Annotated in this window: 54 protein-coding genes (1 of these 54 running past the window's edge); 25 read left to right on the plus strand and 29 right to left on the minus strand. The window is 59.2% G+C overall.

Features of this window, described 5'->3' with window-relative positions; genetic code table 11:
• A partial coding sequence (locus ACFE72_RS01350; protein ID WP_375411248.1) for a beta strand repeat-containing protein occupies positions 1-4,007 on the plus strand: 4,007 nt, incomplete at its 5' end.
• A gap of 601 nt (positions 4,008-4,608) precedes the next feature.
• Here the strand turns inward: ACFE72_RS01350 and ACFE72_RS01355 are convergent.
• Entirely contained in the window at positions 4,609-5,094 is a 486-nt protein-coding gene (locus ACFE72_RS01355) for a GNAT family N-acetyltransferase (protein ID WP_375411249.1), read from the minus strand.
• 276 nt (positions 5,095-5,370) lie between these two features.
• Here ACFE72_RS01355 and ACFE72_RS01360 point away from each other — a divergent pair, with 276 nt between their 5' ends.
• Positions 5,371-5,559, plus strand: a complete 189-nt coding sequence (locus tag ACFE72_RS01360) for a hypothetical protein (RefSeq protein WP_375411250.1) — start codon at positions 5,371-5,373, stop codon at positions 5,557-5,559.
• A 52-nt stretch (positions 5,560-5,611) separates the two neighbouring features.
• On the opposite strand, the gene ACFE72_RS01365 is transcribed toward ACFE72_RS01360, so the two are convergent.
• Complete coding sequence (locus ACFE72_RS01365; RefSeq protein WP_375411251.1) at positions 5,612-6,454, minus strand: ribonuclease HII; 843 nt, start codon at positions 6,452-6,454, stop codon at positions 5,612-5,614.
• A gap of 249 nt (positions 6,455-6,703) precedes the next feature.
• On the opposite strand from ACFE72_RS01365, the gene ACFE72_RS01370 reads away from it, so the two are divergent.
• From ACFE72_RS01370 to ACFE72_RS01385, 4 genes are all read left to right on the plus strand, one after another.
• Entirely contained in the window at positions 6,704-7,015 is a 312-nt protein-coding gene (locus tag ACFE72_RS01370) for a hypothetical protein (RefSeq protein ID WP_375411252.1), read from the plus strand.
• Between the two features lie 172 nt (positions 7,016-7,187).
• A complete protein-coding gene (locus ACFE72_RS01375; protein ID WP_375411253.1) occupies positions 7,188-7,547 on the plus strand; it encodes a hypothetical protein in 360 nt (119 codons plus the stop codon).
• A 114-nt stretch (positions 7,548-7,661) separates the two neighbouring features.
• Entirely contained in the window at positions 7,662-8,885 is a 1,224-nt protein-coding gene (locus tag ACFE72_RS01380) for an efflux RND transporter periplasmic adaptor subunit (RefSeq protein WP_375411254.1), read from the plus strand.
• 1 nt (position 8,886) lies between these two features.
• Positions 8,887-12,120, plus strand: a complete 3,234-nt coding sequence (locus ACFE72_RS01385) for an efflux RND transporter permease subunit (RefSeq protein ID WP_375411470.1) — start codon at positions 8,887-8,889, stop codon at positions 12,118-12,120.
• Positions 12,121-12,220: 100 nt separating this feature from the next.
• Here the strand turns inward: ACFE72_RS01385 and ACFE72_RS01390 are convergent, their stop codons facing one another.
• Positions 12,221-13,039: an alpha/beta fold hydrolase gene (locus tag ACFE72_RS01390; protein ID WP_375411255.1), complete on the minus strand. Its 819-nt coding sequence runs from the start codon at positions 13,037-13,039 to the stop codon at positions 12,221-12,223.
• A gap of 219 nt (positions 13,040-13,258) precedes the next feature.
• Between ACFE72_RS01390 and ACFE72_RS01395 the strand changes: the two genes are divergently transcribed.
• The 4 genes from ACFE72_RS01395 (at position 13,259) to ACFE72_RS01410 (ending at position 18,404) form a co-directional block, all read left to right on the plus strand.
• On the plus strand, positions 13,259-13,576 hold the full coding sequence (locus ACFE72_RS01395) for a hypothetical protein (RefSeq protein ID WP_375411256.1): 318 nt from the start codon (positions 13,259-13,261) through the stop codon (positions 13,574-13,576).
• Entirely contained in the window at positions 13,533-14,534 is a 1,002-nt protein-coding gene (locus ACFE72_RS01400) for a GDP-mannose 4,6-dehydratase (protein ID WP_375411257.1), read from the plus strand. The genes ACFE72_RS01395 and ACFE72_RS01400 overlap by 44 nt, the downstream gene beginning before the upstream one ends.
• A gap of 211 nt (positions 14,535-14,745) precedes the next feature.
• The gene (locus ACFE72_RS01405; RefSeq protein ID WP_375411258.1) at positions 14,746-17,484 is read left to right on the plus strand and encodes a hypothetical protein; all 2,739 of its coding nucleotides are present in this window, start codon (positions 14,746-14,748) and stop codon (positions 17,482-17,484) included.
• The gene (locus tag ACFE72_RS01410; RefSeq protein ID WP_375411259.1) at positions 17,469-18,404 is read left to right on the plus strand and encodes a UbiA family prenyltransferase; all 936 of its coding nucleotides are present in this window, start codon (positions 17,469-17,471) and stop codon (positions 18,402-18,404) included. Before ACFE72_RS01405 ends, ACFE72_RS01410 begins: the two co-directional genes overlap by 16 nt.
• Positions 18,405-18,443: 39 nt before the next feature.
• Here the strand turns inward: ACFE72_RS01410 and ACFE72_RS01415 are convergent, their stop codons facing one another.
• Positions 18,444-19,211 carry a glycosyltransferase family 2 protein gene (locus ACFE72_RS01415; RefSeq protein WP_375411260.1) on the minus strand — a complete coding sequence of 256 codons (768 nt, stop codon included), beginning with the start codon at positions 19,209-19,211 and terminating at the stop codon, positions 18,444-18,446.
• Between the two features lie 240 nt (positions 19,212-19,451).
• Positions 19,452-21,866: a glycosyltransferase gene (locus ACFE72_RS01420; protein WP_375411261.1), complete on the minus strand. Its 2,415-nt coding sequence runs from the start codon at positions 21,864-21,866 to the stop codon at positions 19,452-19,454.
• A gap of 320 nt (positions 21,867-22,186) precedes the next feature.
• On the opposite strand from ACFE72_RS01420, the gene ACFE72_RS01425 reads away from it, so the two are divergent.
• Positions 22,187-24,550 (plus strand): glycosyltransferase, encoded by a 2,364-nt coding sequence (locus tag ACFE72_RS01425; RefSeq protein ID WP_375411262.1) that lies wholly within the window; start codon positions 22,187-22,189, stop codon positions 24,548-24,550.
• 25 nt (positions 24,551-24,575) lie between these two features.
• On the opposite strand, the gene ACFE72_RS01430 is transcribed toward ACFE72_RS01425, so the two are convergent.
• Positions 24,576-25,514 carry a hypothetical protein gene (locus ACFE72_RS01430; protein ID WP_375411263.1) on the minus strand — a complete coding sequence of 313 codons (939 nt, stop codon included), beginning with the start codon at positions 25,512-25,514 and terminating at the stop codon, positions 24,576-24,578.
• A 533-nt stretch (positions 25,515-26,047) separates the two neighbouring features.
• Here ACFE72_RS01430 and ACFE72_RS01435 point away from each other — a divergent pair.
• On the plus strand, positions 26,048-27,004 hold the full coding sequence (locus tag ACFE72_RS01435; protein WP_375411264.1) for an NAD-dependent epimerase/dehydratase family protein: 957 nt from the start codon (positions 26,048-26,050) through the stop codon (positions 27,002-27,004).
• 30 nt (positions 27,005-27,034) lie between these two features.
• Here ACFE72_RS01435 and ACFE72_RS01440 read toward each other — a convergent pair whose 3' ends face one another.
• Positions 27,035-27,982 carry a fumarylacetoacetate hydrolase family protein gene (locus ACFE72_RS01440; protein ID WP_375411265.1) on the minus strand — a complete coding sequence of 316 codons (948 nt, stop codon included), beginning with the start codon at positions 27,980-27,982 and terminating at the stop codon, positions 27,035-27,037.
• Between the two features lie 228 nt (positions 27,983-28,210).
• Here ACFE72_RS01440 and ACFE72_RS01445 point away from each other — a divergent pair, with 228 nt between their 5' ends.
• On the plus strand, positions 28,211-28,963 hold the full coding sequence (locus ACFE72_RS01445) for an SDR family NAD(P)-dependent oxidoreductase (RefSeq protein ID WP_375411266.1): 753 nt from the start codon (positions 28,211-28,213) through the stop codon (positions 28,961-28,963).
• Positions 28,964-29,118: 155 nt separating this feature from the next.
• Here ACFE72_RS01445 and ACFE72_RS01450 read toward each other — a convergent pair whose 3' ends face one another.
• Positions 29,119-30,108 carry a Bug family tripartite tricarboxylate transporter substrate binding protein gene (locus ACFE72_RS01450; protein WP_375411267.1) on the minus strand — a complete coding sequence of 330 codons (990 nt, stop codon included), beginning with the start codon at positions 30,106-30,108 and terminating at the stop codon, positions 29,119-29,121.
• Between the two features lie 386 nt (positions 30,109-30,494).
• The gene (locus tag ACFE72_RS01455; RefSeq protein WP_375411268.1) at positions 30,495-31,664 is read right to left on the minus strand and encodes a zinc-dependent alcohol dehydrogenase; all 1,170 of its coding nucleotides are present in this window, start codon (positions 31,662-31,664) and stop codon (positions 30,495-30,497) included.
• Positions 31,665-31,806: 142 nt separating this feature from the next.
• Here ACFE72_RS01455 and ACFE72_RS01460 point away from each other — a divergent pair, with 142 nt between their 5' ends.
• Positions 31,807-32,592, plus strand: a complete 786-nt coding sequence (locus tag ACFE72_RS01460) for an SDR family NAD(P)-dependent oxidoreductase (RefSeq protein WP_375411269.1) — start codon at positions 31,807-31,809, stop codon at positions 32,590-32,592.
• A 10-nt stretch (positions 32,593-32,602) separates the two neighbouring features.
• Here ACFE72_RS01460 and ACFE72_RS01465 read toward each other — a convergent pair whose 3' ends face one another.
• Genes ACFE72_RS01465 through ACFE72_RS01475 form a run of 3 tightly spaced genes read right to left on the minus strand, consistent with a single transcriptional unit; the run spans position 32,603 to position 33,539 of the window.
• Positions 32,603-33,031, minus strand: coding sequence for a DUF3147 family protein (locus tag ACFE72_RS01465; RefSeq protein ID WP_375411270.1), 429 nt, complete (start codon positions 33,029-33,031; stop codon positions 32,603-32,605).
• Positions 33,031-33,378 carry a hypothetical protein gene (locus tag ACFE72_RS01470; protein WP_375411271.1) on the minus strand — a complete coding sequence of 116 codons (348 nt, stop codon included), beginning with the start codon at positions 33,376-33,378 and terminating at the stop codon, positions 33,031-33,033. Before ACFE72_RS01470 ends, ACFE72_RS01465 begins: the two co-directional genes overlap by 1 nt.
• Positions 33,375-33,539, minus strand: coding sequence for a DUF6496 domain-containing protein (locus tag ACFE72_RS01475; RefSeq protein ID WP_375411272.1), 165 nt, complete (start codon positions 33,537-33,539; stop codon positions 33,375-33,377). The genes ACFE72_RS01470 and ACFE72_RS01475 overlap by 4 nt, the downstream gene beginning before the upstream one ends.
• Positions 33,540-33,641: 102 nt before the next feature.
• Between ACFE72_RS01475 and ACFE72_RS01480 the strand changes: the two genes are divergently transcribed.
• Positions 33,642-33,956, plus strand: coding sequence for a hypothetical protein (locus tag ACFE72_RS01480; protein WP_375411273.1), 315 nt, complete (start codon positions 33,642-33,644; stop codon positions 33,954-33,956).
• A gap of 85 nt (positions 33,957-34,041) precedes the next feature.
• Here the strand turns inward: ACFE72_RS01480 and ACFE72_RS01485 are convergent, their stop codons facing one another.
• The 4 genes from ACFE72_RS01485 to ACFE72_RS01500 form a co-directional block, all read right to left on the minus strand.
• Entirely contained in the window at positions 34,042-34,602 is a 561-nt protein-coding gene (locus ACFE72_RS01485) for a hypothetical protein (RefSeq protein ID WP_375411274.1), read from the minus strand.
• Between the two features lie 47 nt (positions 34,603-34,649).
• Positions 34,650-35,540, minus strand: a complete 891-nt coding sequence (locus ACFE72_RS01490) for an SDR family oxidoreductase (RefSeq protein WP_375411275.1) — start codon at positions 35,538-35,540, stop codon at positions 34,650-34,652.
• Positions 35,541-35,895: 355 nt separating this feature from the next.
• Positions 35,896-36,387: an HAD domain-containing protein gene (locus ACFE72_RS01495; RefSeq protein WP_375411276.1), complete on the minus strand. Its 492-nt coding sequence runs from the start codon at positions 36,385-36,387 to the stop codon at positions 35,896-35,898.
• Positions 36,388-36,731: 344 nt separating this feature from the next.
• Positions 36,732-37,658, minus strand: coding sequence for a DUF72 domain-containing protein (locus tag ACFE72_RS01500; RefSeq protein WP_375411277.1), 927 nt, complete (start codon positions 37,656-37,658; stop codon positions 36,732-36,734).
• Between the two features lie 162 nt (positions 37,659-37,820).
• Here ACFE72_RS01500 and ACFE72_RS01505 point away from each other — a divergent pair, with 162 nt between their 5' ends.
• Positions 37,821-38,654: a phytanoyl-CoA dioxygenase family protein gene (locus ACFE72_RS01505; RefSeq protein WP_375411278.1), complete on the plus strand. Its 834-nt coding sequence runs from the start codon at positions 37,821-37,823 to the stop codon at positions 38,652-38,654.
• A gap of 102 nt (positions 38,655-38,756) precedes the next feature.
• Here the strand turns inward: ACFE72_RS01505 and ACFE72_RS01510 are convergent, their stop codons facing one another.
• The 3 genes from ACFE72_RS01510 to ACFE72_RS01520 are packed head-to-tail and all read right to left on the minus strand — an operon-like array spanning position 38,757 to position 40,209.
• A complete protein-coding gene (locus ACFE72_RS01510; RefSeq protein WP_375411279.1) occupies positions 38,757-38,966 on the minus strand; it encodes a hypothetical protein in 210 nt (69 codons plus the stop codon).
• Positions 38,967-38,982: 16 nt separating this feature from the next.
• A complete protein-coding gene (locus tag ACFE72_RS01515; protein ID WP_375411280.1) occupies positions 38,983-39,381 on the minus strand; it encodes a hypothetical protein in 399 nt (132 codons plus the stop codon).
• 24 nt (positions 39,382-39,405) lie between these two features.
• Positions 39,406-40,209 (minus strand): sterol desaturase family protein, encoded by an 804-nt coding sequence (locus tag ACFE72_RS01520; RefSeq protein WP_375411281.1) that lies wholly within the window; start codon positions 40,207-40,209, stop codon positions 39,406-39,408.
• 191 nt (positions 40,210-40,400) lie between these two features.
• On the opposite strand from ACFE72_RS01520, the gene ACFE72_RS01525 reads away from it, so the two are divergent.
• The 6 genes from ACFE72_RS01525 to ACFE72_RS01550 are packed head-to-tail and all read left to right on the plus strand — an operon-like array spanning position 40,401 to position 45,421.
• On the plus strand, positions 40,401-41,675 hold the full coding sequence (locus ACFE72_RS01525) for an ABC transporter substrate-binding protein (RefSeq protein WP_375411282.1): 1,275 nt from the start codon (positions 40,401-40,403) through the stop codon (positions 41,673-41,675).
• Between the two features lie 3 nt (positions 41,676-41,678).
• Positions 41,679-42,560 carry a branched-chain amino acid ABC transporter permease gene (locus ACFE72_RS01530; RefSeq protein ID WP_375411283.1) on the plus strand — a complete coding sequence of 294 codons (882 nt, stop codon included), beginning with the start codon at positions 41,679-41,681 and terminating at the stop codon, positions 42,558-42,560.
• On the plus strand, positions 42,557-43,570 hold the full coding sequence (locus tag ACFE72_RS01535) for a branched-chain amino acid ABC transporter permease (RefSeq protein WP_375411284.1): 1,014 nt from the start codon (positions 42,557-42,559) through the stop codon (positions 43,568-43,570). The genes ACFE72_RS01530 and ACFE72_RS01535 overlap by 4 nt, the downstream gene beginning before the upstream one ends.
• Before the next feature lies 1 nt (position 43,571).
• The gene (locus ACFE72_RS01540) at positions 43,572-44,372 is read left to right on the plus strand and encodes an ABC transporter ATP-binding protein (protein WP_375411285.1); all 801 of its coding nucleotides are present in this window, start codon (positions 43,572-43,574) and stop codon (positions 44,370-44,372) included.
• Positions 44,372-45,091 carry an ABC transporter ATP-binding protein gene (locus ACFE72_RS01545; RefSeq protein WP_375411286.1) on the plus strand — a complete coding sequence of 240 codons (720 nt, stop codon included), beginning with the start codon at positions 44,372-44,374 and terminating at the stop codon, positions 45,089-45,091. Before ACFE72_RS01540 ends, ACFE72_RS01545 begins: the two co-directional genes overlap by 1 nt.
• A gap of 33 nt (positions 45,092-45,124) precedes the next feature.
• Positions 45,125-45,421, plus strand: coding sequence for a DUF6166 domain-containing protein (locus ACFE72_RS01550; RefSeq protein ID WP_375411287.1), 297 nt, complete (start codon positions 45,125-45,127; stop codon positions 45,419-45,421).
• A gap of 105 nt (positions 45,422-45,526) precedes the next feature.
• Here ACFE72_RS01550 and ACFE72_RS01555 read toward each other — a convergent pair whose 3' ends face one another.
• From ACFE72_RS01555 to ACFE72_RS01565, 3 genes are all read right to left on the minus strand, one after another.
• Positions 45,527-46,258: a GntR family transcriptional regulator gene (locus ACFE72_RS01555; protein ID WP_375411288.1), complete on the minus strand. Its 732-nt coding sequence runs from the start codon at positions 46,256-46,258 to the stop codon at positions 45,527-45,529.
• Between the two features lie 705 nt (positions 46,259-46,963).
• A complete protein-coding gene (locus ACFE72_RS01560) occupies positions 46,964-47,260 on the minus strand; it encodes a hypothetical protein (RefSeq protein ID WP_375411289.1) in 297 nt (98 codons plus the stop codon).
• 192 nt (positions 47,261-47,452) lie between these two features.
• A complete protein-coding gene (locus ACFE72_RS01565; RefSeq protein WP_375411290.1) occupies positions 47,453-47,650 on the minus strand; it encodes a hypothetical protein in 198 nt (65 codons plus the stop codon).
• A 160-nt stretch (positions 47,651-47,810) separates the two neighbouring features.
• On the opposite strand from ACFE72_RS01565, the gene ACFE72_RS01570 reads away from it, so the two are divergent.
• Positions 47,811-48,122 (plus strand): hypothetical protein, encoded by a 312-nt coding sequence (locus ACFE72_RS01570; RefSeq protein WP_375411291.1) that lies wholly within the window; start codon positions 47,811-47,813, stop codon positions 48,120-48,122.
• Here ACFE72_RS01570 and ACFE72_RS01575 read toward each other — a convergent pair.
• The gene (locus ACFE72_RS01575) at positions 48,119-48,256 is read right to left on the minus strand and encodes a hypothetical protein (protein WP_375411292.1); all 138 of its coding nucleotides are present in this window, start codon (positions 48,254-48,256) and stop codon (positions 48,119-48,121) included. The genes ACFE72_RS01570 and ACFE72_RS01575 overlap by 4 nt on opposite strands.
• Before the next feature lie 204 nt (positions 48,257-48,460).
• Between ACFE72_RS01575 and treZ the strand changes: the two genes are divergently transcribed.
• Positions 48,461-50,278: a malto-oligosyltrehalose trehalohydrolase gene (gene treZ, locus ACFE72_RS01580; protein WP_375411293.1), complete on the plus strand. Its 1,818-nt coding sequence runs from the start codon at positions 48,461-48,463 to the stop codon at positions 50,276-50,278.
• Positions 50,279-50,281: 3 nt separating this feature from the next.
• Complete coding sequence (gene malQ / locus ACFE72_RS01585; RefSeq protein WP_375411294.1) at positions 50,282-52,384, plus strand: 4-alpha-glucanotransferase; 2,103 nt, start codon at positions 50,282-50,284, stop codon at positions 52,382-52,384.
• Between the two features lie 277 nt (positions 52,385-52,661).
• On the opposite strand, the gene ACFE72_RS01590 is transcribed toward malQ, so the two are convergent.
• From ACFE72_RS01590 to ACFE72_RS01615, 6 genes are all read right to left on the minus strand, one after another.
• A complete protein-coding gene (locus ACFE72_RS01590) occupies positions 52,662-53,021 on the minus strand; it encodes a PRC-barrel domain-containing protein (RefSeq protein ID WP_375411295.1) in 360 nt (119 codons plus the stop codon).
• A 193-nt stretch (positions 53,022-53,214) separates the two neighbouring features.
• Positions 53,215-55,002, minus strand: a complete 1,788-nt coding sequence (locus tag ACFE72_RS01595; protein ID WP_375411296.1) for a thiamine pyrophosphate-requiring protein — start codon at positions 55,000-55,002, stop codon at positions 53,215-53,217.
• 147 nt (positions 55,003-55,149) lie between these two features.
• Positions 55,150-55,614, minus strand: a complete 465-nt coding sequence (locus ACFE72_RS01600; protein ID WP_375411297.1) for a DUF1810 domain-containing protein — start codon at positions 55,612-55,614, stop codon at positions 55,150-55,152.
• Entirely contained in the window at positions 55,598-56,071 is a 474-nt protein-coding gene (locus ACFE72_RS01605) for an NUDIX domain-containing protein (protein ID WP_375411471.1), read from the minus strand. The genes ACFE72_RS01600 and ACFE72_RS01605 overlap by 17 nt, the downstream gene beginning before the upstream one ends.
• A gap of 98 nt (positions 56,072-56,169) precedes the next feature.
• Positions 56,170-56,754 (minus strand): GTP cyclohydrolase I FolE, encoded by a 585-nt coding sequence (gene folE / locus ACFE72_RS01610; RefSeq protein ID WP_375411298.1) that lies wholly within the window; start codon positions 56,752-56,754, stop codon positions 56,170-56,172.
• A 36-nt stretch (positions 56,755-56,790) separates the two neighbouring features.
• A protein-coding gene (locus tag ACFE72_RS01615) for a YybH family protein (protein WP_375411299.1) crosses the window boundary here: on the minus strand, positions 56,791-56,947 show its 3' end. The gene runs 470 nt beyond the window's last position; 157 of the gene's 627 nt are visible here — the last part of the coding sequence; its start codon lies off the right edge, out of view; the stop codon is at positions 56,791-56,793.

Here is a 56,947-nt window from a genome sequence, read left to right on the forward strand (position 1 = left end):
TGACCGGCAGCAACTACGGCGCCAACGTTTTCGAGATCACGGCCGGAAGCGGGACCGTTATTTTCGGCAACTCATCCTCCGGAGGCAATGGTACCAACATCGTCAAATACAACCGGGGCACCGGCCGGCTCGATGTCACGCTGAATGGTGGGACGGGCACCCTTCAAATGGGCTCCGGTCTGACCGCCGGCGATGTTTCGTTCCAGTCGAACAGCTCCGGCGACCTGATCGTGAACATCAACGGCGATGCGACCGATACCGTCATCATCCATAACGACTATGCAACGGTAAACGGAACGGTGACCAGCGGCATCGGCCAGATTCAGTTCGGGGATGGTAGCAGTGTCTCGGCGCTCTCGTTCGATTTCATCGCGCCCACCGTCGGCTCGGTCACCGCATCCGGTGCCGGCATCGCGTCGGGAGACGGTGCTGTCGGTCTCGGCGGCGTTGTGACCTTGACGGTGAACTTCAGCGAGAACGTCCTCGTCAACACGACGGGGGGCACCCCGACATTGTCGCTAAACGACGGCGGCGTGGCGACCTATACCGGGGGGACCGGCACGAGCGCCTTGACTTTCAGCTATACGGTCGGCGCCGGGCAGAACACCTCCGATCTCACGGTAACGGGCCTCAACCTGAACGGCGGGACGATCGCGGATGCCGCGGCGAATGCCGCAGTGCTCAGCGGCGCAACCACCAACCCGGCCGGTACACTACTGGTCGATACGTCCGCGCCGACGGTGTCGTCCGTTACCACCTCGCCGGCCAGCGGGACGGTCATCACCGGCGCCGTTGTGACGCTGACGGTGAATTTCAACGAGAACGTGACGGTCAATACCAGCGGCGGAACGCCGACGCTGACCTTGAGCGACGGCGGAAGTGCGACCTATACCGGTGGCTCAGGCACCAGCGCGTTGACCTTCAGCCACACGGTGGCGGCGGGGCAGAGCACGGCCGATCTCACCGTGACGGCGCTGAATCTGAATGGCGGGACAATCAAGGACGTCGCCAGCAACGCCGCTGTCGTGACAGGCGCGGTGACCAATCCGGCCGGTGTTCTGGTGGTCGATGGCGTTGCGCCGACAGTCAGTTCGATCGCGGCGTCGGGCATGGGCATCACGGCGGGTAGCGGCGTTCTCAATGCCGGCAAGGTGGTCACGCTCACCGCAAACTTTACCGAGAACGTAACCGTCAACACCACCGGCGGCACGCCAACGCTGACGCTCAACGATGGCGGCACGGCGACGTATACCGGCGGTTCCGGCACCACTGCCTTGACCTTCACCTACACCGTCGCGGCCGGCCAGAATACCCCGGATCTCGCGGTGACCGCGCTCAACTTCAACGGCGCGACCATCAAGGATGCCGCGGGCAATACGGCGGTCGTAACCGGAGCCGCCACCAATCCTGCCGGCACGCTGCAGATCGATACGACAGCCTCGACCGTGAGCTCGGTCACGACCAGCGGCACCGGCATTTCGTCCGGGAGCGGCACGGTCGGCGTTGGCACCGTCGTCACCTTGACGGCGAACTTCAGCGAGAACGTGGTGGTCACCACGACCGGCGGCACGCCGACCCTGACGTTGAACGATGGCGGCACAGCCACCTACACCGGCGGATCCGGCACCGGCGCGCTGACCTTCAATTACACAGTTGCGGCAGGACAGAACACGTCGGATCTCACCGTCACCGCGCTTAATCTGAACGGCGGCACCATCAAGGACGTCGCCGGAAACACGGCCGTCGTCACCGGAGCGGCCGGCAATCCGGCCGGCATTCTGGTGGTCGACACCACTGCTCCAACCGTGAGCTCGGTCACGACATCGCCAGGCAGCGGCAACGTCATCCTGGGCCAGGTCGTAACGCTAACGGTAAACTTCAGCGAGAGCGTCAGCGTCAATACTTCTGGTGGCGCCCCGAATCTGGCGCTGAACGACGGCGGCGTTGCCACCTATACCGGCGGCTCGGGCACCGGTGCATTGACCTTCAGCTATACGGTGACTGCAGGACAGAGCACCTCGGATCTGACTGTAACCGCGCTCAACCTCAACGGCGGCACCATCAAGGATGCCGGCGGCAATGCGGCCGTGCTCACCGGCGCGGTTACCAATCCTGCCGGCATCCTGCTCATTGACGGAAATGCGCCAACGGCGACATCCATTGCGGCGACCGGTACCGGCATCACGTCGGGCAGCGGCATCCTCAATGCCGGCAAGGTCGTCACGCTCAAGGCAACGCTCAATGAAGCCGCGACCGTGACAACGACCGGCGGCACGCCGAGCCTTGCGTTGAACGACGGTGGTGTGGCGACCTACACCAGCGGCTCGGGCACGACGGCCCTGACCTTTACCTATACCGTGGCAGCTGGGCAGAACACGCCCGTCCTCACGGTGACCGGGCTCAATCTCAATGGCGGCACCGTGAAGGATGCGGCCGGCAATACCGCGGTCATTACCGGAAATCCCGCCGGCACGTTGCAGATCGACACCACCTCGCCGAGCGTAAACTCGGTGGCAACATCGGGTACGGGTATCACGGCGGGTACCGGCGTCCTGAACGCCGGCAAGGTCGTCACGCTGACGGCGAACTTCAGCGAGAACGTGACTGTCGTCACCACGGGGGGCAAGCCGACCCTCACGTTGAACGACGGCGGCAGCGCGACCTACGCGTCCGGCTCCGGAACAGCGGCGCTGGCTTTCACCTACACGGTGGCGGCCGGGCAGAATACGCCTGATCTCTCGGTGACGGCGCTGAACCTCAACGGCGGCACCATCAAGGATGCCGCAGGCAACGCAGGTGTCTTTACCGGCGCGGCCACCAATCCTGCCGGCACGCTGCAGATCGACACGACGGCTTCCACGGTAAGCTCCGTGGTGACATCGGGAGCCGGCATTACCGCCGGCACCGGCTCGCTGAATGCCGGCAAGGTGGTGACGCTGATCCTCAACTTCAACGAAAGCGTGGTTGTCGCCGGCGGCACGCCGACGCTGACGCTCAACGATGGCGGCGTTGCGACCTACACCGGCGGATCGGGGACCAGCGCGCTGGCCTTCAACTATACGGTAGCGGCCGGGCAGAACACGGCCGATCTTACCGTTACCGCGTTCAATCTGGGCACAGCGACCATCAAGGACCTCGCCGGCAACACGGCTGTGGTCACGGGTGCAGTCACCAACCCGGCTGGCACCCTGAAAATCGATACCACCACCCCGACCGTGAGCTCGGTTGCCACGTCGGGACCCGGCATCACGTCCGGAAACGGTACGCTGGGTGTTGGGGCAGTGGTGACGCTGACGGTCAACTTGAGCGAGGCCGGCCTGGTGACTACGACCGGCGGCACGCCGACGCTCACGCTGAACGACGGGGGGATCGGCACCTATAGCGGTGGTTCCGGCACCACCGCGCTGGCTTTCACCTATACGGTCGCGGCTGGGCAAAATACGCCCGACCTGACGGTCACGGCGGCCAATCTGAATGGCGGGACCATCACTGATACAGCAGGCAATGCTGCGGTTCTGACCGGTGCCGTGACCAATCCAGCAGGTACGCTACAAATCAGCACTCCCGCGGGGATGATGGCGCCGCCGAGTGCGCCGAATTCCGCAAGTTTGATCGAGAGCGGACCCAATATCTACACATTGTCTCCCACCGACAGCGTGACGATCACGCCGGACTATTCCAGTGGCATCAGTAATGAATTCGATTTTACAGGGAATGTGACCGATCAGAATCTCTGGTTCCTGCAGTCGGGAAACAATCTGCAGATCGACGTCATCGGGACCAACGATCAGACCACGCTCGATGGCTGGTTCAACAGCGGTAACCAGGCGAGCGAAGTATTCACGGCAGGCAGCCTGAAGCTGGACAACCAGATTTCGCAACTGGTCCAGGCCATGGCGGCATATTCGGGCAGTCATGCGGGCTTTGATCCGACTGCGAGCACCTTGCATCAGATTCCGAACGATACGGCCCTTCAAAACACGGTGGCCGCGGCATGGCACGCTTAAGGCCGAGGCAGCGACACCACAACGGAAAGGTAGGATTTATTCATCCGAGCTGCGCGTGATTTTCGTCAGGCGCAATTCCCTGTTCGCGCCAAAAATTCCCTGTTATACGAAATATTTTCCCTGTTACGGCGCTTAGGGAATTATGTGAAAAATGACTGCAGCGCAGCGGTTTCTGACATCAACAAAAGGGTCTGAAGCCTCAAAATCGCGAAATTCCCTGTAAAATTCCCTGTTTGCAGGGAATTCTCCCGGAGACAGGCGCGATCAGCACTGCGTCGCCAGCCAGGCAGTCACTCCAGAATAGCGTAGCGGAAAATCCTAAAACGCCGCCAAATGCGGGCTTGTGCAAATTCTACTTCCGTCTCTATGCTCCGAAATTCGACTATTTGTGAGCGAAATACGCGAAAGTCTCTGGCAGACACCCGAATCTCCCATTTTCCAGAAACGAAAGCCGGAGACTGGCGCGATCAGCACTCCATGGTGTGGGACGCAGTCTAAACTTTTTGGGTGCGGTTGAACGTCTGGTTTCAGCAGCAAAGCGGACATGCCGTGAAGGAGCGGCGACGTCCGCTAATTGACCCGAAGCGGACTTCGGAAGTAGCTAGCTTTTGCCAATCGAACCAAGCAAGGCCTTGGTCATTGGATAACCAGAAGTCGTTCCAAACCCACCAACGGGTGATCCATTTTCGACGTAGCCGTTGGACAAGTAAAATCGGCGAGCGGTTTCGGTGCTCGTCAGGTTGCACCGACTATTGCCTTTTTCCGCGGCTCGCATTTCTAGTGCCCGCAGCAGGGCGCGGCTAACTCCCCGAAATCTCGCATCTGGCGATACGTAGTTAAGGCCAATCGTTCCCGCATCTGTTACCGATCCGACCGCTAGGACGTGCTGATCTTCGACAGCCACAAGCACCGAGTTGTCAGTTTGATTGACCCAAGAACAAAAATTCTCGTGGGTCTTATTGCCCAACCATTGCGCCAAGATGAAGGGGTCATTTCGGTGGTCAACTTCACAGAGCTCTGCTATTGATCGCTTCAACACAATGCAGGCAGCGGGCGCATCTTCCGGTATAGCTTCTTGTATTTGCATCGAGTGATTTTGGCACAAAGCCGATAACAGCGGCAATGGGCACAGTCACCAATGTCGCCTCTTGGCTCTTATCGGACTTGCTGCTTGAATGTTCGATGTCGGGTTTTCCGCCGTTTTGCGACAATGGACCGCGCCGCTCGACTGAGGTCACCATTACGTCATGCCACGAGCTTCCGACGGAATAACTGGAACAATGTTCAAGCGAGCTGATTGGAAATTTTCACTGGGATAGACAAGGAAGCATTTGGAGCATGTTTATCAGGGAAGGAGCATCAAATGAATAACGAACATAAATCGTCAAAAGCGGGGGAACGCGCCGCTGAAGGCTTGCGCGAGGCGACTGCTAAGGAAGAAGCGAAAACCGAGAGCAAGACGGGACGCGATCTGGCTAAGGGCGCTGATCGCTTTGAAGAACGCTCTAAAAGCTCCGATGGAAGAAGCGCACAAGAAAAACAGAAAGGGTGAACTATACAGCAGAGTCCGGCACGGCGTTTCCATGCAACCGCGGCTGCAGGGCTTATGCCTCCGGTCCTGACGCGGCACCGGCGCGTTCTGATGCCAAGGGCCAGGGCGGTAGCGGCGGCAAGCCGAGGATCTTGCGCACAGGGCCAAACGAACGTCTATGTGCAGGACACGCACCAAGCCGAGCTAAGGCGTCGTAGTGAGCGCGAACAGGATAACCCTTGTGATCGGCGAAGCCGTAGCCGGGATGACGCGTGTCGAGCGTTCGCATCAGCGCATCGCGCGAGACCTTCGCAAGAATGGAGGCAGCCGCGATGCTGGCGGACTTCGCGTCGCCCTTGATAATCGCCTGCTGCGGGATTGCTATCTCTTTCAGACGTTTCGCGTCGATCAGGAGATGCTGCGGGACTACTCCCAGGCCTTCAACAGCCCGCCGCATTGCGAGAATGCCCGCCCAGTAGATGTTGATGGTGTCGATCTCCTCGACTTCGACAAACGCGACAGACCATGAAGCCGCCTTTTCTTTGATTTCCATCGCAAGAGCCTCACGCGAATTCGCATCCAGCTTTTTCGAGTCGTCGATACCGCTGATGCGCGTGCCGGGCTTCAGGATAACCGCGGCAGCGGAGACGGGTCCTGCAAGCGGGCTCATTCCGGCCTCGTCGACGCCCGCAACGGCATCCTGCCCCTCATCCCACAGAAGCGTCTCAAAGCGCAGCATCTTGCGAAGCCGCTGCCCTTCAGCCCGGTTCTCAAAGCGGCGCTTTTCGATCGAGGCAAGGATAGCGCGCGCTCCCGCGCGGGTGTCGGCGCGCAGGATTTCTTGGAGGCTCGCCTCCAGCGGCCTGCCCTCAATAACATAGCGCTGACGTAGTTCATCCAGCGAATAGCGGATCACGGTAGCCTCCGGCTGCAACTCGCGGAGGTGTCGCCGAGCTTTGTGGCGAATGTCTGAAACCGGATGTGAGCCAATGGAACTTCGTAGGCGTAAGGCCCAAGGTCCAGGGCTAATCGGGGTCGAAAACGTGGTCCTGTCATTGGCTGCCGACTCAGTCAAGGTTGCGGCCAACACCGATCTGTCGGCCATTAAGACGATCAACGCGGGCACCCAGGCGCCCGGCACGAAAGAGGTTCCGGCACCAGTGCATTGGCATTCGCCTACACGGTCGCGGCCGGCCAGAACACCCCGAGCCTGACGGTCATCGCGGCCAACCTCAAGGGCGGGAGTATCACGGACACAGCCGGCAATGCGGCGGTTTTGACCGGCGCGGTGACCAATCCGGCGGGCACGCTGCAGATCAGCACGCCGGCCGGACCCACGGCGCCGCCCAGCGCGCAGACTTTCCCGAGCGCTGCCGACAGCAATCCGACGATCTACACGTTGTCCTCGACGGATAGCGCAACGATCACGCCCGGATGGAAGTTGGCCGGTGAGGGTAGCAGAAAAGCCTGCCAATAGCGGGCTTTGCATCCGCAAATGAACCAAAGGCGACATTCCGGTTTAGACCGCGTATGTCCGTTCTGGCGCCAACTCCGATATCAAATGCCGCGTCGCTATGGCTTCCATATGTTATACTGTTCGCTGGTGTTCTCGCCTTGTAAAGGCATCCGATGGACGTTAATTAACCCGAATGGCACCGGACGTTGCGGTTCGACTGGACTTACAACGCGCGAGCTGCTGGCGCAGCCTTCTCGCCGCACTGATTTCGTTCGCGCTGGTGCTGTCGTTCTTCCACGGCTGGAGTTTGGATAGCAACGACGGCATGGCAACCGTCGTTGTCGCGCAAGCAAGTTGCGACGCCGCCGGCAAGGTCACTCCCGACGAGGGCGCAGCGCCGCATGGGGACCATTGCCTTGCTCATGTCACGACCGTCGCCCCGCAGGGCGATGCGGTGACGATCGAATATGTTACGCGCGGTCACTGCGCCGCGACCGTTTTCGCTTCCGACTCAGCCGATCTGGCCTTGCTCTTTAAGCCGCCCCGCGTCTGATCGGCCCGACGGCCGATCAAGCTTCGCCGCGAACAGTGCGCCGGAGCGTCCCTCGCTTTGATGGATCGAAAAGGCGCGCGAGCCGAAGCGGACGCGTGCAGCGGGAAGGCGCAGATGAAACGGATTCCTATCTTTGTCGCCGGCGTGGCTGCCGGCATCGCGGCTATTATCGGGCTCGCGGCAACAACCGGATGGCCGGTGTCGCTCACGAGCGGCCATGATCATGCCGGGACGGGCCGTGCGTCCAAAGATGCGCATGGTCATGAGGATCGCCCGCCGTGCCTCGCGCTCACCGAGCAGCAGATCCGCGACGCCGGTATCACGGTCGCGGAAGCTAAGGGCGGCACGCTCCGCCGTCATTTCCTCGCGCCGGGCTCCCTGATCCCCGACGCCGACCACATTGCCCGCGTTTCCGTGCGCGTGCTTGCCACCGTCGCCGAACTGCACAAGAAACTCGGCGACAGTGTCGCGAAGGGTGACATTGTTGCTACCATAGAGAGCGGCGAGGTTGCCGATGCCAAGAGCGAGTATCTCGCCGCGCGCGTCACCAGCGAGCTGAGGCAAACCATCTACATGCGTCAGAAAGTACTGATCGAATCTCGCGCGCTCTCGGAGAATGAATTCCTTCGCACCCAGCTCGCCGCCAACGAGGCGCAGATTAAGCTCGATGGCGCGCGACAAAAGCTGTTCGCATTGGGACTGTCGGAAAGCGAGGTCGGCGACCTGCCGAACCAGCCGCCAGAGAGCCTGCGTAAGCAGTATTTGCGTGCGCCGATCTCAGGTCGCGTCTCGGATCGCCGCGTGGATGTTGGCGGATTGATCGGCCGCGAGGGGCAGGAGAGCGAGCTCTTCGTCATCGTCAATCTCGATAACATCTGGGTCGATCTCGCGGTCTCGCCGGAGGACATCGCGTCGGTACGCGAGGGCGGTTCCGTCAGCGTTCGGGCGATCGGCATTGAGGGAGAAGTGAGCGCGAGGGTCGTCTTCGTCAGCCCGCTGCTCGACCGCGAGACCCGTAATGCGCGCGTTATCGCTAGCCTGCCGAACCCCGACCACCGTTGGAAGCCCGGCACCTTCGTAACAGCCGAAATCCCGGTCGGCGATCACGCCTCAAAAGTGATCGTGCCGCGTAAGGCGCTGCAAACCATCAAGGGGGTACCGACTCTGTTCTTGCGCGACAGCGATGGCTTTGAAGCGCGCCCGGTGCGCACCGGCCGTGAGGACGACGACGACGTCGAGATCGTAAGCGGCCTTACGCCGGGCGAAATCTATGCGGTCGTCAACACTTTCACGCTGAAGGCCGAGCTGGAAAAGGCCGAAACGGAACATGAGCACTAACATGATCGAGGGGATCATCGATTTCGCCATCCGCAGGCGCTGGGCCGTCGTCACACTTGGTATTATCGCGGCCGCCTCCGGCGCCTTTGCGCTGATAAAGCTGCCGATCGACGCCGTGCCCGACATCACCAACAAACAGGTGCAGATCAACACCGTTGCACCCGCGCTGTCGCCGGTCGAGATCGAGAAACAGATTACCTTCCCGATCGAGACGTCGCTGGCCGGCGCGCCGGGTCTCGAAAGCACGCGCTCGCTGTCCCGCAACGGCTTTTCGCAGGTTACCGCCGTCTTCACCGAGCGCACCGATATCTACTTTGCCCGCCAGCAGATCGGCGAGCGGCTGACCGAGATCCGCGCTCGCCTGCCCGAGGGCATCGAGCCGCGGATCGGCCCGGTCTCGACGGGGCTGGGCGAAATCTACATGTGGACCGTGCATTTCGCCGACAGGTTCGCTGATCGTGACGGCAAGCCCGGCATGCAGCGCGACGGCCGCTTCCTTACGCCTGAAGGGCAGATGCTCGACAGCGATGTCGAGAAGAACGCGTACTTGCGTACCGTGCAGGACTGGATGGTCAAGCCACAGATCAAGCTGGTGACGGGCGTTGCCGGCGTCGATTCGATCGGCGGATATCTCAAGCAGTACCAGGTCAATCCGGATGCTGCGAAGCTGATCGCGCTCGGTCTTACCTTTTCCGATGTCGCCAAAGCTGTCGAGGCTAACAATGTGAGCCGCGGCGCTCGCTACATTGAGCGCAACGGCGAGGGCATCGTGGTGCGCTCCGGCGGGCGGCTGGAAAACAGGGAGGAACTCGGCTCCGTCGTCGTCACCACCCGCGGCGGCGTTCCGGTGCGCGTGCGCGATCTCGCCACCGTCTCGGTCGGCGGCGAGACTCGCACCGGGAGCGCCAGCGAGAACGGCCGCGAAGCCGTGGTCGGCACCGCGCTGATGCTGATCGGGGCCAACAGCCGCACCGTTTCGTCGGCGGTGGATGCAAAGCTGCGTGCCATTGCACCAACGTTGCCGCGGGGCGTCGAGGTCACGACCGTGCTGGATCGCACCGAGCTCGTGGATGCCACCATCGGCACGGTCGCCAAGAACCTCAGCGAGGGCGCACTGCTCGTGATCGCCGTGCTGTTCCTGCTGCTCGGCAATTTCCGCGCCGCGCTGATCACGGCGCTGGTCATCCCGCTCTCCATGCTGATGACCGCGATCGGAATGTGGCAGGGGCGGATTAGCGCCAATCTGATGAGCCTCGGCGCGCTCGATTTTGGCCTGATTGTCGACGGTGCCGTGATTATCACCGAAAACAGCCTACGCCATCTTGCCGGGAAGCAGCGCGAACTTGGCCGCATTCTGACGCGGGAGGAACGCCTTACTACCGTACGCGCTTCGACCTCTGAAATGGTCAAGCCGAGCCTCTACGGCCAGGCGATCATCCTGCTGGTCTATGTACCGCTCCTGACGTTCACCGGAGTCGAAGGCAAGATGTTTGAGCCGATGGCGCTTACGGTGATCCTGGCGCTCGGCGCCGCCTTCGTGTTGTCGCTGACGCTCGTCCCGGCGCTGATCGCGATTAGCCTGTCGGGTCGCGTGCAGGAGACCGAAAACCGCTTTGTCACGGTGCTAAAGCGCGCCTACCGCCCACTGCTTCGTTACGCCATGGCCGCGCCGGTGCCCGTCATCGCCGCTGCCGTCGTGCTGTTCGCCATTGCGCTGTCCAGTTTCTTCAGGCTCGGCCAGGAGTTCATTCCTTCACTGGATGAGAAGAATATTGCCATGCATGCGCTGCGTATCCCCAGCACCTCCCTGACGCAGTCGCAGGCGATGCAGCTCGCGGTCGAGAAGACCATAAGCCGCTTCCCGCAAGTCGCCTTTGTGTTCTCCAAGACGGGAACGGCGGAGATGGCGAGCGATCCGATGCCGCCGAACGCGGCCGATCCGTTCATCATCCTGAAGCCGCACGACGCCTGGTCGGACCGCTCCATGACCAAGGAGGTGCTGATCGAAGAGATTTCCAAGGCCGTTAATCGCCTGCCAGGTAATGTCTATGAGTTCACCCAGCCGATCCAGATGCGCTTCAACGAACTCCTGGCCGGCGTGCGCGGCGACATAGCGGTTAAAATATTCGGCGACGACTTTGAGCCGATGCTGCGCGCGGCCAACGACGTCGCGGCGAATTTGCGTAGCGTGCGCGGCGCCGCCGACGTCAAGATCGAGCAGATCGGCGGCCTGCCGGTGCTGGAGATCAAGGTGGACAAGGCCGCGATCGCGCGGCGGGGCCTGAGCGTCTCGGCGGTGCAGGATGTGATCGGTGCGGCGGTCGGCGGCCAGGAGGCCGGCGTGATCTTCGAGGGCGACCGTAGTTTCGAGATCGTCGTACGGTTGCCGGAAAGCGTGCGCGCCGATCTGGAGGCGCTGAGCAATTTGCCCGTCGCACTGCCGAAGCCGACCCCGAATGCGCCGGTGCAGAGTGTACCGCTCAACCGCGTCGCAAAATTCACCTTCGCGGAAGGACCGAACCAGATCAGCCGCGAGAACGGCAAGCGCCGCATCGTCGTGACCGCGAATGTGCGCGGTCGCGATCTCGGCTCGGTCGCCGAGGAGGCTCAGCAGCGCGTTGCGCTCAATGTGAAGCTGCCGGCCGGCTACTGGGTCACCTGGGGCGGCCAGTCCGAAAACCTCGCCGCAGCGCGCCGGCGCCTGGCCATCGTTGTTCCCGCCTGCTTCGTCGTGATCTTTCTGCTCCTCTTGAGCGCGATGGGCTCGGCGCGTGATGCACTGCTTGTGTTCAGCGCGGTGCCGTTGGCGCTGACCGGCGGTGTGTTGGCGCTTTGGTTGCGCGGCATGCCGTTCTCGATCTCGGCCGCGGTCGGCTTTATCGCGCTTTCAGGGATCGCCGTGCTCAATGGGCTCGTTATGCTCAGCTTCATCCGCCAGTTGAGCGATGGGGGCATGCCGCTGGCAGAGGCAATCGAAGAGGGCGCGCTGACGCGATTTCGTCCCGTCGTGATGACGGCGCTGGTAGCTTCCCTCGGCTTCCTGCCGATGGCCTTTTCTGCGGGTACCGGTGCCGAGGTGCAGAAGCCCCTCGCGACCGTCGTCATCGCAGGACTGATCAGCGCCACATTGTTGACGCTCGCCGTGTTGCCGGCGTTATACATGCGTTACGGCCGCCCAACCGCTGGGGCTTCATCACGGGGTCTTCAGAAGTTGTCGGCGGAGCGAGCCATGTGACGAAGGACCATCACCTCCCAATTCCAGCGATGCCCTGATATTGCCGTCATGTTCAACCGCTGATCTGATCGTCTCTTCAGCCTGCTGCTGCGTCGATGCATCAACCGATAAAGCCGATCAGGTCAGCGTTCAGCCGGTCCGGAACGGTCGCGAACAGGCCGTGCGGCTCACCGTCATATTCCACCAGCTTGGCACCCGCGATGCTTTTGGCGGCGGCGCGGCCGGTGGGATCGATCGGCACCGTCTTGTCGGCGGTACCATGGATCACGAGCGTCGGAATCGTGAAGGCGGCGAGGTCCTTGCGGAAATCCGTTTCGCCGAACGCATCGACGCAAGCGAGCGTGGCTTTCGGGCTGGCCATCACGGCCAGAATGAACGTCCAATCAAGCACGGCATCGCTCACGGGGCTGCTCACGAAGCCCACCCCGTAAAACATCTTGCTGAAGGTCTGCAGAAACGCAAAACGGTCTTTTCGAATTTGTTTCTTCATGTCGTCAAAGACGCTTTGATCAACGCCGTCGGGATTGCTGGTATCCTTCAAAAGATACGGAACAACCGAGCTGATCAAGACCGCTTTGGCCACGCGCTTGGCTCCGTGCCGCGACAAATAGCGGGCGATCTCGCCGCCGCCCATCGAGAAACCCACCAGATTTGCGCCTTGAATATCCAGCTTATCAAGTACGGCGGCGAGATCGTCGGCGAAGGTATCGTAATCATAGCCCTCGAATGGATGCCCCGACTGACCAAAGCCGCGGCGATCATAGGTGATCACGCGATAGCCGGCCTCCAGCAGCGCCAGCGACTGATACTCGAACATATCGCCTGTCAGAGGCCACCCGTGAATCAGCAGGACGGGACGGCCATTGCCGCTATCTTTGACATGAAGCTGCACGCCATCTTTGGTCTCGATGAAGGGCATATCTTTCTCCTCACAGGCTACGGTGTTGAAAAGCGAATACGCCCGCGCCGCGCGCCGTACACCGCACAAAGTCGAACAACAGAACCAACGATGAAGAGACAAGTTCCGATGGATGGAATAAAGGCTTCATAGGAAGCTCGGAGGTCAAAGATCAGGGATGGATCGGTGCGGCCGTTCGCTGGTCTCGTAAACGGCCCGCCGTTGCGGCGGGAACGCCGGGTGCGCTATTTCGACGTCAAAAGATGGGTTTTCCCCCTCAGCATCGCCGCAAGCAGATCGGTGGCATATCCGAAGGCGTGGATTGCGAATAACGTCATCGAATACCATCACGCCGTTGCAGGCCTGCCCGATCAAGGCGGCGTGGCAACATCTCCAATTCTCACCGCGAGACAGGAAAATATGTTTGCAAAACACGCAGACTTAATCGAAGAGAACCTACAATCGGCTAAAGCGGAGAACCGTGAACGTGGCGCCACGAGCATTGATAACTGGAGTGACCGGGCAGGACGGTGCCTATTTAGCCCGATTTCTCCTTGAGAAGGGTTATCACGTGCTCGGTGCGGTCCGCCAAACCTCGGCTGTCAATATGTCGCGTCTCGAGGAACTGACCATTTCCTCCGAGATTGAACTGATTGGTCTCGACCTCTTGGAATTTGAAACGATCGTGCGGGCGGTGGAACGTATTGGTGCGGCAGAGGTGTACAATCTTGCTGCGCAGAGTTCGGTTCAATCTTCGTTCGAACAACCGCTCTTCGTCAGCGATTGCAGCGGCATGGGAGCCGCGCGAATTTTGGAAGCATTAAGGATCGTAAATCCTGCGGCACGCTTTTTTCAGGCTTCGACTTCGGCGATGTTTGACAATGCCGGCGCGACATCGAGAAACGAAGCTTCACGATTTCAGCCCCAAACTCCTTACGGTGTTGCTAAATTATTCGCGCACGGGATGACCGTGAACTATCGTCAAGCTTACGGTCTTCATGCATCAGCCGGAATAATGTTCAGTCATGAGTCACCGTTACGCAGCGAAGAGTTCGTAACCCGCAAGATTACCGTCGGCTTAGCCAGGATCAAGCACGGCCTGCTCGACGTCCTCGAACTGGGAAATTTGGATGCGTGCCGCGATTGGGGATACGCTCCCGATTACGTGGAAGGCATGTGGCAAATTGTGAGAAGCGAGAACGCCGACGACTATGTACTGGCGACCGGCGAAACCCACTCGGTCCGCGAATTTGCAACGCTTGCGGGGGCGGCCCTGGGATTCGATCTCGATTTCAGAGGGACGGGCACAGCGGAGCATGCCTTCGATCTAAAGAGCGGGCGAACCATCGTCAGAATCAATCCGCGATTGATGCGTCCTGTCGACTTGGGATCTATGCGCGGCAATGCCGAAAAGGCGCGCGACCTGTTGGGATGGAAGTCGAAAACCGCGTTTGCCGAAATGGTCACGTTGATGGCCGAGGCTGACGAGCGCCGGGTGAGAGACACCCGGCAGTGACATTGCGAAGGGGGTGGCTGGCACGCGAGATTTGTGCTTGTGAGGGCCGAAGCCACCCCCAGGTGACTGCTGGTCGAGCTGCCGCTCTGACCGAAAACCGCAGCAACTTCTCGTTTCTATTGTACGGTTCATCCGCGTGTTTTATTGACGACAAGCAAGTCTGCGCAGCCTGAAGGCTCCGATGGCGCCGACGAGGGAGTGACCAGGGCGTATGACGTTCATGGAGCCGAATTCTGGCGCATCAGGACCGGGCTTGTCGTCGAGCAAGAGGCGGATTTTCTTGCGGCGGGATGTTGCGATCTGTGTATTGCTCGGGCTCGCGTCTTTTCTTATCTACAATGCGAATCTCCGCGCGATAACGGCAGTTGACACGTACGCTGCACGATACCTTCCTTTCTCTATCTGGCGTCATCACGCCGTGGTGTTGGACCCGATTGCCAACTGGGTTGCGCAAGGGCGCACGATTTCAGCCTCTGCCGGCGGGGCCGACCGCGCCTGGTGGGTCCAGGCAGGACGAGGCAATCATCTGGTTTCCTTCTATCCTATCGTGGTTCCGGTGGTGATGGCGCCGTTGTATCTGCCCGCAATTGCCTATCTCGCCGCCCGAAACTGGGATCCGCTCCTACAGGATTATTTAGCAAGAATCATGGAGAAGCTGTGCGCATCTCTTCTTGCTACTGCGTCGGTCATATTGCTTTACCTTTTGATGCGGCGACGGACCGGACCGGGAACCGCCGCGCTGCTCGCGCTTACGTTCGCGTTCGGCACAACGACCTGGGTCATCAGCAGCCAAGCGCTGTGGATGCACGGGTTGGCGCAACTTATGATAGTCGCGATGCTGCTGGTACTCACCGGCCCGCGCAGTTCGATGCGTGTAGTATCCGCGGGACTGCTTTGTGCGCTCATCGCATGCAACCGTCCGCCGGACGCCATCTTGGCTGCGGGACTGGCTTTCTATGCGCTGTGGTGGGCGGGGCGTATGATCCCGCCGTTCGTTGCGGCGGCGGCGCTGCCGCTCAGTCTTGTTCTGATATATAACCTTGGATGGGTTGGGCATATCGTCGGCGGTTATGGACTTGTAAGCAGAGCGCGCATTTCCGAGTTCATAAATGACAATGCGTTGATTGGACTGGCCGGGTTACTCGTCAGCCCGACGCGCGGTCTGTTTGTTTTTTCGCCATTTCTGCTTTTTATCCCTTTTTGCTTTACCTTCGTGCTTCGCGATCGAAATTGGCGGGCCCTCACGCTCGCAACAGGTTCTGCTGCTGCCCTACAAATGGTTTTTTACGGATTTGGAGACTGGCGGCAAGGCATGTCTTTCGGCCCCCGCTGGCTTACCGATGCCCTTCCTATCCTGTTTTGGATGCTGCCGCCTGTCGTCGGGGCGCTGTCGACGGTAGGCCGTTTCGCATTCGGCTTGGCTTGCGTGGTCGCAATAGCCATTCAGGCGACCGGCGCGTTCTGGTACACCGGGGTGTCCGATGCCAATCTGTTCGCCGCCATCGGCTCCGGCAAGATGCGGGCCGCCTGGGATATCCGCAACGCGTCATTCATCGCGGAATTGAACCATTCGCGCCCTCCGGCCGATCTCCTGGACTATCTGCAGGGTCACATCGACCTCATCACGGTTTCGAACAAGGAAGGTGGGGAAGTCGAAGTCCAGGGGTGGGCGCTTACAAACGGCCAGTCGCCGATAGAGGTCGCGGTTCGGCTTGATGGCCGAATCGTAGGAAGTTTCGGCGGCTTCTTTGAACGGCCCGACGTCGTGAGCGCGCTCGGCAAGAAAAGCCCAAGTGGTTGGCGGATCAAGTTTCCGGCCGGGCATCTTGCTCTTGGCGAGCACGTAGTGGCGGCCATCGTCCGCGCCCATGACGGCAGCGAAGCCCGCCTCTTGCAAGAGCGCACATTTATCCTTCCGGCTGCCGCCGAAACTGATCACCGCGATCAGGAGCTTACAAAAGCGGCCGAACAAGCGGCCGGGATAATTGTCGAGCGTCAGCAAGCCCCTGGGTTTTGGCTGACGGCTTTCACCGATGCGGAGCGATTCGAGCGGCCACGTCAGGAGATGAATACGTTCATCAATGCGATGATGCTGGACATTGCCGGTCCCGTGGCGCAGCCGGCTGGTATCGAAAATGCGCTGAACCGCGCCCGCGTTTTCCTTGCAAGCCAGATCGAAGACGGCGGCCTGGTTCGTTATCACGGTCGTCCCGACGCCTCCACGATCGGCACCCTCGGCTGCGCTATTACACCGGATGCCGATGACACCGCGCTGGTGTGGAGGATTTCGCCGGGTAGCACACCTCAATTGCGGTCCATGGCGCTTGAGACCCTCTCTCGATTTCGCACTGCTGACGGGCTCTATCGCACCTGGCTCGCGCCACGAGATCGCTATGCGTGCATTGATCCGGGCAGCGATCCAAACCCCGCCGACATTGCAATTCAGATGCACGTGCTAATGTTCCTGGCGGAGGCAAATCCGCCGGCGGCGAGGGCGTTATGCGAGGCGCTGCAACGGCGGGGCGCCGACGAGAGCATTTGGGTATACTATAAACTAGTGCCGCTGGTCGCTATTCTGCGCCTGCCAGAACTGAACAAGCTCGGTTGTCCGATGCAACTTCCGGAGACCATGCTGCGAACCACTATACCTGGACAACAGATCTGGGTTGAGGCATTGCAACGGCTGCAATCAATCAGCAATGCGAGCGGCGAGATGCTCTCCGGAACAAGCGACTTTCTGCACAAGCTTGCAGCGGAGGATTTTTCGACAATTGCGCATCATCCACCTCTTCTTTATCATAATGACCTGACCGCCTCGGTGCGTCGGTTTTATTGGTCTGAAGAACTCGGCTATGCCGTCTGGCTCAGGCTCTATTTCGAGCACCAACGCAGGCAGCGCAGGTCCGCCTGTGGGGGAAGCGACGCGCAGAAAGAATGCACCGAAAAGTGACGCGACCTCTCGGTGAAGCTGCCTTAGAAAACCCCCCCGTTCATGCGCGGCCGTTTTTGCGTCTGCTCTCGAGCATCCGTTGGGATGAAGTTCTTGTTCTGCAGGGCGCTCCGCTGATCGGAGCTTGCTTCACCCTTCGGGCATTGACCATCAACAACTTGCTGGCGCTTGCCGTCTTTGGCTTTGCAAGCTGCTGTCTGGTGGCGCATGTTTTTGCTCTTAACGACTGGTCCGGAATTGACGGTGATCTCAGAGATCCCAAACGAGCTGCGCAAACGTTCTTCGCAAAGGGCGTGAACCGTTTCGCGTTTGGTATGTTCGCGATGGGTCTGCTCGCGCCGAGCCTGCTGATATTCGCAATAATCGGGAAATCGACACTCATCCTCGCAGTTGCGATCGCCGGCTTGGGCGCGCTCTACTCAGTGAGACTTTTTAACGTCAAAGGCAAACCTGTTTTCAACTCACTCCTGCATCTTGTAGGCGGGATGCTGCATTTCCTGCTCGGATACGCGATGTGGGCCGTGTTGGACGTGCGCGCCGTGGCAATTGGCTGTTTCTTCGGACTGGTATTCACCGCCGGCCACATCAATCATGAAACGCGTGATTACGAAGCGGATTTGGTGAACGGAATAAGGACGAACGCTGTCGCGTACGGCAAGGCGCCGGCTTTTGTCGCCGGCCTGGTGTTGTTCACTATTGCCTATGCGCTGCTGGCGGCGCTTGCCTTGTGCGGCGTCTTGCCCCGCATTCTTGTTGCCGCCGCCATGCTCTATCCGCTACATTTGTACGCATCGTTGCAGGCATTGCGCGGTGGATTGGAATTTGAAAGCCTTCGCCGGCTCCAGATGGGTTACCGGCTGCTGTATGCCATGATCGGGATCGTGATGGTCGCCGCGAACTGGTTAGACCGGACCATTTAGCTGCGCGTATTCGATTGATTTGCTTGCGGTCGAAATATCCTATCGGGCAAAACGGAATTTGAAAATGTACCAGAACGCCTTGAGCCCGTCCTTCCAATCGATCTTTTTGCCTTCGGCGTAGGTGCGACCGTAATAGCTGATTCCCATCTCGTAGATCCGCCATTTGCGCTGCCTTGCGATCTGTATACTGAGCTCGACTTCGATGCCGAAATCGTTGGCAGTCAGCCGAAGTGATCGAAGGACGTCGCGCGTCATCATCTTGTAACAGGTTTCGATATCGGTCAGCGTCTGGTTGCAGCAGATATTGAATAACGTAGAGATCAGCCGGTTGGCCAAGTAGTGATGATAGTACAGCGAACGGTGCGGTCTGCCGTAAAAACGTGAACCATAGACCACATCCGCCACTTTCCGCACGGCAATCAGGTTGTACATCTCCCGCCAGTCGTTGGGATCGTACTCCCGGTCGGCGTCCTGCACCACGACAACGTCGCCGATGACATGCGCGAAGGCGGAACGCAACGCGCCGCCTTTGCCCAAATTCACCTTATGGAATATAACCTCGATCGTCACGGAGGCTTCGTCGGTTGCGATGAATTTAGGCTTCCCGTCCAAACCGACATCGATGCTCATGCCGGTCCTTGTCCCGTCGGAAAACTGCTGCCGCAGCCACTCGCGCGAGCCGTCCTTCGAGCAGTCATCGACGACGATAATCTGTTTCGCGACTCGCGGCAGAACCCTCACCAGCGTTGCCAGCACTCCGCCGAGGGTATCGATTTCGTCGTAGACGGGAACGACGATGGAGAGCATGGGCTGATCCGTTCGGAAGACGTTGAAGGAAACTCGAGGAGAAGCCAGCGATAGCGGGTTTCTGTAAGGCATGTCGCCATGCTTGTCATGCCCTGCTGGTGGATTAGCGATCTAGGCATGCACCAGGCAATGCTACATCACAATCTGGGATGAAGACCGCTTCCATCCGCTACCTGCTCCGAATCGTGCGGGTCCAGGTAGCATGGTGCGGCATGGCGCTTTGTCATGGCAGGAAGGCGGTTAACCTCGCTGATTGGCCATCAGTCTTGCTACTTCACCGTAGAGCCTGCCAAGTTCTATTTCGGAGCCCATAAGGTAATCTGCCAGCGGTTCCAGCATCGAGCAGGGCAGCCGCCTTACCGTCGACGCTATGACGCGGGCGTTGTCATAGCGCCGCGTTGTGCGCAACATGCTGTTCGGCCGAACGCGATACCACACCAGGGGCTCTGGCAAACTCAGCAGGCGAAATCCAGCGGTTACGACGCGTAGATGCATCTGCCAGTCTTCGAACGCGGTGCCATGCAGTTCATGAAAATAGCCGATTTCGTCGAAAACTGCCTTTCGATAAATTCCTGACGCGTCGCCAAAGCAGTTGTGGATGGCGCCAAGCAGGACAGGACCGCCGGAGAAAAACTGATCCGGGCCGCAATGTTCACTATCGAACTGGCGACCCTCGGGCGAATCATGGAAGTGCCTTATTCCGCAGGTGACGACGCTGGCGCCCGTCGTCAGTATCGCTCGCCGCAGGGTTTTTACCATGTCGGGAAAGGGAATGTTGTCGTGGTCCAGCAGGATGATAAAATCGGTCATTGCAGCCCGGATACCGGCATTTCGGGCGGCGCCGAGATAAAGATTTTCCTGACGAAGCAAGCGAAGATTCAATATTTTATACTTGTCTTCAATCGTTGCAAGATATTGCGCCGCCGCTGCGCTTTGGCTGCCGTCGTCGACCACCAGCACTGAAAAATTCATCTCCGTTTGCGTCGTCAGGGCGGTCAGGGTTTCATCAAGCAAACCGGGCTGCTCGAAATGCGGGATGACAATGGTGACGTCGTTCGCAGAAGATCCCTCATCGCTCCGCACGATCAGCCGATGTTCCGGGTAACGCATCTTCTGAAGGGCGCCAAGCCAGCCATCGGCCTTGGAGGACGGCGTATTCATGGCTTCCGGGAAAGAAAATGCCTGGCGGATTTGCCACCCCGCTTCCTCCATCCACCGCGCAATCTCCTGCGAAGGCAGGAGGACAATGTCGCTGAGCTCGATTGCTTTCTGTTCGACGTATTCGGTCGCTATCGGCGTCGGATTGGTCGGGAATTCACCATTGCCCTCCCGTCGCCAGCGGGAGCTACCGAAAGCCACGACGCCCAGCAGCGTTTCTTCGAATGCCAAGCCGGCATGTTTTGCTACAACGCTGGCAAAGCCGAGTGCCTCGCGGTCCTGAAACAGCACCACGTCAAAACGGCACGAACGAAGGTTCCTGAACAGTTCCACGCTCGGCCGCAAAAAGGCAGGCTCGATTGTCGGTACGCTTGCGGCGCAATACCGAATATCCACGTGATGTTCTTTAAACGCCTCCGGTACGATGCCGACCGCTTCAGAAGGCGCTTGGACGATAGTGACGCTGAAACCGGCAGCGGCGGCGGCGTCGAGAATAACGTTCAGGTCGCTTGCGCCTTCATCGGGCATGCAGAACGCGCTGCCGACCAGACATAACGACTTCCGGGCGCGGGGAAGGTCGCCGGCTTGTGTGTCCGCGGGAACGGAGGCGTGGGAGTTGAAGTCCTCCGCCGGGGAACTCGACCGAACACCCATGCAAGCTTCTTCGAACGATCGTCCGACCGCGTCGAAAACGAGTCGATCCGGCTCTCGGCCGTCCTTGGTCCTGCACAATGCCGCATAAACCGGTGCGACCCATGAGGACCAGATGCCTGGACGATTTCCGACGTCGTCGGGCTCACACTGATGACGAAGCTCAGCTGACAAAAAATGGGTAATATCGCCTTCAGCCTGGGTGAGTGGCCGCGGCCATGAAACGTCAAGTTCCCGCGCCAACTGGTTTGCGACCTTGCGCCAGTCCTTCAACAAATCAGAGTAGAGGCAAAATGAACGTATGCTGCCCCTCGTGTAGCGCTCAGCCGCCAAAGTGTAACGCAACCAAAGCAGACCACCGCGCTCCAGCGGCCACATCTGCCCTGGCATGGCTTTGGTTTGGCGGTCCGCCAGGGATAGGGCGACCTCAACAGGATTGCGGGAAATAATTGTCGTCACACAACGCACGTTGAGTTGCGCTAGCGCCCGGCGCCACAGCGGAAACAACAGCGACGTCCGCGGATCTTTGAAGACGAACAGGCGCTCGTCAAGAAACTCCGTTGTGACGAGTTGTTTCATCTCTTCGACGAAACGAGCGGCCACCTCGGTTTGAAACCAGGTTTCGGTCGGCCCATACAGGTCGTTGACCGACGTTCGCGCCGTGCTCAGAATTCGGTCATTCAACTCTACAGCCGCTTCCGGTTCCCAATGACCGGTTTCATTACCGGGCCCGGGTGGATACACGTTGCGCGGCAGAGCCGCTCCCAACAAGCTGAGCACGCGAGTAAGCGCCGAAGTTCCGCTCCTGTGCATTCCTAAAACAAAGATGGCTGTACGATCACGCATTGTCGACGCTCGTCCACGCATCTGTTGCTGGGCGAAATTGAACCGCAGCCTTCCTCCTGCCGGACGGCCACATTTTCATCGCACTGGCCTGTTTGCTTTCGAGCGCACGTGTTCGAGATCTGGAAGAATACATCGGTCTTGCGAAGTTGCCTATAGCGTGAGCCCGCGCGCTGAATCCAACATCGTAGGTTACGATTTTTGCTTATCCCGCAGATCACTCAGTTTGTTCTTGATCTCCGGCAGCCGCCAAGGGATAATCGTCCGCCTCCAGACCTTCTTTCAGCGCGGCGCGAGCCTCCCACGACAACGAAAGCCGAACGGTGCCGAGCTACACGGCGATTTTTACTATTTGCTCCAACAACTATATGCCCTATGCGCGAACGCTTCTCGCGTCGGTCGCACGATACCATCCCGACGCGGTTCTATTCCTTGGCCTGGCAGACGAAAAGATCTCGTTGGACAATTTCTATCCGGAACGTGCCGAAGTGTTGCAGGCTCGTGATCTTCACATTCCTGATTTCCCGAGCTTTGCTTTTCAATATGACATATTGGAGTTCAACACTGCCATAAAGCCGTTCATATTCCTCGAGTTATTCGCGCGAGGCTATCGGAACGTGATATATCTCGACGCCGATATTCTGCTTTTTCGTCCCCTTACATCGGTACTCGATTCGCTTGCTGACGGCGCCAATTTCGTTCTCACGCCGCATCTGTGCAAGCCGGCGGAAGACAGTGATCAGAACGATATCTATATTATGCGCGCCGGCGCATATAATTTAGGCTTTCTTGGCTGTCGTTGGCATCCGGAGACGGAAGATATCCTCCATTGGTGGAGGCGTCATTTGCGATTCGACTGTATACGGAAAGTAGAAGACGGTCTGTTCGTCGATCAAAAGTTTTTTGATCTGGTGCCCGGCTTCACGTCCAGAGTGCATATTCTGCGAGATGCCACGCTAAATGCGGCTTACTTCAATCTGAATCAGCGTGAGCTCGGTTACGATGGAACGAGTTGGTCAGTCGACGGGCAACCGCTGACGTTCTTTCACTTCAGCGGAATCGATCCGGATGATCCGACGGCACTATCCAAATACACGCGACGTTTTCGAGGCGCGGACATTTCTCCTGCATTGGCCGCGCTGATCCGCTGCTATCAGGACCGGCTTCGTGCCAACGGGTTTGGCGCCGTCGGTTCGGAAAGCTACGCCTACGGACACTTCGCCTCCGGCACGCTTATCCCCCTGGCGGTGCGGCGCATGTTTCAAGAACAGCACGCCCCTTGGGGAGGTGATCCGTTTCAGACTTACGAAGAATTCATCCATCTGCCTGCCTTTGCCGCGCCGCGGCACGCGCCGACTTCACTGATAACCAACCTGCTTTATTATCTTTGGACCACCCATCCTTCGCTCACTCGCGCCTTTGATCTGGCGCGCGCGGAAAGCGCCGATGAATTCCTGCGCTGGTGCTTGAATAATTTGGTGGCGCATTTGCAGTTCGATCACCGTTTGGTTGAACCTGTGGCTGAAAGGACAGGTCAGCGTCCACCGTCGGCGGTTCGTCCTGCTGAGTCCAACGTGAAGCGTCCTGATGTGACGTTGGTTGGTTACTTCAAACTTACGGGTGGTATCGGCGAGGTGGCACGCCAGACTTTCCGTTGTCTTTCCCGCGGAGTCCTCACCGTTGACGCGCACGACATGTCGCCGACGCTGGAGGCTGATCGCCGGAACGAGACCAGCGGGCCTTCGAGATTCTCCGAACGCATCGAAGGCAGAGTTCAGATCTATAACATGAACGCTGACCAACTTTCGATTTTGGCGGCTGAGTTGCGAACGCGAAGACGTGACGATGCGTATCGTATCGCCGTGCCGTTCTGGGAGCTTTACGAATTTCCGGACGCCTGGCGCGAATCGTTCGACGAAATCGACGAAATCTGGGCTCCTACGCGCTTCATTCAGGCAGCCCTTGTGCGCAAGCTCTCCAGGCCGGTAATCAGGATGCCGATCGCGCTGACGTTCAAACCTCCCCATGCGTCGGATCGCGAGAAACTTGGTTTGCCAAAATCCAAATTCTTGTTCTTTTTTTCTTTCGACGTTCTTTCATTCTATGATCGAAAAAATCCCGCCGCGGTCTACCGGGCGTTTCGCAAGGCCTTCCCGCCGGGGACTGCCGCTAACGTCGGCCTTGTACTGAAATGCCTCAACGGGTCATTCGTACCGGCCAAGCTTGCCTCGCTGCACGGCGAGCTTTCCGACGACCCCGATGTGCTTCTGATTGAACAGACAATGTGCCGTGAAGAAGTACTCGCTCTTCTCAATGCCGTCGATTGCGTTGTCTCGCTACACCGCGCCGAAGGGCTCGGATTGCTGGTCTCCGAAGCAATAATGCTTGGTAAGCCGGTCATTGCGACTGACTACTCTGGAACCACCGAACTCGTCCTGCCCCAGACCGGCTTCCCCGTCGAATATCGATTGATCCCTGTCCTGGAGGGGCAATATCCTCACGCGGCGGGGCAGTGGGCGGAGCCGGACGAACTTCATGCGGCCTGGCTTATGCGTCGTGTCTACGCCGAACCGGATGCGGCGGCCCAGAAAGCACGACGGGCGCGCGACCACCTTGAACAAAATTACGGCTTTTCGGCCGTCGCGGCGAAGCAGGACGCCCGCCTCAGTAAAATTCGCCTGAAGTAAGACGAGTTCTATTTCGCGTTTTTCATTAGGGTCTGTTGCGCTTGAGCAGGCGTCCGATAAAGCGCAGTGGTCGGGTTACCCTCCAGGAGGTCGATGCCAGGATTTCTCGGTGAAGTTCCTCCACATGCTCGAGGGCCTTCAACCCGGTAATTGTGGAGTTCAATTGCGCCAATTCGCGACTTTGGTCCGCAACTTGTTTTTCAAGAGAAACGGTTTCGATCTGGCTCTGCTGCAACTCCGCTATAGCACGCAACGCCTGCTCGAGCTCGCTTGTGCGGCTGGCGAGTTGTTCTTCGAGCATACCGCTCCGTTCCGCCGCTTGGTGCAGGTTCGCGATGATCATGGAAGATTGCTCGAGTTCGCCTGTGCGGCTGGCGAGTTGTTCTTCGAGCACACCGCTCCGTTCTGCCGTTCGGTGCAGGTCCGCGATGATCATGGAAGATTGCTCCAGCTCGCTTGTTCGGCTGGCCAACTGTTCTTCGAGCACACCGCTCCGTTCTGCCGCCCGGTGCAGATCCGCGATGATCAGGGAAGATTGCTCGAGTTCCCTTGTGCGGCTGGCAAGCTGTTCCTGGAGGAGATGGTGATTTTCCATCACCTGGCGCAAGTCCGCGATAGCGGCGGATGATTGCTCCAGTTCTCTTTCCCGGCCTACGATCTGTTCCTTGAGAATAAGATTCTGCTCATGACATCCGCACAAGTCGGCGATCAGACAGGACGATTTCTCCAGTTCCCGGACATAGCCCGCGATCTGTTCTTTGAGGAGCGCCTTCTCCTCCTCGCCCTGGCGCAGTTCCGAAATGGTCCAGCAGGTTTTTTCCAGATCGCGGCTTTGTTCGGAAATTTGTTCCCTGAGGCTGATCACAGAATTGCGCAATTTGTGCTGTTCAAACCGCTCGTTATTCAATGCATGCCGCAAACGCGCGTTCTCTTGGTGCAGCACGTTGTACGTATCGAGCAGCATGACGCTCTCTTGACGCCAATGGTCCACACTCGCATTGGCTGGCTCGCTGGAAGCTCTCGCGACCGCATTCATCGGCGTTTCATTTTGCGCAGATTCGCTCACGGATGCACCTTAGAGGGCTTCATGCTCGCCGCAGTTTCATAACCACTGCCGCGCCAAACGTCGGGCGCACAGTCTCGAATAGCGCACCCAGATGTTGGTATGCAAGGCAAGACCGACGTTGATTGCATGATACTCAATCCAAATATTGCCCGCAAGCCGGGGCGATACGCGATGTCGGATCACAGATCCGGCGTTCGAGCGTTTCTTCGGTTAGCGAGAGCGTGGGTAGCGACGTATAGAGGTATGAAGGCGTATAGGGCTGCGTAAAAATAAAGCAAATGTCCGGGCCATACGGTTCCGTCGAGCTAAAAGGAAGCGCGTTTTTTCTTGGCAAGCATCGCTTCGTCTGATGAATAGACGATGCCGTCATCAATCCGCTGAGGGCGGCCCATTAGGCGGAATATGCCTGATGCTCTACGAAGGAACTGGAATTGTCTCCGCTTCACGGTCGAATTCTTGTCACCGGATCGAGCGGCCTCATCGGTCGCGCGGTGATCGAGAGAATAAAGGCAGACACATATGCGGCTGCCGTGCGGTTCGACATATGCGATCGCGACCCGGCCGCACACCGGGATTTACGCGACGAAGATGCTGTTGAGCGCGCGCTGGCCGACGTAACAGGTATCATCCATCTCGGAGCAGTGTCGCGTGTTGTATGGGCAGAGCAGTCGCCGCTCAACTGCTGGCAAACCAACGTCGAGGCAACTCGAAGGATTTTGAAGCTTGCCCTCAGGCTTCCGCGGCAGCCGTGGTTCATCTATGCGAGCAGCCGGGAAGTGTACGGTCAGCAGGTCGAACTGCCGGTATCCGAGGCTGCCCCGCTCAATCCGATGAACGTTTACGCACGTTCGAAATACGCAGCCGAACAGCTCGTCTGGCAAGTGCGCGACGGCGGCCTTCGAACAGCCGTGATCCGGTTCTCAAGCGTATATGGTGACGTCGATGATCACTCTGATCGCGTTGTTCCAGCTTTTGCCTCCGCGGCGGCGTTTGACGGCACAATGCGACTTGACGGTCCTGATTGCACCTTCGACTTTACCCATGTCGCCGATGTGGCGCGGGGAGTGATTGACCTGTCGGTGCTGCTATCGGCAGGTGAAAGGAATCTGCCTCCGCTTCATTTCGTGTCGGGGATCGGGACGTCGTTACGAGAGCTGTCCGAGATGACGAGCGGCGCCGCGGCGCGTTCCCGAACGGTTGTCAAAATCGCTCCGCCCAGAACGTTTGACGTCACGCGTTTCTGGGGGGACCCCAGCCGCGCCGCGGCGATATTGGGATGGCGATCCACCATCCCGGTTCGGGAAGGGATCAGCAGGCTGGTTGCCGACTATATCGCCCATGCAAGGCCAGCCCATGGCGAGGCAAAAAACGACCATCCTTCGATCTAGTTTGGTCCGTCGGTGGCTGGAACGCAGCAGTCACTTCGCATATCTGCCCGAAAGCTGCGGGGTGACGTCCGGATACATGCCCGGGGTCTTCTCCTGCGCCTCTTCGTGCATCTGAAGGCGGGTTTTGCGCGCCCAGCCGCGCTTGAGATCGTCCTTGACGTCGAACTTCAACCGGCCGAGCCCTTCGGTTTCCAGCTCGATCGTATCGCGGTCCATGAACGGATTGAGACCCCGGTGATTGGTGCCCGTGGCGACGATGTCGCCGGGGTGCAGCGTATGGATGGTCGAAAGCCAGGCAATGCACTTGCCGATGTTGTGGCCCATATCGTCGGTGTTGAAGTTCTGCATCAGTACGCCGTTATTCCATAGCCTGATTTGCAGCTTCAACGGGTCCTTGATCTCGTCGGCGGTGACGAGATAGGGGCCGATCGGCGCGAATGTGTCACGGCTTTTCATCTGGAAAAACACGTTTCCCGGCGGCGGCAATCCGCGCGCCGAACCGTCGACGAAGTTCATGTAGCCAAAGATGTAGCTCATGGCCTCGGCTTCGCTGACATGGCTGCACTTCCTGCCGATGACGACCGCGATCTCGGCCTCGCCCTCGAAGATCGTCGCCGGCACATCCGGCAGGACCATCGTGTCGCCATGTCCGATGATCGCGCTGGGCGATTTCTGGAAGGCGTTGATCGGCGCCGGCGTGTTACGCGTTCCATCTTCCAGGTAGTTGACCGCCATGCAGTCTATCGTGCGCGGACCCGGCACCGGCGGACGGATACGCACGCTCGACACCGGCACTTCCCCGCCGCGCGCCGCCGCCTCCTCGAGCCGCGGCTTGTAGCTGTCCCAGTGCTCGATCAGACCGTTCATTAGATCGCCCGGGCCGGTATGCGGAATGTCCTTGACCGCGGCGCTGACATCGACCACGGCGTCGTTTTTCAGCACGCCGAGCTTGAAATCATCGAAATACAGTAACTTCATGGTGTGCTCCTCACCTATTGTGTCGTGCCTGTGCCAGGCCGCCGGTCGCCGCGCCGTTCTCTCCGGCGACGAGCTTATACGCTTCTGGACGGCGGTGCGTCTGACCATTCGAATTAGTTGTCGAGTAACGGACGGCGCAGCCGGCCCTATCGGATGGCGCGGCAAGGGATTAAACGGGTGGGAGTGGTTGCGATGCGACAACGCATTCGCAGTAAGGGAGAGAAAACGATGGATCTGAAAGGCGCGGTTGCACTGGTGACGGGCGGCAATGGCGGGCTGGGGCAGCGCATCTGCCACGCGCTCGCGCAGGAGGGCGCTCATGTGGCTGTCATGTATGCCCGTAGCCGCGACCAGGCGGAAAGCGTCGCTGGCGAACTGACGTCGCGTTATCAAATCAAGGCTCAAACTTTCGCCTGTGACATAACCGACGCCGCGGCCGTCGATCGGCTGGTAGGCGAGGTAACGCAGGTCTTCGGCCGCCTTGATATTCTGATCAATGACGCCGCTTACAACGTCTCGATCCCCTTCGGCGATCTCGACAGTCTGACGCCGGAGGTATGGAACAAGGTCATGGCCATCAACCTGACGGGGCCGATGCGCCTGACCAAGGCGGTAGCCCCTGTCATGAAGGCCCAGGGACGAGGCCGCATCATCAACATAGCTTCGGTAGCAGGGCTCAGCCCCACTGGCTCTTCTATCGCCTACGCGGTGTCGAAGGCGGGGCTCATTCATTTGACGCGTTGCATGGCGGTGGCGCTGGCGCCCGAGACGCTCGTCAATTGCGTGGCACCTGGCCTGCTGGACGGCACTCGCGCGACAGCCAATCTCCGGCCCGAGCAGATCGAGCGCTCCGCATCGGGCTCGCTCCTGAAGAGGCCAGCCGACAAGGACGACTGCGCCGACATGGTGGTCGCCATGTGCCGCACCGAGACTATGACCGGCCAGACCGTCGTCATCGACTCCGGACGCATCTTCCACTGAGACGCCGGCTTGACTACACAGTTCGAACGGCTCGTTCCAGGAGGTGAGGCAGAATCCCAGAAACGCCTTTGTAGCGGTAAACTGGCTTTCGGGGCCGGCAGGTTTCCTTATCGCCAGCGTGGACGTCATGATGATGCGTGAGGTTTTCGCCACGGTTAGTCGAGCTTCAGCCCGAGCGATTTGACTACCGGTGCCCAGAGGGCAACGTCGGCGGCAAGGGACTGGCGGAATGTTTCGGGATTTGAATTGCTGGGAGCTTCCATACCCGCGTCGATCAACATCTGCCTGTAGGTCGGTTCGGCGAGCGCCATGCGCGTCGCCTGCGCAATCTGTTCGATTATTTCAATCGCCGTCCCGACCGGAGCGAGCAGCCCGATGGAGCCTGTGACAGTCAGTCCGGGGAAGCCCAGTTCACCCGCCGTCGGGAGTTCAGGCGCCGCGATGAGACGCGTGGGACTGGTCACGGCAAGCACCCGCAGCTTGCCGGTCCGATGGAATTCGAGCACCTGCCCGGTCACGCCCACGATGCCCATGGGAATTTGCCCGGCGACCAAATCTGCGATCGCTGGTCCCGTTCCCCGGTATGGTATCTGAACGATGTCGGATGTTCCCGCCAGGGATTTGAACAACTCACCGGTCAGATGCTGGATCGTGCCGACGCCGGCGTGCCCGTAGGACAGCTTGCCGGGATTGGCTTTCGCATAAGCGATAAGTTCGCTGAGGTTCTGAGCCGGCACCTCAGGATGCATGGCAATACCGAGGAAATAGACCGCCGCTCCTGCAATCGGAACCAGATCTTTGACCGGATCATAAAGCGGGCGGCTCTTGAGCAGGGTCTCGTTGACGTGCGTCTGCGTTCCTCCGAGCAGGATCGTGTAGCCGTCAGGCAAAGCGCGGGCGACGGCGGCTGCACCCAGCGAAGAACCGCCACCACCGATGTTTTCGACCACCACGGTGCCCAGCAGCGGCTTTATCCTTTCCGCCCATGGACGTCCGATGGCGTCGAACGCACCACCAGGCGCGAATGGGACCACGAGCCGGATTGGCCGCGTCGGATATATTTGAGCGACGGCCGGACGCGAGACGGCTGGCAGCACGGCACCCCCTGCAGCAAGATGCAGGAATGCACGGCGGGAAAGTTTCATGACGGTTCCTCAAGCGTTGCTGCGCGAGCGCAATCGCTAACGATGAAGCTGTGACGCCTCCCGTCAACTCCAGTGCCGCCAGTTGAAAGGGCTGGGGTTGCGGCAACTCGGTTGGCAGTCCGGCAATACTACACCGGCCGCAAGAATAGCTGAAAGGGCCGCGATGGCGCGACTTAAAGCTTGCATACGTCAAGGTTGTCCGTTCCATGTGGACTACCGTGACGTGTCGGCCCCGGTCGCTTCAGCAGCTTGCCCGCCGTTTCGCATGAATGTCATATGTGACGTACTGTCCACCACGTGCGATCAGCGCCGCACAGCCAGCCAGCGCAGGGTCCATCAGGACTCATGGAAACGTCGCTTCGTCGTTCCGAACAGGATTCATGCCATCAAGGCTTGATCACCACCTTGATGCAGCCGTCCTTCTTGTCGCGAAAAGTCTTGTAGAGCTCAGGACCTTCATCCAGCGACGCCCGGTGCGTTATGACAAAGGACGGATCGATATCGCCCTTTTCGATTCGCGCCAGCAGCATCGGCAGATAGTGCTGCACCGGCGTCTGCGCCATGCGGAAGGTGAGGCCGCGGTTGATGGCCGAGCCCATCGGAATCTTGTCGACAAAGCCCCCGTAGACGCCGACGATCGACACGGTGCCGAAGTTGCGGCAGCAATGGATCGCCTGGCGCAGCACATGCGGCCGGTCGGTACCCATGAAGGTTGCGACCTTGACACGGTCGATCACCGCGTCGAAGCCGGACATGGTGTCCGGCTCTGTGCCGACCGCATCGATGCAGGCATCGGCACCACGGCCGGCCGTCATTTCCTGTATCCGGTCGTAAATGTCCTCGTTACGAAAATCGAGCGTGATGGCTCCCGCTTCTTGCGCGAGCGCCAGCCGTTCAGGCACCGTATCGATGGCGATGACGCGCTCGGCGCCGAGTAGAAAGGCGCTGCGGATTGCGAACTGCCCCACCGGGCCGCAGCCCCAGATCGCGACGGTTTCGCCGCCTTTCAGATTGCAGAAATCAGCGGCCATATAGCCGGTCGGGAAAATATCCGACAGGAACAATACCTGCTCGTCGCTAAGGCCCTGCGGCACTTTGATCGGTCCCACGTCGGCAAAGGGCACGCGCAGATACTCGGCCTGACCGCCGGCAAATCCGCCAAGCAGATGGGAGTAGCCGAACAGGCCTGCCGGAGAATGCCCCCATAGCTTCTCCGCTATTTTTGCGTTCGGGTTGGAACGCTCACAACCGGAGTAAAAACCGCGCGTGCAGAAGAAGCACTGCCCGCAGGAAATCGTAAACGGCACCACCACGCGGTCGCCGACTTTCAGCGCCTTGTTTTCCGAACCGACCTCGACGACTTCGCCCATGGTTTCATGCCCGAGCACATCACCGCTTTCCATCCCAGGGATAACGCCGTCGAAAATATGAAGGTCGGAACCGCAGATCGCGCAGGCCGTGACCTTGATGATGGCGTCGCGCCCGTCCTCGATTCTAGGGTCCGGCACGGTGTCGCATCGGATGTCGCCTTTGCCGTGCCATGTCAGTGCTTTCATCATCATTCTCCGTGCGGTGTCTGGATGAAAGCCTCACGATGGCAACTTGTTCCTGAGCCGGCCTTTCAAAAGCGCTGGCGGAACAGGACGGGGCCGCGGCGGTTATGAATGTCGGAAACACCGACGTTCAAGGGAGTTCTATATGTCCGCCAGCCGACAATTCGCAATCGTCACCGGAGCTTCTACCGGAATCGGTCTGGAGCTTGCCAAGTGTTGCGCGCGCGAAGGCTTCGACCTTTTGATCGCGGCGGACGAAGCGGAGATACATGCGGCTGCAGCCGACATTCGCCGGCTTGGAACGAATGTCGAGGCGGTCGAGGCTGACCTATCGAACACAGAAGGCGTGGACAAACTGTACGCTGCCACCGCCGGCCGTCCCGTGGACGCGTTGCTTGCCAATGCGGGCCGCGGCCTCGGCCATGCTTTTCTCGATCAGGATTTTACCAGGGCGCGCCACGTGATCGATACCAATATCACCGGCACGGTTTATCTCATTCACAAGGTTGGAAACGATATGCGCCGGCGCAATGCCGGCAAGATCCTGATCACAGGTTCGATCGCCGGGTTTATCCCCGGTAGTTTCCAGGCGGTCTACAACGGTAGCAAGGCCTTCCTCGATTCCTTCTCCTTCGCGCTTCGGGAAGAGCTTCGCGATACCGAAGTCACCGTAACCTGCCTGATGCCGGGGGCCACTGAAACGAAGTTCTTCGAGCGCGCCGATATGATGGATACCAGTGTCGGCGTCGCCGAAAAAGACGATGCGGCGGAAGTCGCCAAAAACGGGTTTGACGCCATGATACGCGGCGACGGCGATGTCGTTAGCGGCATGAAAAACAAGATTCAGTCATCGGTCGCGAACGTCATGCCCGCGAGTGTTCTTGCAAGGCAGCACCGGAAGATGGCTGAGCCCGGCACAGCCAAAAAATAACGGCGGGAATTTACCGCGCCCGGCGTACGCGAAGCCAGATCCACCAGGCGGCCAACGCCGCCAGTGCCCAGACGCAGAACGCGGCCGCAAGCGCGATATGACCGTATGTTCCGACCAACAAATAGACGGCCGCGGCAAAGCCCAGCATTCCGAGACTGCCCAGCGCGGCACCGGCGGCGTCGAGCGCCGCCGCCTCCTGACCCCGGCGGTTGCCGGTCGCTCCGGCCTCGCGTTTGCGGCGCTTTTCATGAGACGAAATCAACGTTGCGCTGGCACAGAAGATGGCCGGCAGCGCGAGAAAAAGGCCACCCACCGACGGGCCAAACCACTTGGTCAGCACCCCCGTAAATACTGTCGCCGCACCCCCAAGCGCAAAGCGAACGACATATTCGTACCAGCGGCTGTCCTTGAGGGACGATGTCGAAACGCGCACCAGCATCAGCTTTGGCCCCCCAATATCGCAAGCATGCCGAAGGCAATCAGTAGCCAGAAAGGCAACGCGACGATGGTGGCCTTGAGTGCGTTCAATCGAAGCCGCAGCAGTAACTGACCGACGAGAGCGCTGTAGAGCAGCAACGCGGTCGCGCCCCAGATCATGGAATGGGCTTCGATAGCGGCATAGGCCCTGCCGTGCTGATTGAGCGCCAAACCCAGCGTCACGAGAGCAATCGAAGGCGCGGCTCCGAAAAGGCCTGCAAAGCTCTTGGGTCTTAAAAGATCCCCGAGAACGGCAAACGCCGAAACGACGATGCCTCCCAGGAAGAAGCGTATGACATACTCGCTCATTTCTTCTTCTTGGGCACCTTTTCGCCCGTCTTGCGGGCCTTGGACTGACTGATTGCCATAACCTGCTTGCGACGTTTCACCTTGCCGCTCTCGCCTCCATGGCAGCTCCTGCTGCCATTCTGACCTTCGCAAAAAGAGAACAACGGTAGGGACGGGATCAAAGTTCCATCTGCAAGGTTATGCGACGAACGGCCCCTCCCGACCTCGGGAACAGTCTTTTGCGACCAGCGTTTTCAAGTAGGGGCTTAACGGAGGAAATGACCATGAAAATTAAGACCATTGCGTTAGCCGCCGCATTTGCACTATCCAGCACCCTGGCTTTTGCGCAAGCCGGTAATACGGCGGGCGGCAGCTCCCAGGCCGGCGGGCCGGCGGCGAGCAAGACCACGACGGGCGACTCGATGAACGGCGGTACCACCGCAGGCGGTGGCGCAGCGATGAAGAACGGAGCCACGGGTAGCGTCGAGAGCAGTTCGATGCCTTCGGGCAAGGATGCCAGCACACAGGGCGCCAACACAGCCGGCTCGGCCGAGAAGAAGGGCGATGCAACCTCGCCCGGCGGAACCATGAAGAAGTAAGGATCGCCTGCGGTTTAGAGGAAAAGCCCCGTACAAAAACGGGGCTTTTTCCATTTCAGGCATTGGCAGGGCTCAAACAGCTCGACTATGGATTGATCTTCTGGAGCTCATTGAGCCGTACCAAACCGCTTTGGCTCGTGAATGTTAGCGTCTGATCATGGCTTTGAGCCTGGGCGACGCCGAATATTCTGTGATCGCCGGTGTCGTACAGCGTGACCCGCTGACCGTCCTGGATTGCCAGCCGCTTGGTTTGCGGAAACAGGGCGTAGCGAAGGGTGTTTTGCGCGCCGACGGAATTCGGAGTGCCGAGACCCGCCGGCCACCATTCATCGTTCCGCGCGCCCGAGCGATAGCTGACGTCGTCGCCGTGTCGATCATGGTTATCCTGGCGAATTCCCGCATTGCAGACATACGAAGCAAGTTCCGTGCAGATCGCTTCGAGTTTCGCCTTGAGGTCGCTGTTGAACATGTCGCCGACCATCGTCATGCCCGGCGACCATTGCGACATGCCTCCGAAATCGGGGTGGCTGAACTGCGCCATTCGTCCGCCACCCGAACTAAGCGCGCGCAGCACAGTCCGCACGGCATCCGTCGAAACGGAGTGCCGGATGGCAAGACGCGTAATCACAGCCTCGTCGGTTGTCATGTTCTATCCCTCAAGTGGCGGCCACTTCTTGATGACCAACGTGCAGGTCACGGCTGGCCGGATCCACCGGCCGAGCCGTAAACCTGACCGGTCGCGTAGCTTGCGTCCGCCGCGGCCAGTTGGACGTAGATCGAGCCGAGCTCGGCGGGCTGGCCCGCACGACCCAACGGCGTCTGGCCGCCAAATTTCTCCAGCTTTTCCATGGTCGCGCCGCCTGAAACCTGCAGCGGGGTCCAGATCGGACCCGGTGCGACAGCGTTGACGCGGATGCCCTTGGACGCCAGTTGCTTCGCCAACGACTTTACGTAGTTCATGGTCGCCGCTTTGGTCTGGGCGTAGTCGTAAAGATCGGGCGAGGGATCATAAGCCTGCTCCGAAGCCGTACCGATGATAACGGAGCCGGGCTTGAGATGCGGGAGGGCGGCTTTGATGATCCAGAACGGCGCATAGATGTTCGTCTTCATGGTCGCATCGAAATCTTCGTTGCTTATGTCCAAAATGGATGGGCGGGTCTGTTGCCGGCCCGCGTTGTTGACAAGGATGTCCAGGCCGCCCAATCCTTTGACCGCATCGTCAACGAGCCGCCGGCAAAAGGCTTCGTCGCGCAGATCGCCGGGAATGGCAACGCCGACGCGGCCTTCCGCCTTGATAAGGTCGATGACCTCCTTGGCATCCGGTTCTTCAGTCGGAAAATAATTGATAGCGACGTCAGCGCCTTCGCGAGCGTAAGCAATGGCTGCCGCGCGGCCCATGCCGGAATCTCCGCCGGTGATAAGAGCTTTGCGGCCCATCAGACGGCCAGACCCCCGATAGCTCTGCTCACCATGATCCGGGCGCGGGTCCATCTTGCTCGCGAGCCCGGGCCATGGCTGCGACTGTTGCTTGTAGGGCGGTTTCGGATATTTGTCGGCGGGGTTCTGCAGCTCCTGCGGGGCCATTTCAGTTTTTCCTTGAGCGAGCGATGGAGCGGCAACGGCTGCGAGGCCGAGGCCGGCCGAGCCGACGATGGTTCTTCGTGAAATTGTGGGCTTTTCCGACATGACCGATGCTCCCTGCGAGCACCGACAACGCTTGGGTAAGCCGAATGGTTTCTCGCGAATCGAAGATGCAGCCGCCATTTACGGAAATGAGGCGGAAGGCTCTGGGCGCTGCCGTTTCTTTCGTATTGACACAGGGGCGCATGAATGTTGCCCCAGCGGACGGCACCCGCTTCACGCACATTCGTTCAAAGCGGCATGGACTCATGGTGGCGAGGTTGCACCGCCCTGGCTGCGCATTTGTCGCAGCAGCTGCCTAGCTCTTGTCGCGTCCAAACAGCGCGTGGAAGTTCTGACCCAGCCGCGTGATCGCGCCTGCCCTCATATCCTGGTCGGTCCGACCGGCCAGAAACTCTTCAATTCCTTTGGCTATGTCGTCAGTCAATCCGGTTCTTGCGCTCGGTTGAAAGAGCGGAAGTTCGTCGAGACAGTCATTGGAATCGTCCAGCACAACGTAGCGCGTTGCGTCAAGATGGTTCCGCAGCCAGCTCCAGAGTTCGTCGCATCGGGGAGCTCCCGGCATGTCAGGGCAGACATCGTCGAATGGAACCTGATGATATGTCGCTGCCAGAAGCCCGACGGGGTCAACCCGCCAGGTAGAGGAGAGGACGACCGTCGCGCCGGTCGCTTGCACAAGATCGCGGAATCGGCAAAGCAGACGGTTGTCTACAACATAAGGAAAATGCCGCGGATTCGGGGTTGCGTCGCAATTAAGTACGCCGTCAATATCTAAAAATATCACTTTCATGACACTTCAATGGCGATGGACCGCAGTCGTTCCAAATTTTTGGAACGAGTTGCGGCCATTGTCATTAGCCACATATCGCAGCGCCCCAACACCAGGGGTTTTGCCAGCCGATAAGTACGCCGTCAATGACGGACGCTTTTTTCCGAAGGTCCGGCACGTGTTCTTTCTCTTCTCCAGCCGCCTGGGTTGCCTCGGTTCGCTGCTCATTTCCACGCTCGTCACCGTAGCGTTGCTGGTCCTTTTCGGAATACTGCGCTTCTGACCGTAGGCAGGTCTGCCTGGGATTCGGGTTTGCCGCCGCCGGCCGTAGAGGCGTCATCCTGTCCAGGCCGGTGTCATTGCACTCAGGAGTTGGCGTGATCGACCTTCCCCTGCGATGCCCCAGTGCACATGCGCCGAAGGGTGCCGGCATTTTTGGGGGCATGAGCATCGTTATCATTATTGAAGTAAATCCAGGCCCTCTTTGCTCCGCTTGCTTTAATCCTGCGAGTCCAGGTTGCAAGTTCGCTTTTGGAATAGTCGTGCCGATACCACCGCTTGGGGCCGTGCAGGCGGATATAGACTTCATCAGCGGTTCGGATCAGCTCGTCGGGCAGGCGCGGTCCGCTGCAGGAGCAGAAAATAATTCCGGCCTGCCGAAAGGCCTCGTAAACTTCCTTATTCCACCAGCTCGCGTGACGAAACTCCACGACGTTGCGACGTACGGGATCGAGCTGGCTTACAATCGCGTTCAGCCGGGCCTTTGTGTAGCGGTAGCTCGGCGGCAACTGGAACAGGAAACAGCCCATCCTGTCGCCCAATATATCCGCGATGATGCCAAAATCACGAACCAGAGTCTTGGTGCCCTTGAACCTTTTTATATGGGTGATGAGCTCGCAGACTTTCACAGTGTAAACGAACCTTTTTTTGCCGATCTGGCGGCGCCAGGCCTGGACGTTGGCAACGGTTGGCCAGGAGTAGAATGACGCGTTGATCTCGACGGTGTCGAACCGTTTCAGATAGTGCTCAAACCAGTTCTGCTGGGGCACACCCGCATAAAATGAATCACGCCATTTCCAGTAACGCCAACCCGAGCATCCGACATAGGTCGACCGCTTCAATTCAGACGGACCTTTCGCGCGCTTCGCTTCCATTCCGAGCCGGGCGGCGTGCATCTTTGCTGCGCGCCCGACATTGTCCGCCCGCTGCTTCTCGCGGCGGAGCTGCCGTCGCTGCCGCCGCTCTTCGGGCGTCAAGTCCTTCCAATTCGTTGTTCGGCGCGCGCGCGACATGATCTTCTTTCGCGAATATAACGAAGGAACAGGTGGAAGTGGTTCCCGGTCTTGGAGCGCGACCAGTCCGCCGCTTCTTGACAGAGCAAAACTGCAGGGCCAATTTCGTCAAAACGCTGGCCGCAAGCCTTGCAACGACAAACGAGAGAGTTGGAGGACTCCATGCCAAAATTATTGAACGAAAGCGAGGTCGAGACTTATCGCCGGCAGGGTTACCATTTCCCGATCGATGCATTGAGTGAGAGCGAGGTGGCCAGCTTCCGCAAACAGCTCGAAGACTATGAGGCCGAAAGCGGAGGCCCGATCAAGGGCGAAATGCGCCATCGCAGCCATGTGCTCTTCACCTGGATCAACGAAATGATCCGTCACCCGAAGATCCTCGACGCAATGGAAGATCTGCTCGGGCCGGATATCCTGTGCTGGAATACCAGTTTCTTCATCAAGGAACCGCACGATCCCGGCTTCGTCTCCTGGCATCAGGATGCCACCTATTGGGGCCTCGACTCCTCCGATGTTGCAACCGCCTGGATTGCAATGTCGTCGGCAAACAGGGTTTCCGGCTGCATGAAGTTCATTGCCGGCACGCACAAACAGCAGGTCCGGCACGACGACACCTTCGATGAGCACAACCTGCTGACTCGGGGCCAGGAGATAGCAGTCAAGGTCGATGAGAACAAAGCCGTCTATGTCGAACTGAAGCCGGGGCAGGCTTCGCTGCACCACGTACTGCTGTTCCACGGCTCGGAGCCGAACCGCTCCGACGAGCGGCGCATCGGCCTCGCGATCCGTTACATCCCGACCCGGCTGAAGCAGGCCGTCGGCCAGAGGGACTGGGCGACCCTGGTGCGCGGCAAGGACACCTACGGTCACTTCCTGCCCGAATACGTGCCGAAGCGGGACCTCGAACCCGCCGCGCTGGCGCACCACAAGATGGTATCCGAAGAGCAGGTGCGGGTGCTGTACCGCGGCACCGGCAAGAAAGCGTACCGCGCGTAGCGGAGGATGCGATTTGCAGAATCGGCAGTGCGAGCGAAGCAATCCAGAGCCGCGGCATACTGGATTGCTCGTCGCTTCGCTCTCGGCACGACGCATGCGCGCCTATCGCGGCGAATTCTCGCGGCGGACACCGCCGGCGGATTCGTCTCGCTTGACCTCAGGGAACAGCCACATCGAGAAAATCATGAAGAGGCCAAGGAATGCGACGGCGTATTGAATTCGATCGTGGCCCAATGTGTGCTGATAATAGGCCGCGAGTGCCGTCACCAGGACGACAAGCAGCGAAAGTCCAAGTTTGATTTTCACAGGCATTGCTGCAAGCTCCGGATCACGACGTGGCCGCCCAGGGCGGCCCTGCGACCTTAGCAAGTGACACGATAGCCAATATCTGAATGCCGACCAGTAAGATCAGCCCGGCCGGTCCGTCGCGAAACGATGGTGGCCAAGCCTCAAATAACCCCGGCGCAAACAGTACTACGAGCCCGGTTACGATAATCAGGCTGCTCCATTTCAATTCGGCGTAACCGTAAAACCCGGTGCTGACCATAAGCGCAGGCAGCAGAACGCCGTTACCTGCCACCAGCAACGTCGCCGTGCCGGATCGAGCCCGCTCCGGGCGCGATCGAAGTGGAAACATGCCGGCCACGACAAGAAACGCGATCATGCAGATCGTCGCGCACGCTGCGAACCAGATCAGCGAAACCCAGTTCGGCTCGATCGCCGCCATGGTCATTGCTCCGCGCCGCCGTGTCTATTCGGCGGGCGTGGCGAAACCCGCCGGATGCAGTTCGATTCCCGGTTTCGGCGTCCGCGATGTCCTTCGCATGTTGGTCTTGACGAAGCGGGTATCATAACCGTTGAGCAGGTGACCAAGCAGTCCGCGATCGAGGTCGGAGGTTCCGAACAGCCAATCCATCACCGGGAAGGTCAGGTTCATGTTGCGCTCCATCATGATCGACTGGTTGTGATGGGCGGTGTGATGCCGGCGGATGGTGTTGACGAAGGGTGCGTTGCGGACGAACCAGTTGTCGTCGACGTGGCAGCAGAAATGCATGAACTCGTAGATCAGGTACATCGACGTCGTGGTCGAGATCAGCAGCCAGCCGACATTGGGCGAGATCAGCCAACCCAGAGCCAGTGCCGGCGGGATCGACATCATGGTGAAAGTGACCAGCGCATAGGGGGGAAAAAAGGTCACGCGCCAGTCGTGATGGTCGGCGAAGCGCATCTCCTGCTCGGTAAAGAACTGGTGATGCATCAGCGTGTGCCGGTTATAGATCGCGCGAAAGGCCTTCACCTGGGACGGCCGGTGCATCACAAAGCGATGGATCCACCATTCGAAGAAATTCGCGAACAGAAATGTCACCGGCACGATCGCCAATTCCCAACGGCGCAGGCTGCCGACGTTGCCGAAATAAATCGACAGTGCGGTGAAGCCGATTACATAGATGACGAAGACATGAAGCCAGCCATTATACCAGCCCGCGATGCGGTAACGGTAGTTTGCCCGATAATCGCGCTGCCGTTTCGACATCGAACTTGAGGCCAATTCCATCGCGCCGTCTCCGAATTTCAATGCCCGGTTGCCAAGACTGATATATCACCAATCTATTAGGCCGACAACGGGCTTTTGGCCCGTGTTGACGACGGCTGCCTGAAAAAACCGCTTGCTGCGAAGTTGCTGATATATTTATGGTATGGCAACCGCGCACGGCAGATGCGCAATCGCTTTGGGGAGGGTTTCCAATGAAGCTGACGCGTCGCGACTTTTCCAGATTCGCCGGTGCCGGCGTGCTCGCCACGGCAGGACCTTCCGTTTTCTCCCCGGCCATCGCGCAGAACACGCCGCTCAAGATCGGCATTATCGCGCCGCGGTCAGGCGTCGTCGGAACCGCCGGCGAGTGCGGTATCCGCGCGGTGCAATGGGCGGCCGAGCGTCTTAACAAGGATGGCGGCATCGGCGGCCGCAGGATCGAGCTTGCGATCGAGGAAGAGACCAGCCCGAAGGATACGATCGAGCGCTTTCGCCGTCTGATTCTCCAGGAAAAGGTCGAGGCCGTTCACGGATTGCTGTCGACCGGCGTCAGCCTTGGCGTGGCGCCCGTGGCTGAAGAGGAGCAGGCGCTGCTGGTGATGTGGGACGGCACCACGCAGGACGGCGTCAAGGAAATGATGCCGAATCCGAAATACGTTTTCCGCTCCACCGACAACGAATGTGAAGCGGTGATGGGATCGCTGCTGGCGATCAAGCATTTCAAGGGCCAGTTCAAAAAGGTGGCTGGCATCAACCCCGACTATTCCTATGGCCGCAACAACTGGGAAGCCTTCAAGCAGATCCTCGCCCGCTACGGCGTCGAGGCCGAGTTCGTCGCCGAACAATGGCCCAAGGTCGGGACCATGGATCTGACCTCGCATATCGCAGCACTCAAGGCGTCGAAGCCCGATCTGATCTTCTCGTCGATGCTGTTCGCCGATCTGCCGGTGTTCATGAAGCAGGGCCATGCGGCGGGCTTGTTTGATGGCGTCAAGCTGGTGCTGCCGGCGGCGGGATGGCAGATCAACCTGCTCAGGAAGGAGTTCATGCCGGAAGGCATCATCTTCGGGCACAACACGCTGTATTTCGACCATCCGCAAGCCTCCGCGCTGCAGAAGGCGTTCGTGCAGGATTACATGGACCGCTACAAGGAAGCGCCGCACTGGGAAGCGGAGCGGGCCTATTTTGCCCTTATCACCTACAAGGCCGGCGTCGAAGCCGCGCAAAAGGCTGCGGGCAAATGGCCGACCAAGGAGCAGGTGGCCGAAGCGATGCCCGGTCTCGAGGTCGAAAGCTTCGGCGGCAAGGGCCGCTTCCGCAAGGACAAGATCGCCGAACAGATTTTCTACCAGGGCCCGTCGACCAACAACAACAAATACGATTTCCCGACGCTGGCCTCGATCGACTCCTACAGCGCCGAGCAGTTGCAAAAGCCGCCCGGCGTGGATTTCTGGGACTGGATCAAAAATGGGAAAATGCCGGTCTGAGGCATGACCGAGCTTGTGGACGTCGTCCTCGGCGGAACGTTCCACGCCGCGGTGCTGTTTCTTGTTGCCGCCGGGCTGCAGCTCGTGTTCGGCGTGCAGAAGATCGTCAACCTTGCCTGCGGCTCGTTCTATGCGCTAGGAGCGTATTTCGGCATCACCGCGGTCGGCATCGCGCTCAAACTTGGCATGCCGCCGCTGCTGTTCTTTCCGGTCCTGATCGTAGCCGGACTTGCGATCGGCCTTGTCGGGTTGCCGATCGAGCGTGTGCTGCGCACGATCTATCGCCGCGACGAGAGCTATCAGCTGCTGATCACCTTCGGTTTTCTGCTGATGTTTCAGGACGTATTCCGTTTTCTGTGGGGCGCGACACCGCGCAGCATGGACAACGTCTATATGGCCTACGGCACCGCGCATGTTCTGGGCGTGCGAGTGCCGACCTACAATCTGCTGGTGATCGCCGCGAGCCTGGTGATCGCGGTTGGGCTTGGCCTGTTTCTGGAGCGGACCAAAATCGGGCGGATCGTCCACGCCACGGCCGAAAACCGCGACATGGCGGAGGGGCTCGGCGTCAATGCGTCGAAAATCTTCGCGCTGGTGTTCACCCTGGGCTGCATGCTGGGCACCGTCGGCGGTGCGCTGGTGGTGCCGTCGGGCGCGGCCTCGCTCGATATGGCGGTCGAGCTGGTGGTGGAATCCTTCGCGGTGGTCGTTATCGGCGGACTCGGCAGCATGCGTGGCGCGCTGGTCGGCGCGCTGGTGGTCGGATTGATGCGCGCGGCGGCGATTTCGCTGATGCCCGAACTGGAGATGCTGTCGGTATATCTCGTCGTCGTCGTCGTGTTGATTGTCAGGCCGGCCGGCCTGTTCGGGAAGGCGACGGCGTGAGCAACCCGTCGATCGATATCGCGTCCCGGGATGTTGCGCGGCGAACCGCGCTGCGACCCAACGGTTTGTGGATTCTGCTGGGGTTGATCGTTATCATGGCGCTGCTGCCATTTGCCGCTTCGCCCTATGCGCTGCTGCTGATGCTGCCATTCATCGGCTACGGCATCGCGCTCCTGGGCTTCAATCTACTGTTTGGCAGCACCGGGCTATTGTCGTTCGGCCACGCGCTTTTTCTCGGCGTCGGCGCCTATACCGCCGCGGTGCTGACGTCGAAATTCGGTATCCTCAGCTTTGAGCTGTTGTTGATTACGGCTGCGCTTGCGTCGGGATTGATATCGCTGCTGGTTGGCGCTTTATGCGTTCGTTACACCAAAATATTCTTCGGCATGCTGACGCTGGCGTTCGGCATGCTGTTCCACTCCTTCCTGTTCAAGTTCTATCATCTTACCGGCGGCGACCAGGGCATGCGCGTGCTGCGCCCATTATTGCTCGGCATGGAATGGCGCGGCGGCAAGACCGCATTTTTGACCGGCCCGTTCTATTACTACGCACTGATTCTGTTCGCGCTGCTGGGTCTCGTGATGTGGCGCATCACCCGGTCGCCGTTCGGCCTGCATTTGCGTGCGATACGCGAGAATGCCGGCAAGGCCTCCTATGTCGGCGTGCAGATCTTCCGCATGCGGCTTGCCGCCTTCGTTATCTCCGCTGTCTATGGCGGCATCGGCGGGACAATCCTCGCAGTCACCACGGGATTGGCCGACCCCGAACTGGCGTACTGGACCCATTCGGGCAACCTGGTGTTCATGGCGGTGCTTGGCGGCAGCGGAACGTTTGCGGGGCCTGCGATCGGCGCGCTGGTGTTCGTGGTGCTGCAGGATTTCGTAATGTCGATCACGCAATACTGGCGCTTTGTGATGGGCGGCGTGCTGGTGTTGCTGGTTGTCTTCATGCCGCAAGGCCTGTCGGGCACCATCGAGTCGCTCGTCAACCGGCGAAACGGGGGGCGGTGAAGTGCAGCCCGCGCGCGCAACCGTTACGGCACCGCTGTTCGAGACCACCAACGTCTCGAAAACCTTCGGCGTGTTCAAGGCGCTTGATAATGTCTCTTTCCACGTCAGCGACGGCGAATTCGTCTCGATTGTCGGTCCCAACGGTGCCGGCAAGACCACGCTGGTCAATGTCGTAACCGGCCTGCTGCGGCCGACGGCTGGCGAGGTCCGCTTCATGGGCCGCAATATCGCCGGCATCGGACCGGTTGAACTGGCACGGCTTGGAATGTCGCGCTCGTTCCAACTGGTCAATATCTTTCCGGCGTTGACGGTACGCGAAACGCTCAGCGTAGCAGTCGCCTCCCGCCTGCGCCGGGTCAGCAATCCATTCCGATCGCTGCGGCGCGATGACGTATTGCAGGCCGATGCCGAACGCGTTGCGGAAGTTCTGGGCTTGCGCGCGCGGCTTGAAACGGTGGCTTCGACACTGTCGCAGGGCGAAAAGAAATTGCTGGATATAGCCAGCGCCTTTGCACTCAATCCGTCGGTGATCCTGCTGGATGAACCGACCAGTGGGGTTTCCACCGGCGACAAACACGCGATCATGGCAGTTCTTGTTTCCGCAGCAAAAGCTGCCGGCGTGCGAGCCGTCGTGCAGGTCGAGCACGACATGGACCTGGTCGAACGCTATTCGCATCGCATCGTCGCATTGCAGGAAGGCGCCGTGCTGGCCGACATGGTGCCCGCAGCGTTCTTCGCCGATCCCGCCATGATCGCCGCGGTGGTGGGAACGCGCCCGCAAATTCACAGAAAGCTGCCCTGATGCTGAGTCTGTCTGACCTCAAAGTCGACATCGATGGCAGCCGCATCCTCAATGGCATCAGCCTGTCGGTGGCGGCGGGCGAACTGGTCTGTCTGGTCGGGCGCAATGGCGCCGGCAAGACCACGACCTTCCGCAGCATCATGGGATATCGCCGCGCGCAGTCCGGCGGTATCGCCTTCGACGGCGCCGACCTGACAAACCTGCCGACCTGGCAGATCGCGCAGCGCGGCATCGGCTTCTCGCCCGAAGAGTCCGAAGTTTATTCCGATCTGACGGTGGCCGAGAATATCGAGCTTTCGACCTGGACCCGGCCTTCTTGCCGCCCGGCCAAGGTTCGTATCGACGAAGCCTATGCGGTCTTTCCAAAACTGCGCCAATATCTCGCGCGCGGCGGCGGGCAGCTTTCCGGTGGTGAACGAAAAATGGTGTCGATCGCACGCGCACTGACGCTCGATCCTAAACTGTTGTTGCTTGACGAGCCCTTTGAGGGCCTGTCGCCGGCGATCATTCCGCTGATCGCAGAAGGCGTGGCTTCGATCCGCGCCATGGGCAAGGGGGTTCTGATCGCGGAATCCAATGTCCATCACATTCCCGATTACGTCGATCGTATCTATGTTCTAGAGCGCGGCGAGGTGATGTTCTCAGGCACGCTGGCGCAGGCGCACCGGGATCGCGACGTCATGCGCGTGATCGCAGGCCAGATCGAAGTCGCCTCGTGACCGGAAAGGCCGGGCTCGATGAGGGAGAGCAGCATGAAACACTATGTGGGAGATCGGACTATCGATGGCGTCAAGGTGACCGTCGATGGCGCGCCACTTGATCCCTGCACCAATATCATGGAGTTCACCAAGAATGGCTTCGAATGGAGCTATGAGGGCCCGGAGCCTCGCCAGCTCGCACTGGCGCTGTTGATCGATCATCTCGGCGATAGGGTCAGGGCGAGGGCGGCGCTTGAACCTTTTATGCAAGCCGTCGTAGCAAATTTCGGCAACGAATGGGAAATGACCTCCGCCGATCTCGACGAGGCGCTGGCCGCGCTGGCCCGGTAGTCGCCTGATGGCGTCCCCGTATCGCGGTTGGTAATCAACGGTGGTTTTGCGGTGGTGAAGCGAGGCGGCAATTCGCAGCGTCATTCCGCTGGATCGACCATCTGCTCAGGTGTCGAGTGTTTTGCGCGCAAAATCCTCGATGTAATCGATCAGCTGGTCCGACCCGGTGGCCGCCGCTTTCACCTTTTTCTGCGCAACCGCGTTGGCGACCGCCGCGTGCAGCTTGGCGGCAAGCGGCAGGTCTGCAACCTCTTGGTAGTGCTGGTACCAAAACCGGCGCGAGAGGCCGTTCATCAAACCCATCGATCGGCGGGCGAATTCGTTGCGGGCGGCGGTGCCAATCAGGATGTTGAAACGCTGGTCTAGCCGCATAAAGGCGATATCGTCGGCTTTGGCTGCGGCTGCGAGCATGGCTTTCGCCACCTCGGCGAATTCGCGACGTTCATCGGAGGTGGCGCGCTCGGCCGCCAGCCTTGCCATCAGCCGTTCCAGTTCGCGTCGCACCTCAAGTAACCGCAACTGCAGCCTTACATTGATCTCAGAAACCATGATGCCCCGCCTTGGCATGATCACGACCAGCCCGTCTCTTGCAAGCCGCTGCAAGGCTTCCCGGATCGGGGTCCGCCCGATCCTCAGGCGAACTGCAAGCGCCTGTTCCGACAATATTGTTCCCGGCGCTAGTTGCAGGGTGACAATCATCTCTTCGAGCTCTCGATATGCGCGATCTGTCAGCGTGCCGTCCTGTGCCTCGATTGGCCGAGCCCGGCGTTTTATTGGCGTTTTCGATTTCAAATCGTTTCCTCGCAAAGCGCGGCGTGCTGCCTGTGAATACGCCATCTCAAAATGTATATTGGCCATATATCATGGCGCGAAGCCATGGGAAGCAGCTGCTATTCGGATTACCGGAGCTGCGCCAAACGCTGGTGGATACGATTCGACCGGGAAGCGGACGGCGTCCGGTTGCCGCTGTCGGTGCAGACCGGACATCCCTTTTCTTGAGAGGGTCCCTTATTGGCGGCTTGCAGCGCGATGGTGTTCGCGCTGCTCTCAAACTATCGCTCGCAGGTTTGGTGATTGGCAATCAGATCAGGACGCAAACGGTTTCCGACGCAAAGACGGATTCGATGTGCGAGCGCGTTTCGAGGTGGCGACGCCGGTGTAGAACTGCCGGCGCTACACGAACGCAGCTTCAATCGCGCGCCTTGGCGACAGGTTTGTGTGTATGCAAATCAAGGGATGCTGCATGACTCGCGTTATTCGCCAAAGCTGGACTCGTGCGCGTCCGGTCGCGCTCACGCCCAAAGCTCGCCGTTCAGAACAAAGCTTAGCAATTAGGCCGATTTTTTATGGATGTCAGGGCGGTCTCGTTGGCGCGGCTGGCGAAAGAGACCAACGCTCACCGAAGGCAGGGAGCGCTCAAAGGCGCGAAATTGCCACAGCGACTCGTTGTGATTTGAATGTCTACGACAGTTTGTTAGACCAGAACGCTTCAACTGTTTGGAAAATGATGCCGCCGTCCCCGGCGGCATCGTTTTTTGGCGGTTAGCGGCCGCCCTGCTGTTTGCCGGCGTTGTTGTTCGTTCCCGGCCCTACATTGCCTTGGCTGGAAGGTGCACTGGAACCGCTGCCAGCGCCGGTGGTCGTGGTGCCGTCATTGCGCATCATCGTGCCAGTGCCAGCATTGGTGCCACCCATGCCCGCGCTGCCGGAGCCGTTCGTTGTCATGGAATTGCTGGTAGGACCGTTATCGGAACCGGCCTTGCCTTGGCTCGACTGAGCGAATGCTCCGGCGCTCGACATAGCCAGGATACAGGCTGACGTCAGAATTAATTTCTTCATAGTGAACTCCTCGGGGTTGCTGTGACGCTTCCAACCCCCTTCCTTGATAAGCGTTCCAGGCTGAGCCGCCAAATAACCGAGATGGCAGCATATTGCGCGCTTGCTTCACGGCCGTTTTTTCATGACGCCTGATAATGCCCGTAGGCCTGGCCTTCTAAGCGCAATCCGACTGCCTTGCCTGGCGCCACCCGGCTAGTCTGCAGGCCGAGCCGGATGCATCGTGCGCGGGTGCCTCTCGTGCAACAGCTTTGCAAGTTTCGTCCGTTGCAGATCATCCTTGCCGCGCATGGCATGCTCGAACAGCGCCTCCTGAAGTTCGCGGGGTATATCTCCCCACACGGTGAGTGCGGCATTGCCCAGCATCAGTGCGAAATCATCCTGGCTTGACATCTTACTTCCTCATGAAGCCTGACGGCCCGTCACCATGTCGGAAGCCGTAGCGCGGGCTATTAGCGGTCTAACATAAAATCACCGTACACGACAATTTTCGCCATGCCGGAACCATCTGTGGCCCGCCGGAATTGATTAGTGTCTACCCAAAGAGGATCCCATGACCTTCATTCCGACCGTATCCAGTAAGCCGATATCCGAGGGCATGTCCCGGCCGGCTGTCGGTCTGATCTTGGTTGCCCTGGTATTGTTTCCCGTTGACTTAGCTGCACAGGGGCAGCCGGTACAGAACGGATCCATGCTGCCGGTCGCCATTTGGGGACTCGGCGCTATTGTTCTTGGCTTCGTGATGGCGTACGCGATCTTACGAAACAGGAACAGAACCCGTGCCGAAAAGCAGCAGACTGAACAAGCTACAAAGAATCTCTACGCCGAAGAAGAGCGTGACAGAGTTAGATCAGGCTCGGGCTAGACAGGGCGATTGCTGACGCCTTTTACCGGCACCGCGAGCAGTGCAAACCGATCGAGCTGGCCGCTGCGGAATTTGATCATTCGCTTCCATGAAATGTTGAGGCGTACCGCATCCTGTACGAGAGTCATATCCAACCGAGATCTGCAAATACCGCCAGTAATCGGCCATATGTCGACGGGGCTCTATTAATGGTACGCCTGAATCTCATCGTTATACCGCAACGTATCGATGCTTGCCCGTACCGAACGTGCTCGCAGCTACGATAGCATTTGAACTTTTTAAGGAACGCGACCTGGTTCAGATGGTTTATGACGCGACAAACGCCGGAAAGTAAAGTCATGGTGCCGGATCACCGCCGCTTGACAAAGTTTGGCGCGCAAATCGCAGAGCAAGGGGTCCGCTTCCGGCTGTGGGCGCCAAATCAGCAGAAGGTCTCAATTGCTGTTGACGGAGGCGCCCCCTGCTTGATGTGTCCCGTGGGACATGGATGGTATGAGTATCACAGCGCCGGGGCCAAGGTCGGTGCACTTTACAAATTTATCTTAGGCGACGGTCTGGCGGTGCCAGATCCGGCGTCGCGTTTTCAACCCAGCGATGTTCATGGGCCAAGCGAAGTCATTGATCCCAACACATACGTTTGGAAGGACATTGGCTGGCAGGGGAGGCCTTGGGAGCAGTGTATTCTCTATGAACTTCATGTCGGCACGTTCACGCCGGAAGGAACGTTTTCGGCAGCCATTGGGCGGCTCGACTGGCTGGTCGACATCGGAATCACCGCCGTCGAACTCATGCCTGTGGCGGATTTTCCCGGCGGTCGGAACTGGGGATATGACGGCGTCCTGTTATTCGCACCGGACTCCGCTTACGGACGACCGGATGATTTCAAGGCCTTTGTGGATGCGGCGCACGCCAGGGGCATCATGGTGTTTTTGGACGTGGTCTATAATCACTTCGGACCCGACGGCAATTACCTGCCTGTCTACTCGCCCATCTTTACTGACAGACATAAAACCCCCTGGGGTGCTGCCGTAAATTACGACGCAGAGGGCTCCGAGCTAATTCGGCAGCTCGTCATCGAGAATGCTTGTTACTGGATCGAAGAATTCCATTTGGACGGCTTGCGGCTTGATGCCGTGCACGCCATCAAGGACGACAGTAATCAGCATGTGCTGGAAGTGATCGCGGACAGCGTCAAAGCTGCCGCCTTGAACCGTCCCGTACATCTATTGCTTGAGAACGAGGAGAATCAGGCATCGCTTATTGCCAGGACGGCGGACGGCGCGCCAGTATATTACACGGCGCAATGGAATGACGACGTCCATCATGTCCTTCATGCTGCCGCAACCGGAGAAACGGCGGGCTATTACGTCGATTACGCCGGCGATACCGAGAAGCTTGGCCGCGCACTTGCCGAAGGGTTCGCATTCCAGGGCGATATGATGGGATACCGGGGCCGCCCGCGGGGAGAAGCAAGCGGCCATCTACCTCCCACGGCTTTCGTGGCGTTTATTCAGAACCACGATCAAGTGGGTAATCGCGCCTTCGGCGACAGGCTCACCTCGTTTGCAACCGTGGATGCGGTTCGTGCAGTCGCGGCCGTGTATCTTCTGCTTCCGCAAATCCCCATGATATTCATGGGAGAGGAATTCGGGGCGTCAAATCCGTTTCCGTTCTTCTGCGACTTCGAACCGGAATTGGCAAAAGCAGTTCGGGAAGGCCGCCGCGAAGAATTCGCAAGATTCCCGGAATTTAAAGATCCGCACAAGCGCGAATTGATACCGGATCCCACTTCCAGGTCGACGTTTGAGTCCGCAAAACTTGATTGGTCACAGGTAGCCCTTGACGGCCATGCCGACTGGGCTCGTTTTTACAAACAGCTTATTGCGATACGGCACCGGGAAATCATACCAAGATTAAAAGGCATGGAAGGAAAAACCGGGAGTTATCAGGTTTTAGGCAGAAACGCGGTGTCCATCCGCTGGATCCTGGGCGATGGATCCCCGCTACACCTCATTGCAAACCTGTCCGATGATGCGCTGCCGCTCATGTTTGAAGGCCGCGGTCGCGCGATTTGGCCCGGAAACGCCATCGGCTCGTCAATACCGCCCTGGAGCGTATTTTGGGCGATCGAGGATATGGACGGCGTACAGGTATGATGCATGGCGAGTGACGAGCTAAAGAATCTTGCCGCCGAATACGGCGTTGCGTCTGAATACCAGAATGCGCGCGGCGAAACGGTTGCAACGGATGCTATGGTGGTTTCGCGGCTTCTTGAAAGCATGGGAATTTCCCGCAACGAAGACAAGAATAAGGATTCCACGGAGGTATGCAGCATTTTGCCGCCGGCGATGGTGGTTCGAAGTGAAAATGGGCGAATCGCCATCCGCCTAAACATGGCTGCTGAAATAGCTGAGCTCGACTGGGAGATTACACTTGAAAACGGAGAACCCCGGAGTGGGCGGTCTGCCGGGAAAACGGTGCCATCTGATCGATCTGTTTTGCAGCTCGTCTTAACGGACATTCCGTGGGGCTATCATGAATTGCACCTCAAAGCCCTCGATGCCCGTACGCTTTTGATCGTAACCCCCGAACAGTGTTGGCTACCAGATTACTTTGGCCAGAATGGGCGTTCCTGGGGGATATCGCTTCAGCTTTACTCAGTACGGTCGGCGCGTAATTGGGGGATCGGAGATTTCACCGACCTTGCGAGGTTCGTGGCCCTCGCGGCGAGCCATGGCTGCGACGTAATCGGTCTCAATCCGCTCCATCAGATGTTTCCGGCCAATCCGGAGCACGCAAGTCCATACTCACCGGCAAGCCGGCTTTTCCTGAACATTCTGTACATCGATGTCGAGGCAATTGCCGAATTTGCGGCGTGCGACCCGGCACGGGCATGCGTTGGCTCAGACGAGTTCCGGACTGAGCTGGAACGCTGCCGGTCGGCTTCCTATGTCGATTATGCAAGCGTCGCGCGGCTCAAACTGAACGTGTTAAAACTAGTGTACGCGAACTTCGCATCTCATGGCAGCCCCGATCGCCAATCGCTGTTCAAAGAATTTTTGCAGAAGGCTGGCCCCGAACTTGAGAATTCGTCGCTATTTCAAGCGCTGCAAGGCCGCTTTGCTCGTGACAATCCGGCTCATGTCGACTGGAAGCTATGGCCGCAGTATTACCGTTCGCCTCATACAATGGAGGCTCGGCAGTTCGCAAAAGATCACTCCGGCGATATTTCTTTCTACAACTGGCTGCAGTGGATCGCGGATCAACAATTGGCCGCTGTGAAGAAGGCGGCGGCAGGTTGCGGCATGCGGATCGGCCTCTATTGCGACCTGGCCGTCGGTTGCGACCGAACGGGTTCCGAAACGTGGTCAAGGCCCTGCGATTTCCTGGCGGCCACCGAGGTGGGCGCACCGCCTGACATTCTCAACCCTGCAGGTCAGAACTGGGGTCTGCCGCCTCTAAATCCCGCGTCACTGCGCAAAAGCGGCTATAGCCCCTTCATCAACCTGGTCCGCGCCAACGTGCGCCATGCGGGAGCGTTGCGCATAGACCATGTCATGGGGCTTCGACGGCTCTACTGCATCCCGGAAGGGCTGCTCCCTTCCCAAGGAGCCTATGTCCAGTATCCGCTTGATGATCTAATAGGCATACTGGCTCTCGAAAGTCACCGAAATCGCTGCCTGATCGTAGGCGAAGACCTGGGGACCGTGCCGGCCGGATTTCGCGAACGCATGTTGGAAGCTCGAATATTGTCGTATCGCGTACTATTCTTCGAGCAAGATCAAGATACCAACGATTTTCTGCCGCCTGATCGATATCCCCGGCTTTCCGTTGCGGTCGGTGGCAGCCACGACCTGCCAACTCTGGGGAGCTGGCTGGACGGAAGGGATATTGAACTCAAGCACAGCCTCGAACTTTATCCGTCGGATCCGGAGGCGAAATCTCAAGCGGCTTTGCGTAATCGCGAAAAAGCGGCAGTCCTCAAAGCTCTGCAGTTGAGCGATGCATCTGTTTCAAAAGAACAGTTTACTGAAGCGATCCACCTGTTCTTAGCAAGAACCAGTTCCGTTTTAGCAATAGCACAGCTCGATGACATGCTGGGCGAGCGGGATCCAGTCAATGTGCCGGGGACCTCGACCCAGCATCCGAACTGGCGACGAAAATATTCGGAGGCCTTGGAGGCCTTTAGCGCCGACCATGCGGCTTGGCGGTTTGTCGCAACGCTAAAGTCGGTACGCAAGGGCGTTGATAAGGCATTCTAAAGACGATCCCCACCTAAGCCGGCGGTTAACTAAACGCCATTAATGGGTACTGCTATCGTGCCAACGTTCTAAATCTGGTTTCGGTCGATCTGGAGCCACTTGGTCCTTTTCGGTAGCTCCCTTCCAAGGCTCGTCGGTCTGTTTGGTATTCTTCCAGTCCGTCTGTTGGCGGGGATCGTCTTTTGGCGTCTCTCTGCTCATAATCGTTTCCTCTATGGCTTCATCGCCCAACATTATTGATCTCGCGTGGCCCGGAAACGGCCGGCGCCGTCTTGGCTCAGACCACGACACCGTAGTAATCATTGACGGATCGCGTGCGCGAGGTGTCCGACCAATTCCAGCTATTGTCGTTGCCGTATTTCGGAGCTCCTTCGAGCTGCTGCTGCGTAATTCCGGTACGATAGCCGCCCAATGCGGTGTCGTATTTCAGCGACTGCCATGGTAGGGGATAGTGCTCGTCGCCGATCCCCAGAAATCCGCCGAAGCTCAGGACCGCGTAGGATACCCTGCCGCTGATCTTGTCGATCATGACGCGCTCGATGGACCCGATCTTCTGATCGTCCGCACCATAAACGGCGGTTCCCTCGACCTTGTCGCTGCCGATCAGATTTCCAGTCTCGCGTGATTCTGTAACCATGTGTCTTCTCCAGAGTTCGAGTGACAAAGAACGGCGGTATTAAGCGTTTGTTCCGAGCTCGATCCTCCGCGCCGTTTTGCTGCCGATCCGCTGGACACTACGGATTTTGCCCACGGCGCCTCAAGCCATGTGGAACCTACGGTTAGGGTGGGACGACAGCAGCGTATTGACAGCGCGCTTCCCCATGCCCCGGTCAGTCCTTGGCTGGCAATATGGCCTCAAGGACCTGCCGTGCGGCGCCGCGGATCACGCCGGCTTCGTTCGGGTCGCCCTTGGCCAATGCAAGCGAAAAATTCCTCGCCTGCTGCAGGGTGATGTGCGGCGGCAGCGGCGGCACCTCGGGATCGGTCTTGACCTCCAGCACCACGGGAGTGGCGCTGGCCAGGGCTGCATCCCAGGCGGATCCGAGTTGCTCCGGATTGTCGACGTAGATGCCGCGCAGTCCGATCATCTCGGCAAAGCGGTGATAGGGGACGTTCGGAATGCGTTGCGATGCGTCGAACTTCGGATCGCCCTGGATGATTCGCTGTTCCCACGTCACCTGATTGAGGTCTTCGTTGTTGAAAACGCATAAGATCCAGCGCTGGTCCTGCCAACTGCGCCAGTATTTGGCGACGGTGATCAGTTCGGCCATATTATTCATTTGCATTGCACCGTCGCCGACCAGCGCGACCACCGGACGATCCGGATGCGCGTATTTGGCGGCGATGGCGTAGGGCACCGCGGCGCCCATTGACGCCAGCCCGCCTGACAGCGAAGCCATCATGCCGCGGCGCATCTTCAGGTCGCGCGCGAACCAGTTGGCGCAGGACCCGGAGTCGCTGGTGACGATCGCACGCTGCGGCAGCCGCGGCGACAATTCCCAAGCCACACGTTGCGGATTGACCGGCTTGGCCGGCTGTCGCGCCCGGCCCTCGATCGTTTTCCACCAGTCCCGTACGCTGCCTTCGATCGTCTTCCGCCACTCTTCTGCGGGCTTTTGGTGAAGTCGGGGCAGCAGCGCCCGCAACGTCTCAGCGGCGTCGCCGACGAGGCCGACTTCCATCGGGAAGCGGATCGATAGCAGGCCGGGATCGATATCGATCTGGACTCCGCGAGCCTTTCCCTCTTCCGGCAGGAACTCGGCATAGGGAAATGCGGAGCCCACCATCAGCAGAGTGTCGCATTCCATCATCAGCTTGTAGCTGGGCTCCGTTCCCAATAACCCGATCGAACCGGTAACCCAGCCAAAGTCATCCGGAACAACGGCCTTGCCGAGCAGCGCCTTGGCGCAACCGGCGGACAGCCGGTCTGCCACCGCGATCACTTCGTCGGTTGCGCCCAGCGCACCGGCACCGACCAGTATCGCCACTTTTCTTCCGGCATTGAGTACGTCCGCGGCGCGATCAAGGTCGGCATCGTAAGGCACGATTTTCGGAGCTGTGTAGCCCATCCCGGACCGCAGCGTGCCGTGCGCCCGTGGCGGATCCTCGTAAGCTTCGTCCTGCAGATCATTCGGCAAGATGAGCGCGGTCACCGTCCGGCGCGCCAGCGCGATGCGCGCGGCGCGGTCGATCAGATGCCGGACCTGAGCGGGTGAAGAAGCCTGCTGGACATAGGCGCCCGCCACGTCCTTGAACATCGACACCAGATCCAATTCCTGCTGATACTGGCCGCCGAGCGCGGTGCGGGCCTGCTGACCGACAATGGCGAGGACAGGCTGATGATCCATCAGCGCGTCGTACAGGCCGGTGATCAGATGAGACGCGCCGGGGCCCGACGTTGCGATGCAGACGCCGAGATTCCCGGAGAATTTCGCGTAGGCCGATGCCATGAAGGCCGCCATTTCCTCGTGACGTGCCTGGATGAACTGGATTTTGCCGTCTGCACGGTTGAGCGCGCCAAACACACCATTGATGCCGTCACCGGGATAACCAAAAATATGCCTGACGCCCCATTGATGGAGGCGCTGAACGAGGAAGTCGCCGACGGTTTGAGACATTCGGGCCGCTCACCACATTGGGCCAGACAGAAGAGGTGGAAAGAACCGCCGGCCGCCTTGGTGGTTCCAACTAACTGGTTTTCTCGGTGCCGCCAATCCCGCGAAGGCTTGGGCTGCAAACAGCCGGCCTGATGGCGAGACGCGCGATCAACGCTCCGTCGCCGATGGCTTCGATCCCTCGAATTCCGAGCGACGATTCAGGATGGCGATTGTGACAGGGTCGTGTGCTCCTGCGCAGAACTTTTCGAGCGCAGTCCGGAAGATGCCATCGCCGGACACCGTCTCGAACAGCGTCATCGATGAATGGAATTTGAGGTGGTCCGGACTCCCGAGAATTTCGCGGAGCGAGCGTTGCTGAATTTCACAAAGCGTTTGCGTGCATTCTCGCAACCTCGGACCGAGGATCGGGTGCGCTAGATAGGAGCGGACCTCGTCGCGCGAAGCGATTGCGTAGCGGCGAGCCATCGCGCTGTGTCCCAGCCCCGCGATCTGAGGAAATACGAACCACATCCAGTGGCTGCGTTTGCGCCCGCTTCCGAGTTCGGAAACCACCTGGGCGTATACAGGCGCCTGGGCATCGACAAACCGCTGAAGGTCAAAGGGATCTTTCATCAGGATGCAGGGCCTCCAGCCGATCAAGCAAAGGCCGTTGCCCGTCGAGGATTTTCTTGCGGGCGACCGGCAGTGTAAACCATTCAGCGCGGTCGATCTCCGGAAATGTCTGAGTCCGCCCGCTTTTAGGCGGCCATATCATTTCAAAGGAGTTGCTCCTGATGAGGCCGGCGTCGAGGTCGCCTTTCATGGCGAAGGCGTAAACGCGCTTGCCGCCGCGCTGTCGTATTTCGCCCAGTGGTTGAAGCGGTCCCGCAGCAGCGCTGCCGAGCTCTTCCATGAATTCCCGCTGCGCGACCGCCCGAGGATCTTCGCCCGGATCAATTTCGCCTTTCGGTATCGACCACGCGCCGTCCTCTTTGTTGCGCCAGAATGGACCGCCGGGATGCACGAGCAGTACTTCCAGCGACTGCATGGTGCCTCGATACATCAGGATTCCGGCGCTCGATGTGGCCACTGTTACAGCTCGACCCGTCGGTCCGTGAAATCGCAGGCGTGGTCGATCGGAAGGCGAGCGCGATACAATCGTTCCCGGTATGACGCCGACCATTGCATTTAAATGTCGAGGCCTGTCATGAATTCATTGCGCGTCGAGGCGTTGTCGCGAAAGACACCCAGCATGCGGCTGGTGACCAGGGTTACGCCGTGCTTGTGGACGCCGCGCGTCGTCATGCAGCCATGCGTGGCCTTGATGACGACGGCCACGCCTTGCGGCTGCAACACCTTCTCGATTATGTCGGCAATTTGAGTGGTCAAACGCTCCTGGATCTGAAGGCGTTTGGCATAGGCGTCGACGACGCGAGCCAGCTTCGATATTCCTACGACGCGGCCATTTGGAAGATATCCCACATGAGCAAAGCCGATGATGGGCGCAAGATGATGCTCGCAAAATGACTCGAAAGGGATGTCGCGCAGCGTCACGATTTCATCATAACCACCGGTTTCATCGAACGTCCGCCGAAGCAGTTCTTCGGGGTCTTCCGCATACCCTTTGAACCATTCCTTGTAGGCTCGGGCGACCCTCGCCGGGGTATCCTTCAAACCTTGGCGGTCCGGATCATCTCCTGCCCAGGACAACAGGGTTCGGACAGCATCTTCCGCCTGTTTTACGGAAGGTTTGAGCTTGTGAATCTTGGCCATCGGGAATTCGCTCGAGCCGGAGTTATGCAACACCGTCTACGTTAGCACGCCCGCGGGCCGGGCCGATAGACGGGGGACGTCCCCGACGAGCCCGACCTGAGGTATGTTTATGGCGACTTGCGGGAAATGCCGCGAGACAGCGATTGCCGCAGTCAGCGCAGTTGCAAGAGACAATCGAAGGGAACCGCGCAAC

Origin of the sequence: uncultured Bradyrhizobium sp. (assembly GCF_964252615.1) — a bacterium.
Taxonomy (GTDB): Bacteria; Pseudomonadota; Alphaproteobacteria; order Rhizobiales; family Xanthobacteraceae; genus Bradyrhizobium.

What these genes read in the sequence shown, in the direction of transcription:
- ACFE72_RS01355 (WP_375411249.1), bottom strand. Translation starts at nt 5,094, where the DNA reads ATGCAAATACAAGAAGCTATACCGGAAGATGCGCCCGCTGCCTGCATT.
- ACFE72_RS01360 (WP_375411250.1), top strand. Translation starts at nt 5,371, where the DNA reads ATGAATAACGAACATAAATCGTCAAAAGCGGGGGAACGCGCCGCTGAA.
- ACFE72_RS01375 (WP_375411253.1), top strand. Translation starts at nt 7,188, where the DNA reads ATGGCACCGGACGTTGCGGTTCGACTGGACTTACAACGCGCGAGCTGC.
- ACFE72_RS01380 (WP_375411254.1), top strand. Translation starts at nt 7,662, where the DNA reads ATGAAACGGATTCCTATCTTTGTCGCCGGCGTGGCTGCCGGCATCGCG.
- ACFE72_RS01385 (WP_375411470.1), top strand. Translation starts at nt 8,887, where the DNA reads ATGATCGAGGGGATCATCGATTTCGCCATCCGCAGGCGCTGGGCCGTC.
- ACFE72_RS01390 (WP_375411255.1), bottom strand. Translation starts at nt 13,039, where the DNA reads ATGCCCTTCATCGAGACCAAAGATGGCGTGCAGCTTCATGTCAAAGAT.
- ACFE72_RS01405 (WP_375411258.1), top strand. Translation starts at nt 14,746, where the DNA reads ATGACGTTCATGGAGCCGAATTCTGGCGCATCAGGACCGGGCTTGTCG.
- ACFE72_RS01410 (WP_375411259.1), top strand. Translation starts at nt 17,469, where the DNA reads ATGCACCGAAAAGTGACGCGACCTCTCGGTGAAGCTGCCTTAGAAAAC.
- ACFE72_RS01415 (WP_375411260.1), bottom strand. Translation starts at nt 19,211, where the DNA reads ATGCTCTCCATCGTCGTTCCCGTCTACGACGAAATCGATACCCTCGGC.
- ACFE72_RS01420 (WP_375411261.1), bottom strand. Translation starts at nt 21,866, where the DNA reads ATGCGTGATCGTACAGCCATCTTTGTTTTAGGAATGCACAGGAGCGGA.
- ACFE72_RS01430 (WP_375411263.1), bottom strand. Translation starts at nt 25,514, where the DNA reads ATGCTGCTCGATACGTACAACGTGCTGCACCAAGAGAACGCGCGTTTG.
- ACFE72_RS01440 (WP_375411265.1), bottom strand. Translation starts at nt 27,982, where the DNA reads ATGAAGTTACTGTATTTCGATGATTTCAAGCTCGGCGTGCTGAAAAAC.
- ACFE72_RS01445 (WP_375411266.1), top strand. Translation starts at nt 28,211, where the DNA reads ATGGATCTGAAAGGCGCGGTTGCACTGGTGACGGGCGGCAATGGCGGG.
- ACFE72_RS01450 (WP_375411267.1), bottom strand. Translation starts at nt 30,108, where the DNA reads ATGAAACTTTCCCGCCGTGCATTCCTGCATCTTGCTGCAGGGGGTGCC.
- ACFE72_RS01455 (WP_375411268.1), bottom strand. Translation starts at nt 31,664, where the DNA reads ATGAAAGCACTGACATGGCACGGCAAAGGCGACATCCGATGCGACACC.
- ACFE72_RS01460 (WP_375411269.1), top strand. Translation starts at nt 31,807, where the DNA reads ATGTCCGCCAGCCGACAATTCGCAATCGTCACCGGAGCTTCTACCGGA.
- ACFE72_RS01465 (WP_375411270.1), bottom strand. Translation starts at nt 33,031, where the DNA reads ATGCTGGTGCGCGTTTCGACATCGTCCCTCAAGGACAGCCGCTGGTAC.
- ACFE72_RS01470 (WP_375411271.1), bottom strand. Translation starts at nt 33,378, where the DNA reads ATGAGCGAGTATGTCATACGCTTCTTCCTGGGAGGCATCGTCGTTTCG.
- ACFE72_RS01480 (WP_375411273.1), top strand. Translation starts at nt 33,642, where the DNA reads ATGAAAATTAAGACCATTGCGTTAGCCGCCGCATTTGCACTATCCAGC.
- ACFE72_RS01485 (WP_375411274.1), bottom strand. Translation starts at nt 34,602, where the DNA reads ATGACAACCGACGAGGCTGTGATTACGCGTCTTGCCATCCGGCACTCC.
- ACFE72_RS01490 (WP_375411275.1), bottom strand. Translation starts at nt 35,540, where the DNA reads ATGGCCCCGCAGGAGCTGCAGAACCCCGCCGACAAATATCCGAAACCG.
- ACFE72_RS01495 (WP_375411276.1), bottom strand. Translation starts at nt 36,387, where the DNA reads ATGAAAGTGATATTTTTAGATATTGACGGCGTACTTAATTGCGACGCA.
- ACFE72_RS01500 (WP_375411277.1), bottom strand. Translation starts at nt 37,658, where the DNA reads ATGTCGCGCGCGCGCCGAACAACGAATTGGAAGGACTTGACGCCCGAA.
- ACFE72_RS01505 (WP_375411278.1), top strand. Translation starts at nt 37,821, where the DNA reads ATGCCAAAATTATTGAACGAAAGCGAGGTCGAGACTTATCGCCGGCAG.
- ACFE72_RS01510 (WP_375411279.1), bottom strand. Translation starts at nt 38,966, where the DNA reads ATGCCTGTGAAAATCAAACTTGGACTTTCGCTGCTTGTCGTCCTGGTG.
- ACFE72_RS01515 (WP_375411280.1), bottom strand. Translation starts at nt 39,381, where the DNA reads ATGGCGGCGATCGAGCCGAACTGGGTTTCGCTGATCTGGTTCGCAGCG.
- ACFE72_RS01520 (WP_375411281.1), bottom strand. Translation starts at nt 40,209, where the DNA reads ATGGAATTGGCCTCAAGTTCGATGTCGAAACGGCAGCGCGATTATCGG.
- ACFE72_RS01525 (WP_375411282.1), top strand. Translation starts at nt 40,401, where the DNA reads ATGAAGCTGACGCGTCGCGACTTTTCCAGATTCGCCGGTGCCGGCGTG.
- ACFE72_RS01530 (WP_375411283.1), top strand. Translation starts at nt 41,679, where the DNA reads ATGACCGAGCTTGTGGACGTCGTCCTCGGCGGAACGTTCCACGCCGCG.
- ACFE72_RS01545 (WP_375411286.1), top strand. Translation starts at nt 44,372, where the DNA reads ATGCTGAGTCTGTCTGACCTCAAAGTCGACATCGATGGCAGCCGCATC.
- ACFE72_RS01550 (WP_375411287.1), top strand. Translation starts at nt 45,125, where the DNA reads ATGAAACACTATGTGGGAGATCGGACTATCGATGGCGTCAAGGTGACC.
- ACFE72_RS01555 (WP_375411288.1), bottom strand. Translation starts at nt 46,258, where the DNA reads ATGGCGTATTCACAGGCAGCACGCCGCGCTTTGCGAGGAAACGATTTG.
- ACFE72_RS01560 (WP_375411289.1), bottom strand. Translation starts at nt 47,260, where the DNA reads ATGAAGAAATTAATTCTGACGTCAGCCTGTATCCTGGCTATGTCGAGC.
- ACFE72_RS01565 (WP_375411290.1), bottom strand. Translation starts at nt 47,650, where the DNA reads ATGTCAAGCCAGGATGATTTCGCACTGATGCTGGGCAATGCCGCACTC.
- ACFE72_RS01570 (WP_375411291.1), top strand. Translation starts at nt 47,811, where the DNA reads ATGACCTTCATTCCGACCGTATCCAGTAAGCCGATATCCGAGGGCATG.
- treZ (WP_375411293.1), top strand. Translation starts at nt 48,461, where the DNA reads ATGGTGCCGGATCACCGCCGCTTGACAAAGTTTGGCGCGCAAATCGCA.
- malQ (WP_375411294.1), top strand. Translation starts at nt 50,282, where the DNA reads ATGGCGAGTGACGAGCTAAAGAATCTTGCCGCCGAATACGGCGTTGCG.
- ACFE72_RS01590 (WP_375411295.1), bottom strand. Translation starts at nt 53,021, where the DNA reads ATGGTTACAGAATCACGCGAGACTGGAAATCTGATCGGCAGCGACAAG.
- ACFE72_RS01595 (WP_375411296.1), bottom strand. Translation starts at nt 55,002, where the DNA reads ATGTCTCAAACCGTCGGCGACTTCCTCGTTCAGCGCCTCCATCAATGG.
- ACFE72_RS01600 (WP_375411297.1), bottom strand. Translation starts at nt 55,614, where the DNA reads ATGAAAGATCCCTTTGACCTTCAGCGGTTTGTCGATGCCCAGGCGCCT.
- folE (WP_375411298.1), bottom strand. Translation starts at nt 56,754, where the DNA reads ATGGCCAAGATTCACAAGCTCAAACCTTCCGTAAAACAGGCGGAAGAT.